Annotated in this window: 44 protein-coding genes and 2 pseudogenes (2 of these 46 cut by a window edge); 37 read left to right on the top strand and 9 right to left on the bottom strand. The window is 37.9% G+C overall.

Annotation, left to right across the window (positions count from 1 at the left end; genetic code table 11):
- The 8 genes from rpoB to Q1X33_RS09565 form a co-directional block, all read left to right on the top strand.
- Positions 1-2,415 carry the 3' portion of a DNA-directed RNA polymerase subunit beta gene (gene rpoB / locus Q1X33_RS09530; RefSeq protein WP_008381746.1) on the top strand. The gene continues 1,203 nt to the left of window position 1, outside the view, so the window shows 2,415 of its 3,618 coding nt (coding positions 1,204-3,618); the start codon falls outside the window, past its left edge; its stop codon occupies positions 2,413-2,415.
- 87 nt (positions 2,416-2,502) lie between these two features.
- Entirely contained in the window at positions 2,503-6,153 is a 3,651-nt protein-coding gene (rpoC, locus tag Q1X33_RS09535; RefSeq protein WP_005230340.1) for a DNA-directed RNA polymerase subunit beta', read from the top strand.
- Between the two features lie 244 nt (positions 6,154-6,397).
- Positions 6,398-7,864, top strand: coding sequence for a PRD domain-containing protein (locus Q1X33_RS09540; RefSeq protein WP_005230353.1), 1,467 nt, complete (start codon positions 6,398-6,400; stop codon positions 7,862-7,864).
- A gap of 2 nt (positions 7,865-7,866) precedes the next feature.
- On the top strand, positions 7,867-8,364 hold the full coding sequence (locus Q1X33_RS09545) for a PTS sugar transporter subunit IIA (protein WP_005230355.1): 498 nt from the start codon (positions 7,867-7,869) through the stop codon (positions 8,362-8,364).
- Between the two features lie 16 nt (positions 8,365-8,380).
- Complete coding sequence (locus Q1X33_RS09550) at positions 8,381-8,695, top strand: PTS fructose transporter subunit IIB (RefSeq protein WP_005230357.1); 315 nt, start codon at positions 8,381-8,383, stop codon at positions 8,693-8,695.
- Between the two features lie 46 nt (positions 8,696-8,741).
- Complete coding sequence (locus Q1X33_RS09555) at positions 8,742-9,821, top strand: PTS fructose transporter subunit IIC (RefSeq protein ID WP_086295778.1); 1,080 nt, start codon at positions 8,742-8,744, stop codon at positions 9,819-9,821.
- A gap of 17 nt (positions 9,822-9,838) precedes the next feature.
- Complete coding sequence (locus Q1X33_RS09560) at positions 9,839-10,693, top strand: class II fructose-bisphosphate aldolase (protein ID WP_005230362.1); 855 nt, start codon at positions 9,839-9,841, stop codon at positions 10,691-10,693.
- A 21-nt stretch (positions 10,694-10,714) separates the two neighbouring features.
- Positions 10,715-11,614, top strand: a complete 900-nt coding sequence (locus Q1X33_RS09565) for a ketose-bisphosphate aldolase (protein ID WP_005230365.1) — start codon at positions 10,715-10,717, stop codon at positions 11,612-11,614.
- Positions 11,615-11,677: 63 nt separating this feature from the next.
- Here the strand turns inward: Q1X33_RS09565 and Q1X33_RS09570 are convergent, their stop codons facing one another.
- Positions 11,678-13,093 (bottom strand): helix-turn-helix domain-containing protein, encoded by a 1,416-nt coding sequence (locus Q1X33_RS09570; protein ID WP_301969641.1) that lies wholly within the window; start codon positions 13,091-13,093, stop codon positions 11,678-11,680.
- A 291-nt stretch (positions 13,094-13,384) separates the two neighbouring features.
- Here Q1X33_RS09570 and Q1X33_RS09575 point away from each other — a divergent pair, with 291 nt between their 5' ends.
- On the top strand, positions 13,385-19,909 hold the full coding sequence (locus Q1X33_RS09575) for an FctA domain-containing protein (RefSeq protein ID WP_270787955.1): 6,525 nt from the start codon (positions 13,385-13,387) through the stop codon (positions 19,907-19,909).
- 76 nt (positions 19,910-19,985) lie between these two features.
- Here Q1X33_RS09575 and Q1X33_RS09580 read toward each other — a convergent pair whose 3' ends face one another.
- The gene (locus Q1X33_RS09580) at positions 19,986-20,663 is read right to left on the bottom strand and encodes a prepilin peptidase (RefSeq protein WP_005230380.1); all 678 of its coding nucleotides are present in this window, start codon (positions 20,661-20,663) and stop codon (positions 19,986-19,988) included.
- Positions 20,664-20,788: 125 nt separating this feature from the next.
- Between Q1X33_RS09580 and Q1X33_RS09585 the strand changes: the two genes are divergently transcribed.
- A complete protein-coding gene (locus tag Q1X33_RS09585) occupies positions 20,789-21,277 on the top strand; it encodes a Dps family protein (protein ID WP_005230382.1) in 489 nt (162 codons plus the stop codon).
- Between the two features lie 40 nt (positions 21,278-21,317).
- On the opposite strand, the gene argH is transcribed toward Q1X33_RS09585, so the two are convergent.
- Entirely contained in the window at positions 21,318-22,697 is a 1,380-nt protein-coding gene (gene argH / locus Q1X33_RS09590) for an argininosuccinate lyase (protein WP_005230384.1), read from the bottom strand.
- A 54-nt stretch (positions 22,698-22,751) separates the two neighbouring features.
- A complete protein-coding gene (locus Q1X33_RS09595; RefSeq protein WP_005230386.1) occupies positions 22,752-23,966 on the bottom strand; it encodes an argininosuccinate synthase in 1,215 nt (404 codons plus the stop codon).
- A gap of 406 nt (positions 23,967-24,372) precedes the next feature.
- Between Q1X33_RS09595 and rplM the strand changes: the two genes are divergently transcribed.
- Both rplM and rpsI read left to right on the top strand, forming a co-directional pair.
- Positions 24,373-24,819, top strand: coding sequence for a 50S ribosomal protein L13 (gene rplM, locus Q1X33_RS09600; RefSeq protein WP_301969661.1), 447 nt, complete (start codon positions 24,373-24,375; stop codon positions 24,817-24,819).
- A gap of 15 nt (positions 24,820-24,834) precedes the next feature.
- Positions 24,835-25,227 carry a 30S ribosomal protein S9 gene (gene rpsI / locus Q1X33_RS09605; protein WP_003128901.1) on the top strand — a complete coding sequence of 131 codons (393 nt, stop codon included), beginning with the start codon at positions 24,835-24,837 and terminating at the stop codon, positions 25,225-25,227.
- 88 nt (positions 25,228-25,315) lie between these two features.
- Here rpsI and Q1X33_RS09610 read toward each other — a convergent pair whose 3' ends face one another.
- Positions 25,316-26,482 (bottom strand): site-specific integrase, encoded by a 1,167-nt coding sequence (locus tag Q1X33_RS09610; RefSeq protein ID WP_301969642.1) that lies wholly within the window; start codon positions 26,480-26,482, stop codon positions 25,316-25,318.
- A 54-nt stretch (positions 26,483-26,536) separates the two neighbouring features.
- Complete coding sequence (locus Q1X33_RS09615; protein WP_367652789.1) at positions 26,537-27,187, bottom strand: helix-turn-helix domain-containing protein; 651 nt, start codon at positions 27,185-27,187, stop codon at positions 26,537-26,539.
- 74 nt (positions 27,188-27,261) lie between these two features.
- On the opposite strand from Q1X33_RS09615, the gene Q1X33_RS09620 reads away from it, so the two are divergent.
- The 7 genes and pseudogenes from Q1X33_RS09620 (at position 27,262) to Q1X33_RS09650 (ending at position 33,880) form a co-directional block, all read left to right on the top strand.
- Positions 27,262-27,462 (top strand): helix-turn-helix domain-containing protein, encoded by a 201-nt coding sequence (locus Q1X33_RS09620; protein ID WP_002319736.1) that lies wholly within the window; start codon positions 27,262-27,264, stop codon positions 27,460-27,462.
- A gap of 11 nt (positions 27,463-27,473) precedes the next feature.
- A complete protein-coding gene (locus tag Q1X33_RS09625; protein WP_002321715.1) occupies positions 27,474-27,800 on the top strand; it encodes a hypothetical protein in 327 nt (108 codons plus the stop codon).
- A gap of 154 nt (positions 27,801-27,954) precedes the next feature.
- Complete coding sequence (locus tag Q1X33_RS09630) at positions 27,955-28,998, top strand: replication initiator protein A (protein ID WP_301969643.1); 1,044 nt, start codon at positions 27,955-27,957, stop codon at positions 28,996-28,998.
- A 1-nt stretch (position 28,999) separates the two neighbouring features.
- Complete coding sequence (locus Q1X33_RS09635; RefSeq protein WP_301969644.1) at positions 29,000-29,218, top strand: hypothetical protein; 219 nt, start codon at positions 29,000-29,002, stop codon at positions 29,216-29,218.
- Positions 29,205-31,592: pseudogene (locus tag Q1X33_RS09640) on the top strand (pLS20_p028 family conjugation system transmembrane protein); the annotation flags it as partial. The gene Q1X33_RS09635 and the pseudogene Q1X33_RS09640, both read left to right, overlap by 14 nt.
- Positions 31,593-31,788: 196 nt before the next feature.
- Positions 31,789-31,977, top strand: a complete 189-nt coding sequence (locus Q1X33_RS09645; RefSeq protein ID WP_301996751.1) for a hypothetical protein — start codon at positions 31,789-31,791, stop codon at positions 31,975-31,977.
- A gap of 1,588 nt (positions 31,978-33,565) precedes the next feature.
- Positions 33,566-33,880 (top strand): hypothetical protein, encoded by a 315-nt coding sequence (locus tag Q1X33_RS09650; RefSeq protein WP_301969646.1) that lies wholly within the window; start codon positions 33,566-33,568, stop codon positions 33,878-33,880.
- 51 nt (positions 33,881-33,931) lie between these two features.
- Here Q1X33_RS09650 and Q1X33_RS09655 read toward each other — a convergent pair whose 3' ends face one another.
- Positions 33,932-34,705 carry a hypothetical protein gene (locus Q1X33_RS09655; RefSeq protein ID WP_301969647.1) on the bottom strand — a complete coding sequence of 258 codons (774 nt, stop codon included), beginning with the start codon at positions 34,703-34,705 and terminating at the stop codon, positions 33,932-33,934.
- A gap of 104 nt (positions 34,706-34,809) precedes the next feature.
- On the opposite strand from Q1X33_RS09655, the pseudogene Q1X33_RS09660 reads away from it, so the two are divergent.
- The 13 genes and pseudogenes from Q1X33_RS09660 (at position 34,810) to Q1X33_RS09720 (ending at position 51,704) form a co-directional block, all read left to right on the top strand.
- Positions 34,810-35,055 (top strand): annotated as a pseudogene (locus Q1X33_RS09660) (helix-turn-helix domain-containing protein).
- 303 nt (positions 35,056-35,358) lie between these two features.
- A complete protein-coding gene (locus Q1X33_RS09665) occupies positions 35,359-35,937 on the top strand; it encodes a restriction endonuclease subunit S (RefSeq protein ID WP_086322063.1) in 579 nt (192 codons plus the stop codon).
- Positions 35,938-35,940: 3 nt separating this feature from the next.
- Entirely contained in the window at positions 35,941-39,015 is a 3,075-nt protein-coding gene (locus Q1X33_RS09670; protein ID WP_301969648.1) for a type I restriction endonuclease subunit R, read from the top strand.
- A 6-nt stretch (positions 39,016-39,021) separates the two neighbouring features.
- Positions 39,022-40,014, top strand: coding sequence for a virulence RhuM family protein (locus Q1X33_RS09675; RefSeq protein WP_301969649.1), 993 nt, complete (start codon positions 39,022-39,024; stop codon positions 40,012-40,014).
- On the top strand, positions 40,011-41,186 hold the full coding sequence (locus Q1X33_RS09680) for a restriction endonuclease subunit S (protein ID WP_301969650.1): 1,176 nt from the start codon (positions 40,011-40,013) through the stop codon (positions 41,184-41,186). Before Q1X33_RS09675 ends, Q1X33_RS09680 begins: the two co-directional genes overlap by 4 nt.
- A gap of 15 nt (positions 41,187-41,201) precedes the next feature.
- Entirely contained in the window at positions 41,202-42,818 is a 1,617-nt protein-coding gene (locus tag Q1X33_RS09685) for a type I restriction-modification system subunit M (RefSeq protein ID WP_301969651.1), read from the top strand.
- A gap of 49 nt (positions 42,819-42,867) precedes the next feature.
- Entirely contained in the window at positions 42,868-43,989 is a 1,122-nt protein-coding gene (locus Q1X33_RS09690) for an Abi family protein (protein WP_301969652.1), read from the top strand.
- 1,627 nt (positions 43,990-45,616) lie between these two features.
- Positions 45,617-46,237: a hypothetical protein gene (locus tag Q1X33_RS09695; RefSeq protein WP_086295776.1), complete on the top strand. Its 621-nt coding sequence runs from the start codon at positions 45,617-45,619 to the stop codon at positions 46,235-46,237.
- The gene (locus Q1X33_RS09700) at positions 46,237-47,439 is read left to right on the top strand and encodes a hypothetical protein (protein ID WP_301969653.1); all 1,203 of its coding nucleotides are present in this window, start codon (positions 46,237-46,239) and stop codon (positions 47,437-47,439) included. Before Q1X33_RS09695 ends, Q1X33_RS09700 begins: the two co-directional genes overlap by 1 nt.
- Positions 47,426-48,163: a TatD family hydrolase gene (locus Q1X33_RS09705; RefSeq protein WP_197525958.1), complete on the top strand. Its 738-nt coding sequence runs from the start codon at positions 47,426-47,428 to the stop codon at positions 48,161-48,163. Before Q1X33_RS09700 ends, Q1X33_RS09705 begins: the two co-directional genes overlap by 14 nt.
- 142 nt (positions 48,164-48,305) lie before the next feature.
- Positions 48,306-48,770 (top strand): hypothetical protein, encoded by a 465-nt coding sequence (locus Q1X33_RS09710; protein WP_034869513.1) that lies wholly within the window; start codon positions 48,306-48,308, stop codon positions 48,768-48,770.
- A gap of 94 nt (positions 48,771-48,864) precedes the next feature.
- Entirely contained in the window at positions 48,865-49,812 is a 948-nt protein-coding gene (locus Q1X33_RS09715; RefSeq protein WP_241761045.1) for a hypothetical protein, read from the top strand.
- Between the two features lie 335 nt (positions 49,813-50,147).
- Entirely contained in the window at positions 50,148-51,704 is a 1,557-nt protein-coding gene (locus Q1X33_RS09720; RefSeq protein WP_005231948.1) for a hypothetical protein, read from the top strand.
- 1,028 nt (positions 51,705-52,732) lie between these two features.
- On the opposite strand, the gene Q1X33_RS09725 is transcribed toward Q1X33_RS09720, so the two are convergent.
- On the bottom strand, positions 52,733-52,957 hold the full coding sequence (locus tag Q1X33_RS09725) for a helix-turn-helix domain-containing protein (RefSeq protein ID WP_034869511.1): 225 nt from the start codon (positions 52,955-52,957) through the stop codon (positions 52,733-52,735).
- 77 nt (positions 52,958-53,034) lie between these two features.
- On the bottom strand, positions 53,035-53,253 hold the full coding sequence (locus Q1X33_RS09730) for a helix-turn-helix domain-containing protein (RefSeq protein WP_080650843.1): 219 nt from the start codon (positions 53,251-53,253) through the stop codon (positions 53,035-53,037).
- Positions 53,254-53,504: 251 nt separating this feature from the next.
- Between Q1X33_RS09730 and Q1X33_RS09735 the strand changes: the two genes are divergently transcribed.
- From Q1X33_RS09735 to Q1X33_RS09755, 5 genes are all read left to right on the top strand, one after another.
- On the top strand, positions 53,505-54,812 hold the full coding sequence (locus Q1X33_RS09735) for a sugar ABC transporter substrate-binding protein (protein WP_050759625.1): 1,308 nt from the start codon (positions 53,505-53,507) through the stop codon (positions 54,810-54,812).
- Positions 54,813-54,841: 29 nt separating this feature from the next.
- Positions 54,842-55,711 carry a carbohydrate ABC transporter permease gene (locus tag Q1X33_RS09740; protein ID WP_005230425.1) on the top strand — a complete coding sequence of 290 codons (870 nt, stop codon included), beginning with the start codon at positions 54,842-54,844 and terminating at the stop codon, positions 55,709-55,711.
- Entirely contained in the window at positions 55,701-56,531 is an 831-nt protein-coding gene (locus Q1X33_RS09745) for a carbohydrate ABC transporter permease (RefSeq protein ID WP_034869509.1), read from the top strand. Before Q1X33_RS09740 ends, Q1X33_RS09745 begins: the two co-directional genes overlap by 11 nt.
- 24 nt (positions 56,532-56,555) lie before the next feature.
- On the top strand, positions 56,556-57,167 hold the full coding sequence (locus Q1X33_RS09750) for a DUF624 domain-containing protein (RefSeq protein ID WP_301969654.1): 612 nt from the start codon (positions 56,556-56,558) through the stop codon (positions 57,165-57,167).
- A 70-nt stretch (positions 57,168-57,237) separates the two neighbouring features.
- Positions 57,238-57,671: the start of an alpha-glucosidase/alpha-galactosidase gene (locus Q1X33_RS09755; protein WP_005230428.1), read on the top strand. It continues 877 nt past the right edge of the window; the window shows 434 of its 1,311 coding nt (coding positions 1-434); it begins with the start codon at positions 57,238-57,240; the stop codon falls past the right edge of the window.

The following is a 57,671-nucleotide window of genomic DNA, read 5'->3' on the forward strand; positions in this document are numbered from 1 at the left end:
GTCGATGACATCGACCACTTAGGGAACCGTCGGATTCGTTCTGTTGGTGAATTATTGCAAAACCAATTCCGGATCGGGCTTGCTCGGATGGAGCGTGTCGTGCGTGAACGGATGTCGATCCAAGACACCGAAACCTTGACACCGCAACAGTTGATCAATATCCGTCCGGTTGTCGCAAGTATCAAAGAATTCTTTGGTTCTTCTCAGTTGTCACAGTTCATGGACCAAACAAACCCACTGGGTGAATTGACCCATAAACGTCGTCTATCTGCCTTAGGACCTGGTGGTTTGACGCGTGACCGTGCCGGCTATGAAGTCCGAGACGTTCACTATTCCCACTATGGCCGTATGTGTCCGATCGAAACGCCTGAGGGACCAAACATCGGGTTGATCAACAGCTTGGCCTCTTATGCCAAAGTCAACAAGTATGGCTTCATTGAAACACCATACCGTCGAGTTGACCGCGAAACAGGCCGTGTTACTGACAAGATCGATTACTTGACTGCCGATACCGAAGACCACTACGTTGTGGCCCAAGCAAACAGCTTGTTAAATGAAGACGGCTCTTTCGTAAACGACGTTGTTATGGCGCGTGCTACTTCTGAAAACTTGGAAGTTTCGATCGATAAAGTCGACTACATGGACGTATCACCAAAACAAGTAGTCGCAGTCGCAACCGCATGTATTCCTTTCTTGGAAAACGATGACTCCAACCGTGCCTTGATGGGTGCCAACATGCAGCGGCAAGCTGTACCATTGATCAATCCGAAAGCACCTTGGGTTGGTACTGGTATGGAATACAAATCAGCACATGACTCAGGAGCTGCTTTGTTATGTAAACATGATGGGATCGTAGAATACGTGGATGCAGCCGAAGTGCGCGTTCGTCGTGACAATGGCGCATTGGACGTTTATTCTGTTACCAAATTCCGTCGTTCAAACTCAGGAACCAGCTACAACCAACGTCCATTAGTAGCACTTGGTGAAAAAGTGGAAAAAGGCGACATCTTAGCAGATGGCCCATCTATGGAACAAGGCGAAATGGCACTAGGACAAAACGTCTTAGTCGCATTCATGACTTGGGAAGGGTACAACTATGAAGATGCCATCATCATGAGCCGTCGTTTGGTGAAAGATGATGTTTACACTTCTGTCCATATTGAAGAATATGAATCAGAAGCCCGCGACACAAAATTAGGACCTGAAGAAATCACTCGCGAAATCCCGAACGTTGGGGAAGACGCTTTGAAAGACCTAGACGAAATGGGGATTATCCGCATTGGTGCGGAAGTCAAAGATGGCGATCTGCTTGTTGGGAAAGTCACGCCAAAAGGGGTAACGGAACTTTCAGCAGAAGAGCGTTTATTGCACGCAATCTTTGGCGAAAAAGCCCGCGAAGTGCGTGACACTTCTCTACGCGTGCCTCACGGCGGCGGCGGAATCGTCCACGATGTCAAAATCTTTACCCGCGAAGCTGGCGATGAATTGTCACCAGGCGTGAACATGCTGGTTCGCGTTTATATCGTTCAAAAACGGAAAATCCATGAAGGGGATAAAATGGCCGGACGTCACGGAAACAAAGGGGTCGTTTCTCGCATTATGCCAGAAGAAGACATGCCTTTCTTACCAGATGGCACACCAGTCGATATCATGCTGAACCCATTAGGGGTACCTTCTCGGATGAACATTGGACAAGTATTAGAGTTACACTTAGGAATGGCTGCGCGTCAACTAGGCATTCACGTGGCAACACCAGTCTTTGATGGTGCCAGCGATGAAGATGTTTGGGCAACGGTTGCTGAAGCAGGAATGGCCAGCGATGCCAAAACAGTGCTTTACGACGGACGTACCGGCGAACCATTTGATGGCCGCATCTCCGTTGGTGTCATGTACATGATCAAATTGGCCCACATGGTCGATGATAAATTGCATGCCCGTTCCATTGGACCTTACTCATTGGTTACTCAACAACCATTGGGAGGAAAAGCCCAATTTGGTGGACAACGTTTCGGAGAGATGGAAGTTTGGGCACTGGAAGCATACGGTGCTGCTTACACCTTGCAAGAAATCTTGACCTACAAATCAGATGACGTGGTTGGTCGTGTGAAAACATACGAAGCAATCGTCAAAGGGGAACCAATTCCAAAACCAGGTGTACCAGAATCATTCCGCGTATTAGTAAAAGAATTGCAATCACTGGGTCTAGACATGCGTGTCCTAGATATCGATGATGCAGAGATCGAACTACGTGATATGGATGATGACGATGATGATTTGATCACCGTTGATGCCTTAACAAAATTTGCGGAGCAACAAACAGCCCGTGAATTAGAACAAAAAGCACAAACAGAAGCTAAAAATGCCGCCGACGCGTTGAACCAACAAATCGAGACAGCAGAAGATCGCTTGCAATAATAGACGGCCCTCGCTATTTCCGCCACCAGCGGAAATAGCCCCCGTTCTATCGGATATGTCCATGAAATGAAATGGAGGGAACCTTTTTTGATCGATGTAAATAAATTCGAAAGTATGCAAATCGGTTTGGCTTCTCCTGAAAAAATCAGAAGCTGGTCTTATGGTGAAGTAAAAAAACCAGAAACCATTAACTACCGTACGTTAAAACCTGAACGCGAAGGGTTGTTTGACGAGCGTATTTTCGGTCCAACCAAAGACTGGGAATGTGCTTGCGGCAAATACAAACGGATCCGCTATAAAGGCATCGTTTGTGACCGTTGCGGCGTGGAAGTAACACGTTCAAAAGTGCGTCGTGAACGCATGGGACACATTGAACTAGCAGCACCAGTATCACACATTTGGTACTTCAAAGGCATTCCTTCACGGATGGGTCTTGTCTTAGACATGAGCCCACGTGCATTGGAAGAAATCATCTACTTTGCTTCTTACGTAGTGATTGAACCAGGAAACACCAGCCTTGAGAAAAAACAACTATTGACTGAACGGGAATACCGTGAAAAACGTGACCAATACGGTCAAGAATTTTCAGCAGCGATGGGTGCCGAAGCCATCAAACAATTATTAGATGGCGTTGATCTTGAAGGCGAAGTTGCTGAATTGAAAGAAGAATTGAAAAACGCAACTGGTCAAAAACGGACGCGTGCGATCCGCCGTTTGGATATCTTAGAAGCATTCCGTGCTTCAGGAAACAAACCAAGCTGGATGGTCATGGACGTTATCCCAGTTATCCCGCCTGATTTGCGCCCAATGGTGCAATTAGAAGGTGGACGTTTTGCCACAAGTGACTTGAACGACTTGTATCGTCGTGTAATCAACCGTAACAACCGTTTGAAACGCTTGTTAGACTTGAATGCACCAAACATCATCGTTCAAAATGAAAAACGGATGTTGCAAGAAGCAGTCGATGCCTTGATCGATAACGGTCGTCGCGGCCGTCCAGTTGCAGGACCAGGGAACCGCCCATTGAAATCTCTTTCTCACATGTTGAAAGGGAAACAAGGTCGTTTCCGTCAAAACTTGCTAGGAAAACGGGTCGACTACTCAGGTCGTTCAGTTATCGTCGTTGGTCCATTCCTGAAAATGTACCAATGTGGTCTGCCTAAAGAAATGGCGATCGAATTGTTCAAACCATTCGTGATGCGGGAGCTTGTTTCTCGTGAAATCGCGTCAAACATCAAAAATGCCAAACGCAAAATCGAACGTCAAGAAGACGAAGTTTGGGATGTTTTAGAAGATGTCATCAAAGAACATCCAGTGCTATTGAACCGGGCACCTACGCTTCACAGATTAGGTATCCAAGCATTTGAACCAGTCTTAGTTGAAGGCCGTGCCATTCGTTTGCACCCACTTGTTTGTGAAGCCTACAATGCCGATTTCGATGGAGACCAAATGGCCGTTCACGTACCATTGAACGAAGAAGCGCAAGCAGAAGCACGTATGCTGATGTTAGCAGCCCAAAACATTTTGAATCCAAAAGACGGAAAACCAGTTGTAACACCATCTCAGGATATGGTCCTAGGGAACTACTACTTGACGATGGAAGAAGAAGGCCGTGAAGGGGAAGGCATGATCTTCCGTGACATGGACGAAGCAGTTACGGCATGGCGCAATGGCTACGTGCATTTACACACACGGATCGCCATCAATCCAAACACTTTAGGGGACAAACCATTCACGTCTGAACAAAAACAACGCTTGATGGTAACAACAGTGGGTAAAGTGATCTTCAACTCGATCATGCCCCCAGAATTCCCATTCTTGAACGAACCGACAGACTACAACTTGACGGTTCAAACACCAGACAAGTACTTTATTGAAGCTGGTACAGATGTGCCTGCCTTCATCAAAGAACAAGAGCTTGTTGGCCCATTCAAGAAGAAAAACTTAGGAAACATCATTTCAGAAGTCTTCAAACGTTTCCGCATCACTGAAACGTCACGCATGCTTGACCGCATGAAAGACTTAGGATACAGCCACTCAACAATGGCGGGTATCACCGTTGGTATCGCTGATATCATGAACTTGCATGAAAAACATGAAATCATCGACAATGCCCACAAACAAGTAGAAACGATCACGAAACAATTCCGTCGTGGGTTAATTACCGATGACGAGCGTTATGAACGAGTTATTGGTGTTTGGAATGCAGCCAAAGATGAAATTCAGTTAAAACTGATGGAATCATTGGAAGCGAAAAACCCAATCTTCATGATGTCTGATTCCGGTGCCCGTGGTAACATCTCCAACTTTACTCAGCTTGCTGGGATGCGTGGATTGATGGCCGCGCCTAACGGACGTATCATGGAATTGCCGATCATCTCAAACTTCCGTGAAGGTCTATCTGTCTTAGAAATGTTTATCTCGACCCATGGTGCCCGTAAAGGGATGACCGATACCGCCTTGAAAACAGCCGATTCCGGTTACTTGACACGTCGTCTCGTTGACGTTGCCCAAGATGTCATCATCCGTGAAGACGATTGTGGCACTGACCGTGGTTTAGATATTCAAGCAATTCGCGAAGGAAACGAAATCATCGAATCCTTAGAAGAACGTTTGATTGGACGTTACACACGTAAATCAGTGATCCATCCTGAAACTGGCGAAGTCCTTCTAGGGGTCAATGAATTGATCACTGAAGATTTAGCTAAAGCCATCGTGGATGCTGGCATCGAAACAGTATCGATTCGCTCTGTCTTTACATGTAACACCAAACATGGTGTATGTAAACATTGTTATGGCCGCAACTTAGCCACTGGTTCTGAAGTTGAAGTTGGGGAAGCAGTCGGTACCATCGCTGCCCAATCAATCGGTGAACCTGGTACTCAGTTGACCATGCGTACCTTCCATACCGGCGGGGTTGCCGGAGACGATATCACGCAAGGTCTCCCTCGTGTCCAAGAAATCTTTGAAGCCCGTAATCCGAAAGGACAAGCGGTCATTACCGAAGTTACCGGAGAAGTCATCGATATCTCAGAAGACCCTTCAACTCGGACCAAAGAAGTGACCATCAAAGGGGAAACCGATACGCGTACGTATACCGTTCCTTATACTGCCCGGATGAAAGTAGCAGAAGGCGACTTTATCCATCGTGGTGCACCATTGACGGAAGGTTCGATCGATCCAAAACAACTGTTACAAGTTCGCGATGTCTTGTCTGTTGAAAACTACCTATTACGGGAAGTTCAACGCGTTTACCGGATGCAAGGGGTAGAAATCGGCGACAAACATATCGAAGTAATGGTTCGTCAAATGCTGCGTAAAGTCCGCGTTATGGATCCAGGTGATTCAGGCATCTTGCCAGGAACATTGTTGGATATCGCCGACTTTAAAGACCGCAACTACGACACATTGGTAGCCGGCGGCGTTCCTGCAACTAGCCGTCCAGTCCTATTAGGGATCACGAAAGCATCCTTGGAAACCAACAGCTTCTTGTCTGCTGCGTCCTTCCAAGAAACCACTCGTGTGTTGACCGATGCAGCGATCCGCGGCAAGAAAGATCCACTTCTTGGATTGAAAGAAAATGTTATCATCGGTAAGATCATCCCAGCTGGTACTGGTATGCCTCGTTACCGTGAAATGGAACCAAAAGAAGTAACAGTTGCCAGCGAAAATGTCTACAGCATCTCAGACATCGAAGCACAAATGGCTGCTGAAGACGCATTGAACAGCCAAAACTAATCAATGCCCAGCACCTGATTGACTCAGTGTGACGGAAAAGCTTGTCATTCTTCGGAATGGCAAGCTTTTTTTGTTTAGCAAAAGGAAATGTTACGAAAAAGAATGCGTCCTTCTTTCATCCTAGAAAAAGGGCATTTGGAACAATAAATGAAAGCGTTATTTTTGAAATGTCCAAATCAGTGGACATCGATTAAGAAATACTCGAGCCAAAGAGGGCTATAGTAAAGATACGGAGGGAGACAGTATGAAGCTGAGCAAGAGAGAAACACGTTTGATTGAGCAGTTTATGACACAAGGAATGAATTTGACCGCTAATGAACTAGCCACAGCTGCTAAGGTTTCAACAAAAACCATTTATCGGACAATCAAACGGATCAATGAGGCTGCTGGTTCAGAAATCATTCGGTCTGAAATCGGCAAAGGATTTTGTTTGGATTATGAAGCGTATCTCAAAGGCACGATTGAAAATCAAGAAACGGATCAAAATGATGAGCCGCTTGAGCGGCGTCATGCGATTGCACTGCATTTATTGTTTAAATCACCAAAGCGATTAATGATCAAAGAGCTGTTCGCCCCTTACTATTTGAGTGAAGCAGTGATAAGTAGTGATATCAATCGTCTTTCGGAATATTTTCAGTACTTTGAACTCCAGTTGATCCGATCCGATAAGAGAATTTCAGTGATTGGTACCGAAAAAAATATCCGTCGCTGTGTCAACGATCTCTTTACGAAGACCCATGTGTGGAATGAAGAAATGGTTACGCAAAAATATCCCATCAATGCCTTTGATATCAACTTTATTACCTCAATTCTTGAATTTATTGAGCGAAAACTCGCGAACAGTATTGCGTATCCTTACAATATGAATATTTTCTCGCATCTGTATATTCTGATTTTACGAATGAGAGAAGGAGAAATTGACCGTGAAGAATTTATTGAGGGCTTAGATGAGGAAGAACAGCATTTGATTGAACAGCACCAAGAGTTTTATCAAATTGCCCAACAAGTGATTGAAAAAATCAATGCCTATCTCGTGACGGAGCTGCCAGAAAGTGAGGTATTTTATCTCTACCAGTATTTAGTGTCTTCCAGAGTGGAAAACAAACCCTTGGCAATGACCAATCTGACAAAAGAAGCCAGCGAAATCACGGAGTTTTTTACTAACCAGATGGAAAAAGCACTGGGTATTCAATTGAACCAGCAAACAGACAAGACCGATCTACTTTGCCATATCCAGCCGATGCTCTATCGGCTAAAGAATAAAATTATCGTGAAAAACGGTCTGCTAAGTGACATCCAACTAGAGTACCCAAGGATTTTTGAGCAAGTGGCACAAGTCAGCAAGGAAGTGGAGAAAACCTATGGAACGAATCCCATATCGGAAGACGAGATTGGTTTCTTAGTGCTGTATTTTGTGAAATTTAAAGTCATTCGTCGGCGCAGACAGCGAGTCTTAATCATGTGCAGCAGCGGCGTAGGGACTTCTGAGCTGCTGAAAGTCAAAGTCCAACGAGCATTTCCTGAACTGGATATCGTGGATGTGCTTTCCGCTCGTATGTACCGAAAGCATGCGCAAGACTACCAGAATATCGATTTGATCTTAACCACCATTAATTTGCCAGTAGAAACGCAGGTGCCGACGATTTTAGTCAATTCGGTATTTACCAAACAGGATGAAAAGCGAGTCCAACAACTATTAGGAGAGATGTAAAGATGAAAAACGAAAGCCAAACGATCCAAACGTTCAGCATCGCAGATGTAATCAATCCCAATCTTATCAAGATGGAAATGGAAGCGAATTCAAAAGAAGAAGCGATCACTGAACTGTCTGAACTTTTATATGAAAACCAAATAATTACCGATTTAGCAGGGTTCACCCAAGATGTCTTTGCCCGAGAAACGGAAGGAATGACCGGTATCGGACATGGCTTAGCAATCCCACATGGAAAGTCAGACAGTGTGAAAAAGACTTCCTTAGTGATCGGAAAAACCAAGCGTCCGCTTGAATGGGAGTCCATCGATGAAGCGCCCGTTCAAGTAATCATCTTGTTTGCAGTCAAAAATACCGATGCCAATACGATGCATATCAAGCTGCTGCAAAAAGTAGCGATGCTACTAGCGGATGAATCGTTTATTGATCGTCTCGTTGCGTCAGGGACAAAGGATCAAATGATGGCCTTGCTTGCTAAAGATCCAATGGCAGAAAACTAAGAAAGGGGGAGAAGAGATGAAAATCGTTGGTGTAGCTGCTTGTACTTCAGGAATCGCTCATACGTATATCGCTAAGCAAAAAATCGAAACAGCTGCGAAAGAACTTGGTCATGAAGTCCATATCGAAACCCAAGGAACCATCGGGACAGAAAGTGAATTGACGGAAGCAGCTATTCAAGCAGCCGATGTTGTCATTATTGCGGCAGATATCAAAATCGGCGGCAGAGACCGTTTTGAAGGCAAGCGAATAGTAGAAATTCCAACTAGTATGGTGATCAAAGCGCCTAAGCGTTTGCTTGAAACGATTGAAGAAAAATTAAATCAGGGATGAATCAACGAATGTTTTAACGACTTAAATTCAAAGGGGGATGAAACAAATGATGAAACAGCTGCAGTTGAAAAAACATGCCTTAACCGCCATCTCGTATATGCTACCTGTCGTTGTAACAGCTGGGCTTTTAATCGCTATCGGAAATCTTGCCAACGGCACGGCCATTGAAAATTACGATGCTGCCTATACGATCCCGGATGCACTGGTTTCGCTGGGGGTTTTAGGGATGGGACTGCTGGCGCCAGTGATCGCTGCCGCGATCGCCTATTCCATTGCCGATCGTCCAGGAATCGCTCCTGGTCTTTTTATGGGACTGATTGCCAATGCGATTGGTGCAGGCTTTTTAGGGGGAATGTTAGGAGGCTATCTCGCAGGTTATCTGGTCTTATTCTTAGTAAAAAACCTTAAAGTACCACGTTGGGCACAAGGTCTGATGCCAATGATGATCGTACCGGTCTTGTCGACACTGATCGTTGGTGCTTTGATGTTCTTCGTCATCGGTGTACCGATCGTGTGGGCTACTGAGGCGTTGACTACCTTCTTAACGAATCTGCAAGGCTCGGGAAATTTCTTATTTGGCGCGATTGTCGGTGGTATGGCTGCCTTTGATTTTGGCGGCCCCGTCAACAAAGTCGCCTCGCTATTTGCTGATGGTCTATTACTGGAAGGCATTCAAGAACCCGAAGCCGTGAAAATTTTAGCCTCAATGGTGCCGCCCTTTGGTGTTACAATCTCTTGGGTCCTCTCTCGTCTCTTACGCCGGCCCAAATATTCTACGGAAGAAGAAGACAACATCAAGATCGCTTTTCCAATGGGCCTTTGTATGATTACAGAAGGAGTGATCCCGATCGCTGCCGTCGACCCGTTTCGCGTCATTTTTTCTTGTACGGTCGGAGCAGCCGTCGGCGGTGGTCTAAGCATGGTTTGGGGCGTCGGTTCACCAGTGCCATCTGGTGGGGTCTTCATCATTCCTGCCATGACGGATCCACTGAAATTTACCATCGCACTCCTGATTGGTTCTGCCATCACCGGTGTTTTGCTGTTTGCATTGAAAAAGGCACCCGTGGAAACGCCGATCATGGAAGAGGAAGAAGACGTTGACTTTTCGTCGATTGAAATTTCTTAAGAAAAGGAGCGAAGAAAATGTATGTATCAATGAGAGAGATGCTGCAAAAAGCCAATCGAGAAAACTATGCCGTTATGGCTATCAATTGTTTTAATATGGAAACCGCTAAAGCAGTGATCGACGCCGCTGCAGAATCTCATGCGCCCATCATCGTGGATTTGTTGCAAGACCATTTAAAAACCCATCTGGATCATCGTTACTTAACCCAGCCGATCATTCGAATGGCAGAAAATGTCAATGTGGAGGTTGCCATCAATCTGGATCACGGACAGGATATCGCCTTCGTCAAACAATGTCTCCATGAAGGATTCTCAAGCGTCATGATGGATGCCTCTATGCATCCTTTAGAAAAAAACATCGCCATCACCAAAGAGATCGTGCAATTTGCGCAAGCCTATAATGCCAGTGTCGAAGCAGAGGTTGGGGACATGGGAGCAGTGGCTGGGGATCAGTATACTAGCGATGCGATGTATACCGATCCAGAGGAAGCCATCCATTTTATTCGAGCAACCGGGGTCGACTGTCTCGCTCTTTCTTACGGCTCCAGTCATGGGGATTATCCAGCAGGGTACCGCCCGGCATTTCGCTTTGATATCGTTCAAACCATCAAAGAAGCCACTGATCTACCGCTGGTTTTGCATGGTGGCTCGGGAGCCGGTAGAGAGAATATCTTACGTTCCGTGGCATTAGGAATCAATAAAATCAATGTAGGGGCTGATTTTATGAAAGCCCAAAGAAATGCCCTGCACCAACAGCTGGATGCTTGTCCGGAAAGCGATTATCCGACCCTGATCCACCAAACCATCGAAGCAGGAAAAGCAGTCGTCAAAGAGTATATCGAATTATCTGGATCAAAAAACAAATCACTTTAAAAAAGAATGGAGCACACTTATATGTTGATCAATATGAAACAATTACTGACCGTTGCCAAAGAAAATCAATTTGCCGTTGGTGCCTTTAACGTCGCAGACAGTAACTTTTTACGCGTCGTTATCGAAGCAGCAGAAGAAAACGATGCACCAGCCATCATTGCGGTCCACCCAACAGAATTGGCCTTTACAAAGGATGAATTTTTCCACTATGCAGTTTCCAGAGCGAAAAACAGTTCTGTGCCGATCGTGATCCATATGGACCACGGCGACAGTTTGGCAAGTATTATGCGGGCGATCCATTGCGGATTCAGCTCGGTGATGATCGATGGGTCGTTGCTGCCTTTTGAAGAAAATATTGCTCTAACAAAACAGATTACCGAGATTTGCCATCCGATTGGGGTATCTGTCGAAGGCGAGCTAGGAACGATCGGCAATACCGGAACCTCCGTTGAAGGGGGCGTCTCCGAAGTGATTTATACTCGTCCTGAAGATGCACAAGAGTTCATTGAGAAGACAGGCATTGACACACTAGCAGTTGCGATTGGAACTGCCCATGGTATTTATCCGAAAGATATCAAACCGGAATTAAAAATGGATGTCTTGCAAGAAATCAAAGATCGTGTCGATATCCCATTGGTGTTGCATGGCGGATCGGCCAATCCCGATGAAGAAATCGCTCAGGCAGTGGCAATCGGTATCCAAAAAGTAAATATCTCCTCTGACTATAAATACGCCTTTTATAAAAAATGCCGCCAAATCTTAGCAGAAACGGAATTGTGGGATCCAAATGCCATTTACCCAGAATGCATTGAGGCAGCCAAAGCAGTGGTTACGCAAAAAATGACCCTCTTCAATGCAATTGGGAAAGCAGCTCTGTATCGCCAGCAAAACGTCCAGCCATGGCGTAGTGAACAAAATTAAACAGTAAATAAATAACAAAAAAACCCTCAAAAATCGCTAAATTGCGGCTTTTCGAGGTTTTTTTTATTGCGCATTCTTTTCTTGCAGCATCCGAATCCCCTTTTCCTGAATCTGCCGAGCGATAAACGCCAAATCATTCGAAGTCAGGTTGATGTCTGCATAATGAAACACATTTTTTCTGCAGGAGGGGGTCAAATTGCCGATGATCAAATCATAAGTCTCGTCCAGTTTGGTCAGAGAAAACGAGTCCAGAGGATTTAAAATCGTGATTGTTAGCTGATAAGGAATAAACTGTTGGATTTTCGTCTGGATAAATTCCGTATGGTAACTATTTGTATCATAAAACAAAGCTAAGCGAAAGTCAGCGTGGGTATCGATGATTTCTTTGGCGAAATTTGGAAAAGAGGTATGGAAAATATAAATTAGGTAATTGATCGTACTTGGTCGAATGATTGGCAAATTCGAATGGGTCAAAACCTGAACGATGTCTTGATTGACTGTCTGTTGGACCAAATCACAGTTATTGACAAAACGAGCAAAGCGATCATCCAAGATGCAGTAAGGAACCTGCAAGTTGATTCCAAGAAAATAGGAAAAGACGACGGCATCCAACTTCTCTTCAAAATTGGCTTCATGATAGTTGTATTTTTTAAATATACGCTTGGTCATTTGATAAAACTCTTGTTTGGTCTCGCGAAAGACAGCGGGGTCTTGACCGATATGGGTTGTGATATAGCCGACCATTTTCTCGACGTAAGCACGACTGTAGCCAGTAAATTCGCTTAAATCGATTTTTTCTAAGAAATATTCGATGTGGTTCCCATTGGGATTGGAAGCGTATAAGCGATCGCGCTTCGTGTTGATATAGATTACAAAGGCAATTTTTTTGATGTCGGAAAAATAAAGTTTTAAGGGTGTCGCAGCAGCCATGATACGGGCGATCTTCAAGAAATCCTGCTCTTGGTTAATGTTGGCATCCACAAATTCATACTGGTACTTCTCTAAGAAGAAAATCAGAAAAAATTGGCGAATATTGTTTTCATTTCCTTTTAACTGGATGGGTTTGGTTGCGATGAAGAAATCACACGGTGCCAGAACCAAATTGATCCTCTTGATCAAACGAATGATCGATGACTTGCTTAAATTTAATTCTAGTGCCAGCATGTCATAACTAGTGAAACTTGATGAGAAGAGTAGTTCTAACAATTGAAACGCAGACGAGCGATTTAAAAACTGGCTGTATACGTCTAGTCGAGTAGCGAAAGGCTGCAAGTGTAGGCGAACAGCTGAATAATCGTCAAATTGTAAGTCCAGAAACGAAAATTCATTGTCGATTTCCGCGATATAGGTTTTCGCTGCAGACATTGAAATGGAAAATTTCACTGCCAAATCGTGAAGACTCGTCCCCTGATCGTCTAATAAATACTTAATCAGCTGTAGTTTCTTTTGTGTTGTAGATGATAACAATTTCCGTAACATGATTGCCCCTGAGCCCCCTTTTAAGTAAATAGTATCACGTTTTTACATGTATTCAAAAAAATTGCGTGTTGTATTTTTTTGAATACATCCCACCCCAAAATTTTGGGAAAATAGAAGTGTGGAATAGTAGTAATACGTTTGATACAAGTAGCAAAGACCAAAATTTTTGAATCATGGGGAGGAGGCAAAAAGCAGTTGTTTGTTGGGATATCTTGCTCACTGTTGAACAATATTATTCGTCGAGCGCTTCCGAGATCAATTGAAAAAATTTATAAAAAGGAATGAACAATTATGAAAAAACAATTTTCTATCTATATATGTTTGCTAGTCTTGCTTGGTTCTATCCTTTGTGAACCAACGATCATACTGGCAGAAGCAATCAACGCAACCGAAAGCACCGAAAGAACGACCGAAACATTAGAAAGTACTGAACCTGTGACCGGAACGATCGATACGGAAAAAGCACCTACGGATTCATCGACAGCGGGAGCAGTTCAGTCAGCAACGAGTCAAGCAGAAGAAGAACAAGCAACCGTCCCTAGTGAAAGTCAAGCAACCCAAGCATCTTCGACACTGAATCAAAACAGCATTCAACCCCGAGCACCAGATGCTGAGACGGAAACGGAAGCTTCTGCTACCGCTGAAAATCTTAGTGCCAACCTGAATGAACGGGGCGTGCAGCTTTTTGACAATGTCCGAATCACTGACTTAAACGATCAGCCTTTCACTGCCGAAAATCCACCGATGTATAATGACAATATCAAAATTCATTTTGACTGGTCGTTAGCAGATACGGAAGAAATTCGTGCTGGTGATTATTATACGTATCAATTGCCGAATTATTTTGCCATTCATAACACCGTCAGTGGTGAATTGACCCGTTCCGGCGGACAATCGATCGGAAGATTTACCTTAGCACTCGATGGTACATTGACCGTTACTTTTAATGAGGCGGCACAAACACTTTCCAACCGCTCAGGGACTATTGATCTGATCACTGAATTAAGTGTAAGCACCGTTACTGAGGAAGTGACCATTCCTACCGGGATTTACGATGAAGATGGCCATGAGATCATCATTACATTGCCTATTTATGAGGTCGATATCATTAAGACTGGTAACGTGACTTCCAGCGGTTCAGTGGTTTGGGAAATTATTTTTAACCAAACCAGTCGTGAATTGCATGATGTGGTGATTACCGATAAGATGCCACAAGGATTAGCTTATAGTACCTCGACAGGCTACTTGTACGATGAATCCACCGATGAATGGATTCGTACCGATGGCTTATATACGTATAACAGTGTTAACAACACGTTTACCTTCAATCAAACGGTTAATCAACCGGTTCGAATCGTCATCAATAGTGCAGTCACCGATCCAACGGCTTCTTCTTTCAAAAACACGGCAACAATCAACGGTAGCGATTTTACAGAAAAAACCGCAGAAGCAACGGTTACCTACGATGAACAATCAGAATACAAACGATTTAAAGGCTACGATCCAGAAACGAAACGAGCATCTTGGGAAATTTCCGTTACATTGGACAAAGACCAAGCCAGAGTTTTGGATCAGACCTACTCGGGAACAGATCCTGAAAAAGCCTTGCACTTTTTTGTTCCAGAAACTTTGGTGATCACTGACAAAGACGGTAATCCAATCCCTTCAGAGGACTGGTCCTTTGATGGGACATACCAGCTGGACAAAGAGGGGGAAATCGTACGCTTTGGCATCACGTTTGCCAAAGCTGGCTACTACAAGATCCAATACGACACCCAGTTGTATGAATCGGTTTTAGCCGATACCCGTATATACAATTACGCTTCGATCCGCGACAATCAAAATACCTCGTTGACGGGCAGCGGGACAGTGACACCAACCAAAACGATCGGTGTCGTGAAAACCGCTGGCTCCAAAGACTATGAAACGAAGACTGTCGCATGGAAAATTGAAGCCAATACCAATCAGCAAAAAGTTAGCGACCTGATTATAGAAGACCGCTATCAATTGATCTCTGGCTCAAACAGCAGTGCTTTAGCTTTATTGGCGGATACGCTAGTCGTGACAGCCAGCGGGGTGACCGAGCCTTTAGAGCTCAATACCGACTATACGCTAGAGCTGATCACAGAAACGAAAACGCTAGCCGATGGCTCAACGAAGGAACTTGAGACTGGTTTTCGCATCAAGCTGCAAGGAGCGTACCAAACGACCTCGGCAACGATCACTGTTAATTTTAAAACCAGCTTCGATGTTTCACAACAGATCGCATTAGGAAGTTCTAGCAGCCGGTTTAGTAATGCAGCGTTTGTCCATTATAAAGATGAAGCCGGCAATACGTTCACGGAAGCTTCTGAATCCAATACTTGGATGGATACCAACTGGTTAAAAAATGCCTTGAAATACGGCCTATTCATTGGTGAAGGCGAAGATGTCGCCAAAGCGATTACCGCTGTATTTGGTCGGAATCTAGGAACTATTTTTGATGAGCAGACTGCTTCAAGCGATCAAGTCTATTGGATGGGGCTATTCAATACGTACAAAGAAAAAATCAATAAAGATGCAGTCATCACTGACCAGCTGCAAGAAGGCCAAACTTTGAAAGACTTGGCGCTTTACACGGTCACGGTAACTGGATATACGACACAAGTCAGAGCACTGAAAGAGCAATTGGTGCTAAACGAGGATTACAGTTACACTTATGACCCTGACACGAAGAAAGTTACGATCACCTTGCTGAAAGAAACGTCAGAAACACTGGCGGTCTTCTTGGCAACGGAAGCATCTGAAGAAGTATTTACCTACAAAAATACTATTACATTGACGGACAATGACACAACGTTGACTGCTGATGGGCAAGTCGATAAGTCTGCGAAAACGGACTGGTTGATGAAAAACGGCAGCCAGAATGCCGAGAACAATCGATTGCTCGATTGGGAAATCATGATCAACGCTGACAGTCGCAAAATCCACAATGCGGTAGTGACCGATACCATCAACTACAATCAGCACACCTTTTTACGCGATGCCGACGATAACGTGATCGTAGATGTGTATGAAGCAGTCTTAAACAATGGCACTTGGGAAAAAGGGGAAAAAGTCACCTTCACCAACGAAGACAATCCGAAAATCACCTCGGATGTGGTGGCAGGGACGCAATCGTTAGTGATCGCTTTTGAAGAAATGATTGATAAACCGTACTTTATCGTTTATCAAACACAGCTTGATCCCGGGATTTTGAACAATGAACGGGTGGCCAATAGTGTCAATTTGACGGGTAGTGAGATCGAAATTCACACAGTGACCAAAGAAGTTACCATCAAGTCGACAGACGGTAGCGGAACCTCTTCTGGGACAAACGGCTCCTTGACGATCGTGAAATACGATGCCGATGGCACCAAAGAACGAGGGATCGATGAAGAAGCGGTTTTCCAATTAAGCCGTAAAAATGCGCAAAACACCTATGAAGTCATCTTGTCGAATCTGGTGGTGAAAAACAATCAGATCATGGAAAACGGCAACGCCATTGAACGGATCGACAATCTGCGCTACGGTGATTACATGATCCAAGAAATCACCGCACCAGAAGGATATGAACGAGATGCGACTCAGTACACCTTCACTATTTCTGATGAGCAAGTCAATTATGTTTTTGAACTAGCCAATAAGCGAGAAATCAAAGAAACAACCCTTGCCTTGAATGTTCAGAAAATGCTTGATGGACGCGAGTTGAAAGACGGCGAATTTACTTTCCAACTGGTGGATGAAGCTGGCTCTGTGATTTTAACGCAAACCAATGACGGTAACGGTCAAGTTGCCTTTGACGCCATCACTTACAACGAGCCTGGCGAGTACCACTATACGATTCGGGAAAAAGCCGGCAACGATCCAACCATCACCTATACTGACAAGGAACTAAAGGTAACTGTGACCGTCACGGAAGAAGACAGCCAGTTGATTGCGAAAGCAGTCTATGAAGGCAATCAAGTCTTTGAAAATGTCTATACGCCAAAAGCCGGTAGTGTCGTTTTGAGTGCTGAGAAAGTACTGATTGGTCGTGATTTGAAAGCAGAAGAATTTGACTTCGAGTTAGTCAATGAAGCAGGAACTGTACTTCAAACAAAAGCCAATGATGCAACTGGCAAGATCTACTTTGACGCTCTTCCTTATGATAAAGCAGGTGAATACCGCTATACCATCCGTGAGAAAGCAGGAACTGACGGTACCATCACATACGATGCAAAAGAACTGGCGGTAGTTGTAACCGTCACCGATGAAGACGGACAGCTTGTGGCAGTTGCCGAATACGAAGGCAACCAAGTCTTTGAAAACGACTATACGCCAAAAGCCGGCAGTGTCGTACTAAGTGCCGAGAAAGTCTTAACCGGTCGTACCTTACAAGCAAATGAATTCGATTTTGAACTAGTCGATGAAGAGGGAACTGTACTTCAAACAAAAGCCAATGACGCCACTGGCAAGATCTACTTTGACGCGCTCCCTTACGAGGAAACAGGTGAGTATCACTACACCATTCGTGAGAAGGCAGGAACTGACGGTACCATCACATACGATACGAAAGAACTAGCGGTAGTCGTGACCGTCACCGATGAAGACGGACAATTGACCGCAGTTGCGGAATATGAAGGCAACCAAGTCTTTGAAAACGACTATACGCCAAAAGCTGGCGGTGTGGTCTTGAATGTAGAGAAAGTGTTGACAGGCCGCACACTAGCAGCCAACGAGTTTGCCTTTGAGCTAGTCGGTGAAGCAGGCAACGTGTTACAGACGAAAACCAATGACGTAAATGGTCAAATCTATTTCGATGAATTGACATATGGCGAAGTCGGCGAATACCGTTATACGATTCGGGAAAAAGCTGGCGCAGATAGTACCATTACCTATGACACGAAAGAAATTGGTGTTGTCGTGAAAGTAACCGATGAAGACGGGCAACTAGTGGCAAAAGCAACGTATGATAGCAATGCGATCTTTGAAAACGACTATACACCAAAAGCTGGTAGTGTCGTACTGAGTGCCGAGAAAGTCTTGACAGGCCGCACGTTACAAGCTGACGAATTTATATTTGAACTGGTAGATGAAGATGGTAACATTCTTCAAACAAAAGCCAATGATGCAACCGGGCAAATTGCCTTTGATGCTCTTGCATATGACAAAGCAGGCGAATACCGTTACACCATCCGTGAGCAAGCAGGAACTGATGGCACCATCACTTACGATGCAAAAGAACTAGCGGTAGTTGTAACCGTCACCGATGAAGACGGACAGCTCGTGGCAGTGGCCGAATACGAAGGCAATGCGATCTTTGAAAACGACTATACGCCAAAAGCCGGCAGTGTCGTACTTAGTGCCGAGAAAGTCTTAATCGGCCGTACCTTACAAGCAAATGAATTCGCTTTTGAACTAGTCGATGAAGATGGAACTGTACTTCAAACAAAAGCCAACGACGCCACTGGTAAGATCTACTTTGATGCTCTTGCATATGACAAGGCAGGCGAATACCACTACACCATTCGTGAGAAAACAGGAACTGATGACACCATCACTTACGATACAAAAGAGCTGGCGGTAGTTGTAACCGTGACGGATGAAGACGGACAGTTGACCGCAGTTGCCGAATACGAAGGCGATCAAGTCTTTGAAAACAGCTATACGCCAAAAGCAGGCAGTGTCGTACTAAGTGCCGAGAAAGTCTTAACTGGTCGTACGCTACAAGCAAATGAATTCGATTTTGAACTGGTCGATGAAGACGGAACTGTTCTTCAAACAAAAGCCAACGACGCCACTGGCAAGATCTACTTCGATGCTCTTGCATATGACAAAGCAGGTGAGTATCACTACACCATTCGTGAGAAAACAGGAACTGACGGTACCATCACCTACGATACAAAAGAGCTTGCAGTAGTTGTGAACGTGACGGATGAAGACGGACAGCTCACGGCAGTTGCCGAATACGAAGGCAACCAAGTCTTTGAAAACAGCTATCAACCACAAGCAGGCAGTGTCGTACTAAGTGCCGAGAAAGTCTTAACTGGTCGTACACTACAAGCAAATGAATTCGCTTTTGAACTAGTCGATGAAGACGGAACTGTTCTTCAAACAAAAGCCAATGACGCAACTGGCAAGATTTACTTTGACGCTCTCGCCTATGATGAAACAGGTGAGTACCACTACACCATTCGTGAGAAAGCAGGAACTGACGGTACCATCACCTACGATGCAAAAGAACTGGCCGTAGTCGTGACCGTCACCGATGAAGCTGGACAGTTGACCGCAGTGGCGGAATACGAAGGCGATCAAGTCTTTGAAAACAGCTACCAACCACAAGCAGGCAGTGTCGTACTAAGTGCTAAGAAAGTCTTGACGGGTAGAGATTTGCAAGCCAACGAATTCGCATTTGAATTAGTGGATGAAGCTGGAAAGGTTCTGCAAACCCAACGCAATGACGCAAATGGAACGATTACCTTTGATGCAATGACGTATGACGATGCTGGGGAACATCGTTACACGATTCGTGAAAAAGCTGGCAACGACGCCACGATCATCTATGATGAAACCACCTATCAAGTAACGGTCACAGTCAAAGATCAAGCAGGAAAATTAGTAGCTGAAGCGGAGCAAACGGCAGACATGGTATTCAACAATCGTGTCAAAGAAGGCAAAACAACGAAGCAGGGAACTGACAACTTACCGAAAACCAATGACACCACGACCGCTGGTTGGGTCGTCTTGGGGCTGTTGTTAGTAGTGATCGCAGTAGGCATCTACCTTGATCGCAAAAAACGGACGCCGTTATCATAGGCAGGGGAAGCAACAGAGCAGAAAGAGAAAGCGGGATGAGGCCAACTTGTCCCGCTTTTTCCTGCCCTATTTTTCTTCACTTCAAAGAAAAAAAAGCGTCAAAAGTATGAAACGCTAGAAAGCGAACAATCAGCAAACCAAGACTCAAGAAGGGAACGAAGGGCAACTGCGCCAATCGTTTCTTCCAGATGCCTTGATAGCTAAAAAAAGCGAGGAGACCAAGACTGCTGGCTACTAGTAAGAGGGCCAAAAGTGTCGACGGCGATAGCCAAGTGCCCCAGCCTGCCAGCACTAAGAGATCGCCGTCGCCCATTTTTTCCTGCCAGACAAAAAAGACCAGTGGAACCAGCAAGCCTAAAGACAGCCATTGAAAAGAAGCGCCGCTTCTAAACTGTGCCAGCGCTAGCAGTAGGTGGGCGGGGTACAGCAGTTGTGGGTAGACGCTATAGTCTATCAAGTCGGTCAAGCTGAGTAAAAAGGCACTGGTCAGCCAGACAAAAGCCAGGAAGCTTTCGGAATCATGAAAGGCAAGCCCGCAAAGCCCGCCATAGCATATGCCAGCGAAGACCCAATAAAGCGGGGGTGAAAGCCATCTTGTAGGAAGGAGAAAAAACCAATGGTTATCCGAAACTTTGTTCACCCTCGGGGAATGAGAACGAGAATCACTTTTTGGCAGATTCCAAAACAGGGTTTGCAATAGTAAAAGCCAAAAGAAGCCGAGTAAAGCGCCTAAAAAAAACACGAAAATCGTCATTTTTCGTACCCCCTCATAAAGAAATACGTAAGAGAGTGAGAAATTTTCTCAAATAGATGATTTTGTTGTACTTTTTAATTGTTTCGTATTATCCTTAAAATAGATAATTTAGAGGAGGAATCGTTATGAAATTTGAACAAACAAAAGAAGTATTAAACCAACTTGTTGCTGATTTAAGCCAAATGGCTATGGTCGTTCACCAAACACACTGGTACATGCGTGGACCTGGCTTTTTGACATTGCATCCAATGATGGACGAATTCATGGATGATTTAAATGAGCAATTGGATGAAGTTTCTGAACGCTTGATTACATTAGATGGTTCACCATATTCAACTTTGCGTGAAATGGCTGAACACACTCAAATCCCTGATGAAGTCGGCAACTGGGACCGCACGATTCCAGAACGCTTAGCTACATTGGTGGAAGGCTACCGTTACTTAGCGGACTTATACCAAAAAGGGATCGAAGTATCTGGTGAAGAAGGCGACGATCCAACCCAAGATATCTTCATCGGCTTCAAAACAGCCATCGAAAAACGTATTTGGATGATCCAAGCGCACTTAGGCGAAGCGCCATTGATCGATCCAGCGAAATCTCGCGTACGTCATTAATCAACAAAAAACCAGCGAAGAATTTTCTTCGCTGGTTTTTTTACTTGCCCGCCAATAATGCTTTGGCGGCTTCAATTTGCTGTGCCACTTGATCAAAACCGGTGCCGCCATAAGAATGGCGATTTTTGACGGCGGTATAGGAGTCAAGTTTTTCAAAAATATCGCTGTCGATGGCAGGATGGATCGCTTGGTATTCTTCCAAAGAAACATCTTGCAGATAGATGCCTTTGCTCAAACACTCACTGACGAGCTTGCCGACGATCTCATGGGCTTGTCTGAAAGGTACGCCTTTGCCGGCTAAGTAATCCGCTAATTCTGTTGCATTGGAAAAATCCTTTTCAGTGGAATCTTGCATCCGTGCTTGATTGACCTTCATCGTTGCGATCATGCCTGTCATGATCTGCAAGCTTTTCGTGATGGTTTCGGCACTGTCAAACATGCCTTCTTTGTCTTCTTGGAAATCTTTGTTGTACGCCAGCGGCAAGCCCTTCATGACCGTCAAAAGACCAAAGAGGTTCCCATAGACACGTCCTGTTTTTCCACGGATCAGCTCCGCCATGTCAGGGTTTTTCTTTTGAGGCATGATGGAGCTGCCGGTGGAGAAGGTATCGATCAGTTCCACAAATTGGTATTCATGGCTGCACCAAAGAATCAGCTCTTCACAAAAACGAGACAGATGCATCATCAATAAAGAGGCGTTGCTTAAAAATTCCAAGATAAAATCACGATCGCTGACCGCATCTAGGCTGTTGCTGTAAATATTGCTGAACCCTAACTCTTGAGCGGTGAAAGCACGATCGATAGGGAAGGTGGTTCCTGCCAAAGCGGCACTGCCTAAAGGCATCACATCGATGCGGCTCAAACTCTCTTTGAAACGCTCTTGGTCACGCGTCAGCATACTGTAATAGGCTAAGAGGTGATGGGCAAAAGAAATCGGCTGTGCATGCTGCAGATGGGTATAACCGGGCATGATGGTGTAGATATTGGCTTCGGCTTGTAAAACCAGCGCTTCTCGCAACTCAGCGATCAAAGTGATCACCTCTTGCACGACTTCTTTCAAATACAAATGCATATCGGTCGCCACTTGGTCGTTTCGACTGCGGGCAGTATGCAGTTTGCCTGCCACGGGTCCAATCAATTCATGCAAGAATGTCTCGATGTTTAAATGGATGTCCTCATTTTCAATCGTGAAGGTCAATTCGCCAGCGGCCAATTGCTGCTGAATCGTGGTCAAGCCGCCAATGATCGCTTCGCCATCGGTTTGACTGATGATGCCCGTATGGACCAGCATTTTGACATGTGCCAAACTGCCAAGAATGTCTTGTTTTGCTAACTTTTGATCAAACGTGATGGAAGCCCCAAAAGCATCGATCCATGCTTCATTTTTCCCATCGAAACGTCCGCCCCATAATTTTGCCATATTCTCACCTCAAAAAAAGATTACGGCTGAAGCGGCAGCTTCAGCCGTGCATACTTAAATCAATGTTTCTGTTAGTTGCTGTTGTGCTTGGATCTCAGCGTGCACTTTGCTTGGCAGTCCCCATAATTTGATGAAGCCGATAGCCGCATGCTGATCAAAGGTATCTGCAGAAGTATACGTTGCTAAGTTTTCATCGTACAGGCTGTTTTCAGATTTCCGTCCTTCACAAATGACGTTGCCTTTGAATAATTTCAAACGCACGATTCCGTTGACGTAGACTTGTGTGCTTTTCAGGAAGGTAATCAAGGCTTCCGTCAATGGATTGAACCAAAGACCATCATAGATGACTTGGGCTAATTGCTGCTCGATGATTGGTTTGAAATGCGCCAATTCCCGAACAAAGACCAAATCTTCCAATTCTTTATGAGCCGTCATCAAAGCGATCGCTCCTGGACATTCATAAACTTCCCGTGATTTGATTCCCACCAGACGATTTTCGATATGGTCGATCCGACCAACGCCATGCTCGCCAGCCACCCGGTTCAGTTTCATGATCAATTCTGCTAGATTCATCGTTTCGCCATCAATGGCCGTCGGTACCCCTTGATCAAAGGTGATCTCAACGATCGTCGGTACGTCAGGAGTATCTTCTAATTCTTGTGTGATGGCGTAGGCTCCTTTTGGCGGTGTTGCCCAAGGATCTTCTAAGACGCCGCACTCACAGGCACGTCCCCACAAGTTTTGGTCGATGGAATATGGATTGTCCAAGTCAGCGGGAATCGGCACTCCTTTTTCAGCCGCATAGGCAATCTCTTCTTCTCGGGACCATTTCCATTCCCGAACCGGTGCGATGACTTTCAAGTGAGGCGCTAAAGCAGCGATCGCCACTTCAAACCGAACTTGGTCGTTGCCTTTACCAGTACAGCCGTGGGCGACGGTCGTTGCGCCAGTCGCTAATGCCAACTCCACCAATTTCTTGGCAATCAATGGACGAGACAAAGCGGAAACAAGAGGATAAGAATTTTCATAAAAAGTATTGCCTTGTAAAGCGATCAAAGCAAAATCTTGGGCGAATTCTTCGCGGGCATCGATGGCATAAGATTCAATCGCGCCAACTGCCAAAGCTTTGTCTTTAATGGATTGGGTGTCGCGACCTTCACCGATGTCTAGGCAGCAAGCCACCACATCATATCCTTGGTCCGTTAACCATTTAATTGAAACGGAGGTATCTAATCCTCCAGAATAGGCCAATATTACTTTTTCTTTCATACTTATTAACTCCTTTTCCGCGTGTTTTCAAGTGATTGAAGCTATCTTATCAGAATAAAAATAATAAATCAAGGGTAAAATTAAATATTTATACATAAAAGTGGTGATTATCAGGTTTTTATACTATTGTCGATGGTTAAGGAAAAGAAGTGGATGCTCACTTTGCTAATGAAAGTTTATACATAATATTCATAAAGATATTCAGTTTTAGAATCCTGCAACAACAAGTTTCGTTTTTCAGAGAAAATGGCAGAAAACGAATGGAGAAAATTTTCAAAAAGAGGCGGAATTACGTTGACATTAGGCTTTATAGAAGGTATTATGTTATATGGTATTGTTTGCCCCACAAGAGCCCCGGAAACTCAAGTGTATGTCAAACATTCGTGAAATTGAATTGGAGGAAAAAATTGTGCGTACAACATATATGGCCAAACCAGGCGAAGTAGAACGTAAATGGTACGTAGTAGATGCAACAGATGTTCCTATGGGTCGTCTTTCAGCAGTAGTAGCATCTGTCTTACGTGGTAAAAATAAACCAACATTCACACCTCATGTGGATACAGGCGATTTCGTAATCGTCATTAATGCAGAAAAAATCAAATTAACAGGTAACAAAGCAAGCGATAAAATTTATTACCGTCACTCAAACTTCCCAGGAGGATTGAAATCAATCTCTGCTGGAGAATTACGTGCTAAAAATTCTCGTCGTTTGATCGAAACTTCTGTAAAAGGCATGCTTCCTAAAAACACTTTAGGCCGTAAACAAGGAATGAAACTTCATGTTTATGCTGGCGCTGAACACCCACATGCTGCACAACAACCAGAAGTATTGGACATCACAAACTTAATCTAATAGGAGGGAATTTCATTGGCACAAGCTCAATATATCGGCACTGGCCGTCGTAAAAATGCAGTAGCCCGCGTACGTTTAGTACCAGGTACTGGTAAAATTACTGTTAACAAAAAAGATGTTGAAGAATACATCCCACACGCAGACTTGCGTGAAGTAATCAACCAACCATTCGGCGTTACAGAAACTAAAGGTTCATACGATGTTTTTGTAAACGTAAATGGTGGTGGATACGCTGGACAATCAGGTGCAATCCGTCACGGTATCGCACGCGCATTGTTACAAGTTGATCCTGATTTCCGTTTAGCTCTTAAACGTGCTGGCTTACTTACACGTGACGCACGTATGGTTGAACGTAAAAAACCAGGTCTTAAGAAAGCACGTAAAGCTTCACAGTTCTCAAAACGTTAATCGTTGTTATACCAACGATTTCAGACACTTTCTCATTGCGAGAAGGTGTCTTTTTTTCGTTCTGGTAATAAGAAAGGTAATGACAATATTATAAACCAGTGTAAGCAATGAATTTTTCTAACGCATTTCGTTGAGCTTTTTCAGTAACATGAGAATAAGTGTTAAGGGTAGTTTCAGCATTTTTATGACCCAATCGATCTTGTGTTTCTTTGATACTTGCTCCACCTTCTAGTAGAAGAGTAGCGTGAGTGTGCCGGAATCCATGAATAGTAACGTGCTTAAATTTATATTTCTTCTCTAAACGTTTCAATATATTATTTGAATAGTCCGCATGCAAAGGTTGATTAATGTCACCGTCTGCATTTACATAGGTAAAGATAAGTTGATTTTTTGTATTTGTATTTATGCCAAACTGCAAAATCTCTCGAGCTTGTTCTTTTTTCCAGAGTTTTAACATTTCAATAGTTTGTGCATCAATTGGTAATATTCGTTCGGAAGATATATTTTTTGTATTTTTTTGAATCCTGATAGTTTTTCTTCTTGCATTCTTCTCTTCATTTCGAATAGTTGTATAGCTCTTTCTAACATACATTAGCTGTTTTTCAAAATGAATGTCAGACCAATGAAGAGCAGCTAGCTCTCCTTTACGTATACCAGTAGTAATCAAAAGCTGGAAGATTAAAATATGTTTTAAAGGCTCTTCTTTATTGAGAATATCCCAAAAAGTTTTTAGTTCTTCTAATGAAAAGTAATTTTCATTTTCTTTCTTTTCCCGCTTTGGTAGATTTGTATTTGCCATAGGATTTCGGTGTAATAGCTCTGCAAAAATGGCATACTCAAATATTTGAGAGCTGTAAGACTTAAGCTGTTTGATATTCTTGAATTTTAAAGCCCATTCATTGACTGCATTCTGACAGTGAACAGGAGTAATCTTAGAAATGGACTTATTCCCGAATTTTGGTAGTATATGCAAGCGGAAAAGGTCTTTTGTACGTTGATATGTCGTTTCTTGTACACGATTCCTATAAGAAGGCAACCATTCTTCATACACTGTTATAAACAAGTCATTAGAAGGCTTATGATAGCCGGTATCTTCGATCTCGACCTTTTTTCTTGCTTCGTGTAACTTGGCTTCTTTTTCAGTTTTAAACCCTTTTTTTACATAGTATTCTTGCTTTCCATTTTCATCTTTACGAACATACAAGCGGACACTATATCGTGCACCGCTTTTTGTTGTGTACTTTTGTATTGACATAACTAATCTCTCCAATCTGATAACTTGGCGAGTTGGCTGATTGAATAATTAGTTTTATTGAAGTTTTGATATTAATCGAGCTGTTATCTCTCTTTTTAGATTGTTAACCTGTACTTGGGTTAAGTTGCCAAATAACTCAGATTCTAACTCTTTTCTTTCATCGATATTTAAGTTTAAAGCTTTATTAATAAACTTCTTTTGTTTGGCAAATAGAATCGTGTATTCAAAGGAGTCCTCTAGAATACTTTTTAAAAAAAGAAAGTCAGAGTCATCTTCTTGAAGTTTGACTTCAAGTAAAGAAGTCATGGAAAAGTATAGATTAGATAATTCAGTAAAATAATCTGAGTCAAGACTGGCAATATTCTTGACTATTTTGTCCTTTTTTTCTAAACGAGCAGTTTTTATTCTATCAAGATTAGGTTGTTCTATGGAATTTGTTTCGTCTAATCCCATCAAATAACTTACAGGAACATGGAAATAATCAGCAAGGATATTCCATGTTTCAGTATTTCTAGGATTTCGCTCACCACGGTAATAGTTCGTAAGAGTTGTATAGTTAATACCAGTTTCTGTACTAATTTGTTTAATGGTCTTTTTACTGGAATCAATATAAAATTTTATTCTATTCAAAGTAACGCCCCCTATATTAAATTCCAAACTATTATAGCATAAAAACCACAAATTGAGTAATATTTTCGTTGACATTACTCTTTTCGTGGTTTAAAATGTGCTTATTAAGATAAAAACCACAAAGTGAATAATTTGAAAGGAGGATCTGAATGATAACTCTTAATGATCAATTCATTAGAAGCTTAAGAAGACATAGAGCCGATCTTATACTTACTAAAAACGATGCAGCAAAATTGATAGGTATAAATCGGAAAACATATGTCAAAATCGAAAATGGGAGCAAAGAAAGTATTAGAGCATCTACTTATCAAAAGTTGGTAAATTGGTTACTTAATGATTTGAAAATCTAAATAAATACAACTTGGCGAGTTGGCTGATTGAAGAAATAGAAAATGAGAGGAGAAAAATAATGGATGCAGGAATTACAGTAATGTTAGATAAACAACAAACGAATCAATTGAAAAATTATGTTTTTGAAATGACAAAAGAGGCTATTGATCAAGCAAGAATTGATACCGGATTAGAAAGACCATTTCTAAAAGGAAAAGAGATGGCTAAATATTTGAATGTATCATATACAACTTTTTTGAAATTTAAAAGAATGGGATTGCCAGTTATTTTATTAGAAAAAATGGAGTTGTTTTCAAAAGAAGAATGCAAAAAATGGATATTGAGTCATCAAATTTAAAAAACGAGGTGATTTTTTGAATAATGATGAAGTAGAAAAAATTAAAAAGAGTGTTCCCGTCAATTTGCAGATCGGGGGAACACTCAATAATAAAGTTCTGAGAAAACTTTATTTGAATCTATTATAGCAAATAAAATCAGAAGCAGGTGTGACAATGAATGAAAAAGAAGTTGAAAGCTTAGTTGAAAAGCAAGGCTATTCTAATTCTGATATATATGCAGAATTATACTATCAATATCCTATTTTTTTAAACGTAAATGAAAAATATAAGAAAATGAAACTAAGTTCTAAGTTAGTTTATATGTTACTAAAAGATAGAAATAGACTTTCATTGGAAAATAACTTGTATGATGAGAATCAAAAAATTTTTTTAATATTTGAAATCAAAAATCTCGTAGAAATTTCGGGAATGTCAAAAAATACAATCTTATCAGCACTAGATGAACTTCAAAAAGTTAAACTTCTTGTGAAAAGAAAAAATGGCTTCAATAAAAGTAAAATGCAAATGTTCCCAAATTTTTATTATTTGTTAAAGCCTGTTCTGTGCAAAGATGATGTTTATAAAATTAATAAGATAACCCATCAAGAAAATAGTCAAAAAAACTTGATAGTTCAAAATTTGAACTATGGAACAAATCAATATTCTGTTGATAGTTCAAAATTTGAACTATGCGACACATCAATGAAAACAAGAGACAAAAACAATTTTGCTGATAGTTCAAAAAATGAACTAGAATTATATAAGTCTTATAAAGATAGTAAAGATATTAAAGAATCACATAATGATGATCTTCTTGAATCACTTTCAACTAAAAATAATAAATTAGATGAAGAATTGATTGAAACATTTATTGAAGAAAATCTTCTTAAACAAATATGGGGAAAAAGTATTGTGAATTGCTTAAAATTGGCTAGCAATAGTGATTATCGTCAATTCGAAAACTGGTACAAAAAATTCAATTATGCAATTAAGTCCGCTGAAAAAGAACAAAAAGTTCAACTGAAAATTATCTATGAAATTTGTAATAATAGTTATTTTGTAGATCATGTTAGAGAACAGCTAGCAATGACTTTACGTGACTTGATACGAAGAGCAAAAACAGATCATCGTATCAAACAAAAAAATAATTATATCTTTACTTCTCTAAAAAATAAAGCGTTAGAACTAATCAAGCTACAAAAAAAAGAGGGAATTTAAAATGATTGAAAATCATCTAGTAGATAAGATTTACTGTCTTGATCATAACGCAGATACTCTTGAGTTAATCGAGAGTATCTGCTTCAACACAGTAGTTCTCGATTTAAGAGCTGAAAATGACAATTGTGTAACTCATGTCATAATTAATCAAAAAATGGCTCAGCAGCTCTCTGAGAGTCTTAGAAAATGGGCTGAAGGAGAAAACTATGAAAGCAATTAAAGAAAAAATCGTTAGTAGAAAAATAAACTGGTTAGCACTCAGTGTACTTGTTTTAATGATTAGCATTGTTTTTACAAGTAATATTGTTGAAGCTAGCATTTTCAATTGGTTTGATGACACAAAAAGTCAAACAGAGTTTTTGAATAATTCTCTTTATAGATCTTACCTGAAAAAATACAATGGAGATTTCCTTAGTCAGTTTGGGTTTTGGCTTGGATGGGCTGTGGTAAAAGGTATGTTTACTGTGACTGATTCGATTCAAAATATGATTCCAGATGTGCTAGATTTGTTCAATTTTATTGAAAGTACAGGGCTAAATAACGTTTATCAATCAGTCATGAATACAATGGTCGTTGGATTAATGATCCTTTCATTGATGTTTGTTGGCTACAAGATGATTACTGGAAAAGGAACAATAGATTTAAAATCTGTTGCAATGAATATAGTGATGTCTGTAGCATTAATTCTTTTAATGCCAACGATGATTTCTAGCGGTATTCAATTTTCCAAAATATTTTACAATGATGCTACTACGATTACAAATTCAGATGACGGAGTCGCTTGGTCATTGATAAAACAAGGAGTAACAGATTTGGCATATATTAATAAAACAGATCAGTACTCAAGCATTGATAAAACGGAGGATCGAAATAAGTTAACACGAAAAAATTTTCAACAGACGGATCTCACACAAGTGTTGACTGATAAAGTGATTGATAAATTGGAAAAAGAAAATCCAGCTGCGGATAATCTTCGCTATGAATTAGTTGAAAATTCTAATAATGAATTTGTTGCCACAAAGTTTTCTGATAACTTTTTATCAACATTTTCTGATAGCTTGAAATCAGGCTATTATCGCTATCAAGCAAATCTTTGGGGGATTTCGATTGGGTTGACAGCGTTGGCAATCGCATACGTGTTTAGCGCGTTTGTCATTATTACAGCAATACTAGAACTTGCATTTAAACGTGTGTTAGGTGTTCTTGTTTTTGCAACAGATATTGAAACAGGACAGCGTTCAAAAGTTGTTCTATCAGATATTCTACAGTGCTATTTGACTGTAGGATTTCAAGGATTTGGACTATCCATGTTTGCTATGTTTATCAATTTTCTGAACTCAGGACAAGGTATCTCAACAAATATTTTTATAAAAACAATTGCTTATATCTGTGCAGTTTTTGTTTTAATCAAAGGCAGTGGAACAGTCATGAGATACTTTGGTGTTGATATTGGACTCAAAGAAGGCTATGGACAACTTGCTTCTGCTTTTGGAATGGGTGCAATGCTGTTTAGAAAAGGATCAAATGGATTTAATCGTGCCAAAGGAAGCGTAAACGGAAATGGATCAGACAGCGCAGAAGGAGAAGATCGAAAACCAGAAAAGAATTTCGGCGAAACTTTATCAAAGAAAGTTGGCAAAACTGGAAGAGTTTTGGGATATGCTCATGAACGTGGATTATCAGGTTTAGCTTCAGATGGAGCTACAATGGCTAGTGAAAGAGCAACAAAACCATTTAAGAGTATGCGTGATATGGCTAATGATACCAAGAATAAGTTCAAAGAAGGTTTAGATGATGGTACCGTGTCCGCTATTAATAAAAATAGCAAACCTATGTTGGCTAAAAATAAAGAAGATGAAACTGGAAAATATGCTGATTCCATGCCAACACGTCTTTCGGATAGAAGAGATGGTGCTAAGGTTGAAAATGCTGATAGAATTATGTCTAGTTCTGAACGTATGCGTGAGGCAATGAAAAATAATGCTGAATCGAATAATAATCCTGCAAGTGCAATTCAGCAAAAAGTTCAACAAGATATTGAAGAACGCAAAAATGCTATGCACGGTCAAGCTAAGTCTGCTGAAGAATTAATTAATCAGAAGCGCCAAGAAGCGAAATACACGCCTGAAGCAATGAATCGTGAGGAAATGTTAAGGAAACGTGTAGAAGGACGTACAGGCGCTAATATGGACGAAAAAGAAGCGTTGACCAAAGAAAGAATCCAAGAAGCTAAAAATTCATATACAGGATTAGAAAAATTAGTCAAAGAAAATCCACAAAATTCTACAAGTAGTCAAGGTGGCCGATCAGTAGATGTCCGAGAAAATATTCAAGGTTCACTGAATGGTCATGTCGGACGGAATGTTGATGTAAGAGAGAATTTACAAAGTTCTTCAAATGCTCAAGGTACTAAGACAATTGATGTTCGAGAGAATGTGCAAAGTAGCAGTACAAGACAACCAAAAACAGTAGATGTTCGAGAAAATGTACAAAATTCTACAAGTAGTCAAGGGTTCAAAACAGTAGATGTTCGGGAGAACGTTCAAAAAGATAGTGGAGAAATGAAATTTAATACTAAAAAAATCAATATCTTTTAAGATAGAAAGTCAGCGAATAAATTTGTTTCAATTCTTGAAACATTGATTATTTATAGTGAAATCCGTGAAAATGATAAGGGATCAAAACCAAGACGAAGATTCACTTATGAAGATAACGAGTTGTTCAGAGATACATTTAATGATCCTAATCCACTTTTCGATAGTCTATTAAAAAAATAAAGAGGTGATTGTCATGCAATTAATTCTGCAGATTAGTACGCATGATTTCTTAGAACTTGACGAATTATGTGAATCAGTAAAGAACGCAACAAATGAAAAAATCACGGTCACTAATTATATTGAACTGATGATTCTAGTAGAATTGATGTTGAAACATGAGATAATTAACAAACTGTATTATTGTTATCTAGAAAAAAGTTAAAAGAAAATCCATGAATTAAATGTTTTTTGAAAATTGTATTTGACATGGATTTATGACAAAGAATTATTGGGGATTAAGCGGTTATTCTCTTCCACTTCAGTGAAAGAATGGGTAAAAGAGCTAGAATATGTAGAGCAATATTGACAAAATATAAAGGAGCTATTGTTTAAAATTGGAGTAACAAAAAAATAAAGAGAGGTTTACACCTGTCAGATTAAAAGTGATAGTATGCCCTATGAAACTTGCAAAAGAGTTGAACCGATATACATTAGGTTCAACTCTTTTTATTTGTAAATTGAAAAAATATCACCGAAGTGTCGAATGAAACTGTGACCAAAGTAAACAAGAAAATAAATTTTGTAAATAAAATAAAGTAGTATAGAAAGATATTGATGAAGCCAATCAAACCTTAGAATTTCAAACGCTAGATAATCAAATAGATAAAAAAATGAAATCAGTTCTATGCGTACGACTAATAAAATAATAAATTTTCAATAGAAGAAAATGGAAATGAAATCAAATAATTATGAAGAAAAAACAAAGCACTTAGAAAAGTCTTCAATCAAATTTCAGTAATCCAAATACAATTTATTAAAGGAAGTTTAGAAAAAATATCTAATTCAATTGTCACTATTAAAGAGAAAATTTGAGAGGAATATAAAGAAAAGAGAAAAGCAATTAAACGCAAAAAAAATGTAGAACTTAAAAAATATAAAGAGGAACAACCGTTAAAATTAGGAATGATGTTGTGTAAACATTATAATTGCTATGATATAAATGAAGTGTTAAAGAAAGTAAATTTAAACCAATTTTGTAAATAGAAAAGAGAGTGGCAAGCTTTATCTTGCCACTCTTTTTTTGTGCGTAAAAGCCTTAGTCACTATGACCAAAACTACGGACGAAACTAGGACCAAAAGTAGGTACTATATTATGACCGAAAATAGGTCCAAAATGGATTTTTTTGTGATATCAAAAAAATATGAAGTGATTTTGTAAGAAAACCAGTTGGCACAGCCAACTTAGCCACCTTCCTGTAGGAAGGTGCTATCAGTTTTCCCTTATGCTCTTTTGTTTTATATGTCTAATACCATTTTGTAATGTACCATTTTTAGAAATTTATCCTTGAAAACAATTGCGTTATTGGATAAAAAGGTGCTACATTATCTTAAAAAAGGAATCAAATATAATGAATTTAGTGACTAGCACATCGTGTGATTAAGATATTTTATACTGCAAGTTGAAGTAGAAAAAATATTTAAAATATACTTTCCATTTTAATGGGAGTAAAAGGAATCTTGTTGTTGCTACTAGTAATGTACTTTTTTGGAAACTATGTAACGATGTAAGCAAGATATTTTTACAGAAGAAAAAATGATAAATGTTGTAATAAAAGATTTAAAAAATAGGAGAAAATATATCAAGCGGATGGTATAAAACGCGCATTTAAAAATATTAGACTAACTAAAAAAATAAGTTTACAAAGCATGGTCGTGTAGTACAAGTGACCTATGCACTGAAAAATGATAGAGGAAATCTGATACGTCCGCAACAATGATCGATTGAAAATGAAAGTGAGGTAATTGGGAGAATGGTTGATGAAAATAAAGTTGTTCCGCTTGAAACACTAGTGATAAATAAGGAAGAGTTTGAGCAACTTTTTCTTGATTTTTTTATTCAATATGACTTAATTTATGATTTTAGTTCGTCACTAGATTTATTTGAATTAGAAGCAGAAATAAAAAAAAACAGCCAAGAGGAAGATGGTAACATTATCATTTCAGTAGAAAAATTCCTTGAATTGTTTTCGGAAATATTTGAAATAGATACAGACTATTATCAACCACAAGAAGTTTTCCAATCATTTAGAAATCAGATTATTCGCTCAGGTAAGACTGTAAACTAAAAACAATAAAAGAAACGTCGAAAGAATAATTATTCCTTCAACGTTTCTTTTTTAGAATGTTTTAATGACCAAAGCAGTTTCATTGTCAGGCTTAGGTAATTCCTGAAATCCTGTATTTATAGTGCTTAATTGATCAACTAGCCATGTTTTACTTTTTGAATTGTAGATAAATCTAAAATTAATATCGTTATTATCGTGTTGAAGGGGCGTCTCCAAATAATCTGCTGTATATTCATAGTCAACGTAACCTGCTAATACAAAAGAGAGTATCCCTTTATTTAATGTTAGATTTAATGGATGATCATACGACTTTATTTTTTTCAATGTCATATTGTGCATATCTTCATCCATAAAAGTTGAGTTCGTGATTTCATCTTGGGTCTCATTAAAAAAGTTATCCGAATAATCGCTTATTTTTGAAAAGTCTTTATTGGCACCAGCTTCAAAAAATTGTTCAACTTTTTCAGTATAAAGTTGTGTTAACGCTCCTTTTTCAATATTAACTTTAATATTTTCATGTCTATCAATTTGTGTGCTGTTAAGTAAGGGAAGTTCAGCTTTTAGTTTTATATCGTCTTGATTTCTTTCAATTTCAATTGGCAAAATCTTTTCAGTAGATTCAGTTTCTGATAAAGGGACATCTAGTTTTTTATCATGATAATAAGCTTCAAATCCATCTGGAACCGGAAAAAAATGTATTGGGTAATTCTTTTCTGAGGTTGTTGTACTAGTTTCCGTATTTGTAGAACTTGTGTCAGAAGTGGTACACCCGCTTATAGTTCCGATGAGTAAAGCGCAGGTTAGAATGATTGCAAATTTTTTCAAAAAAATTCCTCCTTAAAATTGAATATGGACTAATACTAGTCCCATTGTAGCATACCAAATCTTTAAGATTAATAAGAAAAAGGACTTATTTTAGTCCAAAAGGTGTGCTATTCTTGAAAGAGGAAAAAATTATTGATAGAGAAAATGTAATCGGTAGCAATATTAGACGAATCCGATTAGAAAAAGGAATTGGTCAAACCGAGCTGATTAGAGACCTACAGCTTCGTAAAATTGCTATTAATTTGGAAACGTTTGTTTAGATTGAAGGTGGCCGCCAACACATTAAGTTGGATCAATTGAAAGCCATCAAAGATATTCTACAGGTGTCTTATGAAGATTTGCTTCAATGACTACTTGTAGTCTTTCAATTAAAAACTATTGTGGTACACCCTTATGTGTAACGAAGAAATACTGGTATAATAATGAGTGATATATGTAACGTTAGGGTATAGGCTTGTACTACACTAGAATAAAGATTAAATATTTAAAGGAATCCGCATTTTTTTGCGGATTTTTTGTAATATAAAATTATTTCCATTGACGAATTACTGTATAAGGTTTATTATAAAAACGCAGAAACGAAAAAGAAATATATGATTATTTCGATAAATCGTTTAAATGAGACCTGAATTGTATTTTAGGAGGAAGTATATATGGAAATGAGAAAGCTTTCTGAGTTTGTAACCTTTGTTCAAGGAATTAATCAATCAAGAGCTGAAAAACAGTTTGGCAATCAAGAAATTGATTATTACGATCAAGCTTCATTTGAAGAAGATCATAAGTATTATAATGAAGCGACTCAAGAGGAAAGAGTAAACTATTTATTTGATCAAGAAGTATCTTTAGATAAACGCGATGTTGTTATTAGTAATTCACTTCAACGGGCAACAATGGTAAGTGGACAGAATGTTGGTAAAGTTCTGTCTCTAAATTTTACAAAAGTAGAGTTTAAAAGTGATTTGCTAGACAAGCGCTATTTTCTTTACTTATTTAACAATCATAAAGATATTCAACGTCAAAAAGATCGAGGTCTTCAAGGAACAGGTCCAGTTTTAAGGTTAACAAAACAGTCTCTGGAACAACTTGTTATTCCGCTACCTCTTATAGAAGAACAAAGAAAAATAGGGGGGATTTACACTGAATCATTGAAATTACAAAGTAAGTTAAGTATATATACTCGCTTGTTAGAGCAATTTACAAATTCTATGTTAGAAAAAAGTTTGGAGGAATAGATTATGACAAAGCAATTCGGTATAAAAAGTCAATCTGAATTAAGGTTCGAGCAAGAAGTTGTGGATTATCTAACAAGAATCGGTGGCGTAAAACAATGGGAATATAAAGCTGAAATTAAAACAACAGAACAATTATGGAACAACTTCAAAAAAATTCTAGAACAAAATAATCAAGCTCGGCTAGATGAACCGTTATCTGCAACAGAGTTCAATCAAGTGAAAAAAATTATTACCAATATTAATACGCCTTATCAAGCTGGACAATTTTTATATGGTGTAAATGGTGTATCAGAAATTGAAGTTGATCTTGATAACGGAAAGCATGTTTTTTTGACCGTTTTTGATCAAGCCCAAGTTGGCGGCGGAAATACAGTCTATCAAGTCGTTAATCAAATTCAACGTCCAAAAGTTGTTGATGGTAAGCCCAATCGTCGGTTTGATATTACACTTTTGATTAATGGGTTACCTATTATTCAAATTGAGTTGAAAAAGGCGCTACATAATGCGACAGAAGCTTTAAATCAAATGGAACAATATATTGCTGAGAAACAATTTAGTGGGATTTTTTCTACCTTACAGATACTCATTGCGATGACCCCGTTTGATATTCGTTACATGGCAAATACTACATTACAAAATTTCAATCGTGCATTTGCTTTCAATTGGCAAGATGAAGAAACAGCTCATCCAGTACGTTCATGGAAACTGTTTGCAGATAAAGTATTGTCTATTCCCATGGCCCATGATTTATCTACTCGATATATGGTGTTGGATGGGACAAAGAACAAAGAAAGTATCAAAGTCATGCGCCCATACCAAGTCTATGCAACAAAACGTGTACTTGATAAAGTTAGAAAATTTGATTTTAAGTATGACGAGGGCAAGCTAGGCTATATTTGGCATACGACAGGTTCAGGCAAAACGATTACAAGTTTTAAAACGGCATGGTTAGCGAGTCGTTTATCAAATGTAGACAAGGTTATTTTCTTGGTAGACCGAATTGCATTGACGAACCAGACAGCAGATGCCTATAGAGCATATGATCCAATCGCTGGATTTGAAGGGAAAACTGGTGTTGTAAGTGATACTGCCAATATTTCTGACTTGCACCGTAAACTTACCAAAAAAAGTGATAAAAACATCATAGTAACAAGTATTCAAAAAATGTCTCGATATGTAACAAGAGACAGCTTTCAACCATTAACTGAGAATGTATTATTTATTGTCGATGAAGCACATCGTTCAACAGGTGATGGGACTAAAAATGAAGGGATGCTAGAATCTATTCGAAAAGCCCTGCCTAACTCTGCTTGGGTTGGTTATACAGGTACACCTAAGTTTCCAGAAACGCGAGAAATTTTTGGTGACTTATTACATGCTTACACGATTAAAGAAGCTATCGCTGATAAAAATGTTTTGGGATTCAAAGTGGAGTTTAAGGAGACGATTGAAGCACCAGCAGATCCTACAGAAGAAGATATTGACGACAATCTTCGTGGCAGTGTGTATGATAATAGTCCCGAGCATGTAGAACTTGTTGTTGAAGATATTTTTGATAACTGGAAAGAACGCTCCAATAATCGAAAATACAATGCGTTATTTACAGTACATGTAGGGGGAAATCGTGCTAGTACTCCTCGAGCAATGGAATATTTTGATAAATTTATGGAAGAAAATAATAAACGGTCAATTGAGGATCAGATAAAAGTTGCCGTTAGTTTTTCGATGGATACATCAAATAGTAGTCATCAGCTAAAAACAAATGAAAATCTTCATCGAGCAATTCAATCCTATAATAGATTGTTTGGTACTGCTTTTGATATGACTACAGTTAAATCATATACAGAAGATTTAGCTAGACGTTTGAATAAAACAGCTGACGATGGAAATTATTTGGATCTAGTCATTGTCGTGGATCAACTATTAACAGGTTTTGATGCACCGGAGCTTAATACATTGTACATCGATCGTACTTTAAAAGGGGGCAATCTGATTCAAGCATATTCACGTACGAATAGAATCCATGATAGGGATGCAAAGCCACAAGGAAATATTGTTAATTATCGTTGGCCTGTCCAAAATGAATACGAAATGAACAAGTCTTTTGCTATTTATTCAAATCGAGATTCAGCAGCAGAACAATTATCGCTAGATGAATTAAAAAAAGATAATGAAGAGTCGGGAATTTTATCAAAATCATTTAGTAAAATCGAATCAGAAACCAAAGAAGTGATTCAGAAATTAGCTGAACTAACAGATAATTTTATTCAATTACCTCCAAGTGAAAAAGCGCAAGAGGAAGTATTTGAAGGATTACAGGAATACAATCGATTACTAAATCAACTGAAGCAATTCACGGAGGATGATGAAAAAAATCCCGTTTCTGTTTATGATGAACCGGAACTGTTCTATGACCGCTTAGGAATTACAGAGGATCAAGAGGTTATGCTGACAACGGTACTTGCTAACGAGTTGCGTGAACGCCGAGCCCAAATCGAAAATATCGATATATCGCAAGTCAATTTAGAGATGACGCATATTCACGATGTGACGATCAATTATGATTATCTGATTGAATTGATCGCACGAATGGCAGATGAGGTTCATGAAGATAAAATGGATCAAGCTGAGCTGACAAAAAATGAGATCGATGTTGAAATTGCAAAATCGGATAGCGATAAGGAGATTACGAAAGTTCGCAATTTTGTTTCCAAGATCTTTACGAAGGAATTCATCTTTGATAAGTATCCGGCTCCTAGAGATGTTGAAGAAATGAATCAAGCGATGGAACAATCTCAAAAAGATAGCAATATCAAACTATATACAGAATTTGTTCGCACATGGGGATTGGATAATAGTGTGAAGCCAAAAGATTTAGCCAAATTAATTTCACGGCATCGAGTTGGTCAAGAAGATATGGACAAACAAGGTGAACTAACAGCAATGATGAACGATGCACGAACAGATTATAAAGAAATCGCAGCAGCGGAAGTGGCGAATCTTTCATGGGTTAAGTATCGAATTGAATTTCGGAAAGCTTTCTATCAGATGGCGGACGAGATTAAGAAAGGGGAGTAAGTTCTATTGAATGAAATTCAGTTTTTAATTTATGAAGATAGTGATAAAGTCGAAGTGCTTATTCGAGAAGAGACAATTTGGGCGACGCAAAAGACGATCTCACAACTTTTTGATGTTGGGGTACCAGCCATTAGCAAGCATTTAAAAAATATATTTGAGTCTGGCGAATTGGAGGAGGATCGAACTGTTTCCAAAATGGAAATAGTTCGAAATGAAGGTAGTAGAGAAGTAAAAAGAGAAACGACATTTTACAATTTAGACGTTATTATCTCTATTGGTTACCGAGTTAATTCTCAAAAAGCAACAAAGTTTAGAATTTGGGCAACAGATATTTTGAAAGACTATATTCAAAAGGGATTTAAGATTGACGTAGAGCGAATGAAACAAGGTGAGAATGCTTTTGGAAAGGATTACTTCCGAGAGTTACTAGAAACGGTTCGCTCAATTCGTGCCAGTGAACGAAGAATTTGGCAACAAATTACCGATGTATTTGCAGAAATCTCTTATGATTATGACAAAAACTCTGAAATTACGAAGCAGTTTTATGCGACTGTACAAAATAAATTTCACTATGCTATTACTGGAAAAACAGCTGCGGAGATTGTTTTTAATGGTGCAGATAAAACAAAAGAGAACATGGGACTGACGACTTGGAAAAACTCTCCAGATGGAAGAATCCTACAGTCAGATGTATCAGTTGCTAAAAATTATTTATCAGAAAAACAAATTCGCAGTCTTGAACGGAACGTATCTTCTTATTTTGATTATGTTGAGCGATTATTGGAAGATGAAACACTTTTAGGTATGGAAGATTTTGCCAAAAGCATAGATGAATTTCTAACATTTAATCGCTATCAAATTCTTGATGGAAACGGAAAAATTAGCAGTAAAGCAGCTAAGAGAAAAGCGGTTGATGAGTACAAGGAGTTCAATAAACATCAGCATATCGTTTCTGATTTTGATAAGGAGATAACGAAGATCGAAGGAGAGTTAAAATGAGCAATGAAATAACAAAAGAACCTGAAATTCGATTTGACGGATACGAGGGAGATTGGGAACAGCGTAAGTTTAATAATTTAGTAGTTAGAGTCAATAAAATTACTAACTCCAACAGTCTTCCAAAAATTGAATTTGAAGATATCTTAGCAGGAGAAGGTAGACTTAATAAAGATGTGAGTCAGAAGTTTGACAATAGAAAAGGAGTAGAATTTTTACCAAATGATATTTTATATGGAAAGTTGCGTCCATATTTGAAAAATTGGCTCAAACCCTCTTTTACAGGGGTAGCACTGGGAGACTTTTGGGTTTTCAGAGTTATAAAAAGTGATTCCGACTTTATTTATTCTTTGATTCAATCGGATAAATACCAAAGAGTAGCTAACGACACTTCTGGTACAAAAATGCCTCGATCAGATTGGAAAAAAGTATCAGAAACAGAATTTCTTGTTCCTGATAATAGGAACGAACAACAAAAAATCGGTAACTTCTTTAAACAACTCGACGACACTATCGCTCTTCATCAGCGTGAGCTTGATCTGTTAGAGCAAACAAAACAAACTTATTTAAAAAAAATGTTTCCTAAAACAGGTGAAGATAAACCAGAAATTTGTTTTGCTGGATTTACTGACGCTTGGGAACAGCGTATGTTGGGGGATGTGTTCTCTGAACGATCAGAACGCAGTAGTGAAGGAGAACTTATCTCTGTCACTATTAACTCAGGAGTTGTAAAGGCAAGTGAACTTGATAGAAAAGATAATTCCAGTAATGATAAGTCCAATTATAAGAAAGTTGAAGTTGGTGACATTGCATACAATTCAATGAGAATGTGGCAAGGTGCAAGTGGTTATTCCTCATATGATGGTATTCTCAGTCCAGCATACACAGTTATCATTCCAAAAGAAGGAATAGATTCAAAATTCTTTGCGTATGATTTCAAACGACATGACATGATTCAAACGTTTAAGAGGAACTCACAAGGCTTAACATCTGACACCTGGAATTTGAAATTTCCAACTTTAAAATCAGTCAAGGTAATGGTTCCTTGTATGGAAGAACAGACCAAAATTTCTAACTTTTTTGAGAGACTTGATACTACCATCACCCTTCATCAGCGTGAGTTGGATTCACTAAAAGAAATAAAAAAAACATTGCTACAAAAAATGTTTGTCTAAAAGGAGAGAAAATTAATGAGTAATGCAAGTGAGATTACAGCAAAATTATGGGCAATGGCCAATAAATTACGTGGAACAATGGATGCAAGTGAGTATAAAAATTATATTTTACCATTTATGTTCTACCGCTACTTATCAGAAAATCAAGACGAGTATTTAGAAAAAAATGGGTTAGACGAGTACTACGAAGTCACTGACTCTGAAGAAAAAGAAGATTACTTGGAAGAAATCAGTCGAGGAATCGGTTATGCGATTGCTCCGGAATATACTTGGGAACAGTTAGTATCAAAGATTGAAAATCACCAAATCAAAGCGAGTGACTTTCAGGATATGCTTGATTCGTTCAATTTGAATGCGAAACGGAATCCAGTTGCCGAAGATGATTTTGCCAATGTTTTTTCGGACATTAATCTTGGAGATACTCGGTTAGGATCAAATACGAATGAACGAGCAAAAGCCTTGAATGATGTTGTTTTGATGGTGAACGATTTTACCTTTAAAGATGATTCTGGTCACGATATCCTGGGTGATGTGTATGAATACTTAATTGGTCAATTTGCTGCCAATGCAGGGAAAAAAGGTGGAGAATTTTATACCCCACATGAAGTAAGCCAAGTACTAGCAAAGATTGTAACCAAAGATGCGAAAGCGGATGATACTCAATTTCGAGTTTATGATCCAGCAATGGGATCAGGCTCGTTGCTGCTGACAGTGAAAAATGAACTACCCGAGGGCAATAAGCAAGGCAGTGTTGATTTCTATGGACAAGAGTTGAATACGACAACCTATAACTTAGCTCGTATGAATCTGATGATGCATGGTATTAATTATCGAAATATGAATTTGAAACGTGGTGATACCCTTGATGCAGACTGGCCATTCGCAGAAAAAGATGGTATGCAAATTCCATTAAAATTTGATGCTGTAGTGGCTAATCCGCCATATTCTGCTAAGTGGGATATAAAGAATGTGGATCGAGAAAAAGACACACGGTTTAAAGGTTATGGCGTAGCACCCGCTTCTAAGGCAGACTATGCGTTTGTGCTACATGGCCTGTATCATTTAGATAAAACTGGAACGATGGCGATTGTATTGCCTCATGGTGTACTATTCCGAGGAGCTTCTGAAGGAAAAATCCGGAAAAATATCATTGATAATAATTTGTTAGACACTGTTATCGGATTGCCGGCAAATCTATTTTATGGGACAAGTATTCCAACTGCTGTGTTGGTATTCAAAGGAAGAGAATCTAGGAGAACAAAAGATATTCTATTTATTGATGCTTCTAGTGAATTTGTCAAAGGGAAAAATCAGAATAAATTATCACCAGAAAACATTGACAAAATTATTGAAACCTATGAAAAACGGGAAGATGTTGAAAAATATGCACATGTAGCAACCTTAGACGAAATTAAAGAGAATGATTACAACCTAAACATTCCAAGATATGTAGACACGTTTGAGGAAGAAGAAGTGACTCCATTACCACAACTTGCACAAGAATTAGCAGATGTGAAGCAAGAGATAGAAAAATCGACAGATAAATTATTTGAAATGCTAGGTGAATTGCACGGGACAACAGATGAAGCGCAAGAAGAATTGCGGAAGTTTATGGAGATGTTGGGAAGATAGTATAAAAATAAAGAGATAAAGGAGGTGTGTTTTTATTAAAAGCGACAAATTGGCCAAATTAAAGTTGCAGTTAGAAGAAGAAAAGAGAGTTAATCAAGTCTCTGAAGAATTATCAGAAGAAATTAAAGACCTTTGTAAAAAAGCTAAAAACAAGGAAATTTTTTCGATTACGGATCAAATTAAATATGCTAGATTTAAAGGAATAGAAATTTCTGAATCGGATGAAAGTATTGTTCGGGATATTTTATTAAATCGAACGTATTATTTTAAGGTAACCGCATACCGTAAGAATTTTGAAAAAGATATAAATGGAAAGTATATAGATTTATCATTTGTAAAATTAGCTGATTTAGCAAAAATTGATATGTATTTAAGAGTGATTTTGAGTAGAATGATTTTTGAACTTGAACATTCTTTGAAAACTTTGATAATAAGTTCAATCACTAACTCATTAACCGAAGATGGATATAAAATTGTTGAAGATTACGATATGTATATGCAAAATAAATTTATTGATAGTCAAAGAAAAAAAGGTAATACTAAAACAAATGAAGAAATCTTGTCTGAATATACACAAGCTTCTGAAAAGATTCTAGATAAGGTGAAAGGGAAGTTCGGATATGATTTTGATTTTTATAATCATCATCATGATAAGATTTCAATTTGGGCTTTATTAGAAGTTATGACCCTAGGAAATTTAGAGCGATTTATCACTTTCTATTTCGAAGAAGAACATTTTGGATATCTAGGATTAAAAACAGCTCAAAAATTATTAAAATATGTTACGAATGTCAGAAATGCTTCTGCACATAGTAGACCTCTTATTTATAATATTGTTGAACCTTATCAATTTGGTAGAGCTGACAGCAACTTGAAGAAAAGAAGGCCTGTTATTCAATTAACACAGTTTGCAACCAATGCGGGTCTTGATTCTGAACTAATCGCCAGAGCACTCACCAATATGAAAATGAATGATATTGTGGCTACTATATATCTTCACGAAAAATATGTTCAGACACAAAAGTTGAAAGCAACAAACTTTGAAGCTCTATATGATTTACTTGATCGCATAAAAGTTAATAGTAAAATGTATGAAAAAAACCATGAACTTGTAGAAGTTTTCTACTTTTTTGAAAAAATTGTAATGGAGTATGGTAAATTAATTACTTGACTATTGAGTATCTTGGATGCTATTCTTTAGTCAGATGAAATACCCCTTCCGAAAGGGTAGATAGTAACGGGTAAAAGCGAAGCTATTTTAGGATTAATGATGTTGAAAATAAGTATTGAGTAGTGTACTTATTTTTGGCATCATTTTTTATTTGGCACAGAATATTCCTCAATTAGCCAACTCGCCAAGTTGTGGTAATGATTTGAGGTAATGACAGGATATAACTTTATTTAACTAAGTAGAATTATATGAATCATTAAATGCTGATTTTACATGGTTTCTTTCTCTACAAAACATTATAAAGCAAAAGTTTGTTTAACCAGGTCTTAAGAAAGCTCGTAAAGCTTCACAGTTTTCAAAACGTTAATATATTCTATATATCAACATTTCAAGACATTTTCCATTTATTTGGGAATGTCTTTTTTTTGTTTTGTGGTAACATATAGTATAAAAAATAGAAGGAAATTAAACAAATGAGGTGAGTTCGTTTAATTCTGAAGAAATGGAAATTATGGTTAACAGTGATTTCGAAAACTATTTAATACCTTTGGGACTTCCATCAGAAAATATACTAACTACAAAGTCGTAAAAGAATCAAATATCAGGAAGCTTTTAAACAATAATCCAAAGCATAAATCTAAAAATTCAAAAAATGCAATATAACTTTCGAAATTTAATTGGAAGATTTGTCTCAGCGTTAGATGACTTATGGAATGAGGTTGTTATTAATTTATATAACAAAAATAATAGTGTGTTGTATGGATATTTTTTGTGATTCAGCAGTAGGAGATAATTTAAGAGAAGATTAGTTGATATAAATGACTTAATTGATATTAAAGATAGAGTTTTATTAGATAATTGTTTAAAGATTGAGATAAAAACTGATATTGTTCATCAAAAATTAGTTCATATGTTGAATAAGAGGAATAATATTAGTAGCGCTCATCCAAACGATGGACAAATCAAACTTTTTGAATTATTTGGATGGCTTTAAACATGTACCGTGAAAGTAAGATAATTTCAAAAATGCTGACTTGGTTAACAAGGTCTTAAAAAAGCTCGTAAAGTTTCGCAGCTTTCAAAATGCCAATATAGCAACATTTTCAGACGCTTTGCAATTTAGTTTGGTAAATGCTTTTTTGAACTGACAAAAAGCATAATGATCTCAACCTGAAGACTATATAATTAAGAGATAATTGTAGCCAGTTTAGTGAATGACCAAGATATATGAGGAAATTATAGTTTGCATACGCAGTAAATCAATACTCCAAGAAGTCTGGGAAAATATAAATGAGTCAGACCTCGATTATATGACAATTCACGCTGAATGGTGTTACATATAAAGTAAAGATGGGGTAAAAATGCATTAAGAACTGTAATACTGCTCCAAACAAGTTTACTATACTAAAACGCATATTCACATATTCGTAATATATACTTATAGAGTTATTTCGCTAGGATAAGTAGAAAATGGAATAAGACAATGCTATGTATAAATATATATATAAATGAATAAAGTATTATTTTTAACAAAATTTGATTTTTAGGTTATAAGAAATGCCATAACCTTGTATAATTGTTTAAAAGGAAAGCTATTTTCTATACTAAATAAGAACGGAGTGATTTCATGGGAACAAACAAAGCTAGAGTTGATAAATCTATTAGAAAAATTCTCGCAGGAAAGTCTATTGACGAGGCCAAATCGAGTTTGCCACAAATAACTAGTACGATGAAAAGTAATTTTATTGGCAAAGAAGTTTCTGAAGAAACTTATCAGAGTATTGTAGGTGTTGTAGGTGGAAAGCTTTCAAAACTTTATGCATTGGAAGAAGATGAGTGTGAAGAAATAGCACATAATTTGTTAAAAAGAGAACAATGGATAAACGAGGTAATGGAGCTTGTTGAAGATAATCTGAATGTGGAAATGTCTGAAATATTACTAAAATCATTGCGAATAGCTTTAGCAGAAACTATTAATGAAGAAAAAGATGAAAGGTATTTTATAGAGAAATTGTTATACCGAATTGTGTTCCTGTCATTAGAAAATACAATGCAAGGAGCATTAGAAGGTTTAGATGAAGGATTAACTATCCCGCAAATTAGAAAGGAATTCATTGAACCTCTTGCTGATAAGTTATTTGAAGATGATGTGAGAGAAAATATTTCGAACTTGATTGATGGTAAAATAACATTGGCTACAGTAAATGAACAGATTGCTGATAAACTTAAAAATTTTGGTGGTTTCTAATGGAAACAAATTCTTACTTTCAAGATTTTATTGATGAAGCTACAGATTACTATTATATGAGTGAACATGAACGATGTAATGCTTGTGACATAGTTAACGTAATGCTTGCAGCTTTTGATGGAGATATTTCTACAGGTGGAGATTCAAATAATAAAGCCCCTAGAAAAATAGCTGTTTCAGCAAAAGTATATAATATTGAAAGATGGGAAAGTTCAAAGGATCAATTGATTGAACTTCTTAATTGGGTATCTGGAGATCTGTTTAATGTGATGTTTGAAAAAAACACAAAAATATTTAATATCTTACCATTAGAAATTCCTAGTTCTCAAAAAAAGTGTATAACTCTTTTTTCAGGAGGACTAGATTCTCTAGCAGGAGCATATCATAATTTTTCAAGTAATATTCTAAGTGATTACGTGGGATACGTCAATAAGTCAGAAGAGCAAACACACCAAGTATTATTACAATCTTTTTATAATAAGATTTTTTCTGTCCACGGAAGTGAGATTGATATTAGGAATAAATATCAAAAAGCAAAAACGTTTCACTTTCAGTCTACACGATCTTTATTGTATCTTTCATTAGCGATATCGAAAGCAATATCTAACTCTACAAGAGAGATTAGAATGTATGAGAATGGCATACTATCTTTGAATCCAGAATTTGGAAGATTTACTACAAAAACCACTCATCCTAAAACAATATTTCTTTACAATGAACTTCTTACTGCTCTTGGCTATGATATTCGAATTTTAAACAAGTTTGAGTATAAAACTAAAGGAGAAGTTATTGCAAATATGAATTTTGAATTTAAATCACAAATAAAAAATACTTTTACATGTGGTAAAAGCAGAGCTGGAAGACATTACAAACATAAAGGGCAATGTGGTACTTGTATTCCATGTATACTTAGAAAAATATCTTTAGCTTCGCATGATAATGAGACTTTCGATACTGAATATTTTGTTGGGTATGAAAATATCGCTTCTGCGCCAAAGAATTATTTGAAAGATTACAATAACAATGTGGGATATTTTGAAGCATATGTCGAAGCTATTAAAAATGATACAATCTTTGGTGAAATATCTAACAATAAACCGAAATTTCATGAGGATGAAAGTTACTTACAAAAACAAAAAATAATGTTTGATAAATTTGTCGCTGAATACGAAAGGTTTATTGAAAAATATGGGATATATTGATTTGCATGTTCACATTGATTTTTATTCAAAACCATTAGAGTTAGCTAAAGAGTATGAAGAATTGAAGATATACGCTATTTTTGTCACTTACTTGCCGGAAATATTTTTGAAAACTCGATATGAATATGAGAACTATAAGTATGTACGAATGGCATTAGGGTTTCATCCAGATATGGTAGGAGAGTATATTTTTAGTAGGAATGAGTTTGAAAAAGGATTGAAGTATACTAGATATATTGGAGAAGTAGGACTTGATTTTTCTGGATCAAATCAACGATTAAAAAAAGAGCAAGTTGAAATATTTCAACAAATAACTAATCCTAAATACAACAAAGGTAATATTTATTCAATTCATTCTAGAAAAGCAGAAGTGGAAGTTCTTGAGATACTCAAAAAAAATAATGTGAGAAATGCAATTTTTCATTGGTATACTGGTGGAAAAAAAACGTTGAAAGATATTGCTGAATCGGGTTATTTTTTTTCTGTAAATCATAAAATGCTTTCTTCAAAGAATGGGTTGGAAATCATTCAAAGCATTCCGAAATCACAACTATTGTTTGAAACTGATGGACCATTTGCAAGAAAGGATAAAAAGATTGTTTATCCCCGAGACTTAAAAGAAATTTATGATGATTTTGAGAAGGTAATCCCAGGTTTTGAAAAGATAGTTTTTTCTAACTTTAAGAGACTATTGTTTCAGAAGGATATTGATAGAATTAATTGAAATCAGAGTTTAAGACAAGAAGGATCTTAAGAGGTTCTTGAACATGCTATGTTAGAGATTAAGCAACAGTTGAGTGATTACTTTAAAATATGGTGATAAAGTGTGTTGTACTGCGTATATATGTTAGTCGTTGGAGGTTATTATGAAAATATCAGAAATATTCGCTCTAAATAAACAACAACATGAATTAGATTTTATAAACATTGATATAGACAAAGAAATTCCATTATTTTTGGATGCTTATATTTTTTCTGTTAGGGACGATGTCTGGGCTAGGGAATGTAACATTCTAATAGAAGACTTCTTTAGAAAAATTCATGAGTATATTAAATTAGGAAGAAAAAAAGAACTATATAAGTTATGTAGTCCATTAAGTGAACCCAATGAAACATGTCTGGGGAGATCAAAAGGAAAGCCTAGAGGAACATTTCAAAGTACAGAAAAAGTTGTTGAAATTTTTTATAAATTATATGACATTCAGCATCAGCATGGAAATCAGTTTGATGTGATAAAGACTTTGTCTGATATGAAATTTTACATTGAGGATGTCGGGAATGATACTGTTTCTGAATATTATAACGAATTTAATACGGTTTCAATTGCTTGAGTATACTTATGAACAATGCCGTCTACATAATATTCCTACAGAAAAAATGGTATCAAAACCATTTTGGAATGGGATAACATCTAGATGGGAAAAAATGGAAGATATTAATCAATTAATAATTGGAGAAAAAAGAATTTTATTAGTCCCTAAGAATACAGTTTTTTCTGAAGGTGAATATACTTTTGAGAAGGATGTGTTTGTACAACATGACATGCTCAACTTTTTAACCCAACAAGAATTACAAATTCCTAGTAGTTCCTTGATTAAACATAGACAGCCTAAAAAGGATCAAGAAATAGGAGATCCTTACGTGACAAAGAAAAGTATTAGAGAAAGAGATAGAGTTGACAGAAAAGAATTTGTTCTCGAATTTAGTAGTAAGTATCCGGAAATAATGGACGCATTTAAAAAGAAGAAACACTTTAAAAGTTTAGATATAGAAAAACTTTATGAGGTTCAAAATGAGAAGTTAACGGATGATGACTATAATGAATTGATTGATGCGTTTATTTTAACTCTTAAATCTATTCCTAGTGGCAAAAGCAATGCCTATGAATATCATAAGTTTATCTCGGGACTTCTGACTTTTATGTTCTACCCTTCTCTATCCAATCCAAAGGAGGAGACACCTATAGATAGTGATAGAAAAAGGATAGATATATCTTATATAAATACAGCAGAAAAAGGTTTTTTTAAAAACTTGAAATCTGAAATAACCTCTAATTATATATATGTAGAATGCAAAAATTATTCTGGGAAAGTTTCTAATCCTGAATTTGATCAACTTTCGGGAAGGTATAATGAATCATCTAGTAAAGTGGGATTTCTTGTTTGTCGTAAAATATCTGATATTAATAAAGCGTACGAAAGAGTGTCAGCTCAATTTAGAAGAAAAAAAGACCTATCTCTAATTATTACAGATGAGACAATTCATTCAATGTTGAATGCTATGAAGATAAGAGACAATAAATCATTTGTTGACCTCAGCCATGAAAATATATTGTATGACATAAAAAGAAAAATCGAAGTGGAAAAATATTGATTTGAAATATTTGATGTAGAATATTTTAAATACTTATTTTTGGCTCGCACTGATTTTTAAAAAGTTGACACCATTTAATTCCAATTTCTTGAAACTCAATGAAATTTTAGTATGTGAATCACGTTATATTCATTACTATTGTAAGTTTTTAAAACGTTAAACTTTATATATTTTTTTCTTCAGACGATTTGAAATTTAGAGGCTTTTTGTCAATAATGAAAATGAAGAATCAGTTCTGATTCTTCACTCCTATAAATTATAGAGCTGGAAAATGTCTTTTTTTAAAAAGATATAATAATTATTCCGAAATATAAAAAAATAAGGTTGATAAGAATATGGGGAAATATAACAAGAGGAAAGTAAGTCAAGAAATATATGAAATAAGGAAAAAAATAGAAGAAGAATTCTATTCACATGAGTTTTTCTCAATGAATTCTGAACAAGCAGCTGAGTTAATATTTAAAAAATTGGGAACCATTCACAGAATAATTACAGGCCATGAGCATATATTTAAACGACAATTAAATTTAGATTTTCCATTATTTGATATGGCTAGTTTTTTTCAAGAATCATTAAACGAGATATTTAAGGGGTTAATTTTAACATATGAAAAAAAAGAAAGAATAAGCAATTATAAAATAACGGTTGAAGAAATTTTAGACTTAATGTCAATTGGGTACAAAATATCTATTTTTAGGACATATGAATATTTTCATTCTAAAGATGTTGTTAAAGTAACTATCAATAAAAAAAATCGCATGGACTTTAATTATGTCAACGATGAAGTGGTTAAGTATAATATCACTTATGATGTCCTGTTTAGAGACCTAGAGGTATATGGTAATCAAAAAGAAATTGTGAAACGTAATCTGAATAACATTTTTGATGTACTTGATTTTTCTCATAAACAAATGTTTCAAATAAATGTCGATATTGATTTTGGAGATTTCACGTTAAAAGACTATATTGAATTTACTACTATATTAAATAAAATTATCATTAGGGGAACTTATCAGTTTTTTATAGTTGCAAATGAGTATGGATTCGAAAAACATAAATTAAGTGAGTGGGTTAAAAAAATCAGAAAGGAGACTTATCTAAGTTCAAAAAAAATTGAGAAAATTATAACATTTTTAACTTTTGATTTTACAGATAGTCATTCGGATATATCATTATCATATTTTGTATCAGTTGATGGAGAATTAATGGTATTAAATACTTTATTTATGATACAACGATTAGATACTAATATCATTAGACTTCTAAATATAAAAAATAAATCCAAATTTGATAGTGAGCAAAAAAAACTTGAAGAGCATCAAGTTTGTCAAATAATAAATAACTTAGATTCGAGATATTTGATTGAGCGGGGAAAAAAAGCTATTCCTGGAGTTGACTTACTAGTTTATAGCCCTTTTCATAATGAATTACATATTATTGAATTAAAATTTAAGCTGCCAATTGATAGCGCCCAAGAAATTATTAAATTAGATCAACAAAATTTGAAAAAAGCATTAATTCAGAATAAAAAAGCTAAATTTCATATAGATGAAAATTCGGTACTTAGTGAATATTTTGGAGAGAATTTTTTTAATAAAAAACCAAATAGAATTCAATACTTCACGTTAACAAACTATTCTATTGGGATTGGTACTAGTACTGAGCTGCCTTCATCTATATTGTTAATAGATCATTACTTAAGACTCATGAATACTTCAATTGGAAATGTTTTGGTTAACGATGCTCTGAGTAGAAATGATAAAGGGATGCCTAGAAAATTTACGAAAAGATTTTCCAAGATAGAACTTTACGATTACCAATTTGTAATTCCTATGCATGGGGCAGAGTTTAAAAATATTCGGGAATTTATTGATGAATACCATTGTTATTAAAATATATTTAAAGTGAGGATATTTTTATATACTCAGAATCAGGTCCCAAAAAAGCTCGTAAATCATCATAGTTTCAAAATGCTAATATCTATGTATCGACTATTCAAGCATTGTACGATATATTTTTGGTTAAAATAGTTGCTCTCTTACAGTTCTTTGGTACTATGGACTGATCAGTATAATGAATGTAAAACGGGAATATTGGAAATATTAATAGTTCTAGCCATCATATCTATACCTTGTCTTAAATACTATTTTGCTTTATATTTACCTGAGAAATCAAGGTATCAATAATAGAAGGTAGTAGTAGTGATATAGTGAATAATGAAATAAATAAATATTTTTCAATAATAATGTTGCTTATAAGCAATAACACATAATAAAATAAGCACCAAATGATACTCTTATAAGTATCATTTGGTGCTTATTTTTTATTTCGCGGGCCAATGATGAACAATTCTGATTGGGACCCAAGTGATTTTTCATGATCAATCTCATCTAGCATTATTATCTTTTTACACAATAATCTAACTAGAAAACGATGGTTACCTTTTTTCTAGTTATGAAAACTTTCATTTATCCTCAATCGTCAAAATCTCAAGAATATCATCTATATTCAAAGCCTCAGCTATTCGTTCGATGTATTCAATATTGATTCGTTGCCGTTTTCCACTGGATAGTTCACTTAGCTTAGCCGGGCAATATCTATGTCCGCACGCCTAGAAAGCTCTCGTAAAGAAATATTATGTTTTTTCACAAGTTCTTAAATATGGATCACTAACACTTTTTCCTTATACACAAAAATTACCTCTTTATTGATGTTTATGTAAGTATCATAGAGTATAATGTTACCAAATCTGTTGCTTTATTAGCAAACATTATGTGAGTTCTTCCTATTTATCACCTTTAAGCTAAAAACACATCCAGTCATTAATATAAACAGAAAATCCGAGAGAAGAAACTGGTTAATGAGCGTCTACTCATCTCTTATAATGATTTTCAAGCGTTATTACAATGAAATTTCGGTATCAGTGCTCACTGGCTTTATAAGAAGTTCTTACATCAGTCATATTTACCAAATAATCAATACTAGTGTCATAATGGCTTGCTAACTTAATCAACGTTTGAATAGGGATATCCAGCGCACCGTTCTCGTACCGAGAATACGTTGACTGTGAAACATTTAAAAGAGTAGCAATTTGGCGTTGGGTTAAATCGTTGTCTTCTCGCAGATCACGGATTCTCTGAAACATAGTTCTCACCTCGATAACATTCTACTTTATGCGAAAAATGCATATTGACTTCTATGCGTTTTTCGCATAAAATAAGGTTAGTTACGAGGATAAGGCTTTTTGTAATCTGTTAGATTGAGCAAATAATCAACGCTAGTAGAGTAAAAATCTGCTAGTTTTATCAAGGATTGTGTCGGTATGTCTAGCTTCCCTGATTCATATCTAGAGTAAGTAGTTTGGCTAATGTTTAATAATTTAGAAAGTTGTTCTTGATTCAAGTCTTTATCTTCTCGTAAATCACGAATTCTATAATACATAAAATCACCTCACTTATATTTTAGGGGAAGGGATTTATGTTGCGACATTATATGCGATAAGCGCATAAAATAATTTGCTTTTAACAACACACCTTAGACTTTCCTAAAAGAACCAATAATAAAACTACAATCGTAGTAAACGAAAGGGGGAAAATTACTACAAGTTTACTACTTTATTTTCAGACCAAGTGTATTAAAAAGTTTTAGCTTTTAGTTGATTTTTAACCAAGCAATTATAAGGAGGAATTTATGTGAGAAAAAGATTGTGTTTGCTAGGGGTAGTTTGTTTTGTCAGTATCCTGTTTCTATCTGCTTGTTCCAATGAATCAAATCATGGTGAGTCTAGTAGCAATGATGGGAAAGTTTCGCTAACCATGACAGCCTGGGGAAATCCCGCAGAACAAGAAGTATATCAGCGAGCGATTGATGCCTATATGAAACAAAATGAAAACGTATCCATCGAACTTATTCCTGCTCCTGGTGATACGTATGCGCAGCAATTACTCACGCAGTTGCAAGGAAGTCAAGCTCCTGACTTATTTTATGTAGGGGAGGTACAAATGGCGCAACTGATTGCGACGGGACGATTGATTGAATTAACAGATTTCTTGGAATCAGAGGATAGCTACGTCAAAGTTGATGACTTTGCCTCAGGAATTTGGGGCCCTGCTCGAAGAGGAGAGCAGATCTATGGTGTTTCTGTCGATTCCAATCCGATGTTGTTATATTACAACAAAAAAGTGCTAGAAGAAGCAGGACTTGATCCTAACGAACCGCAAAAATTATATGAATCTGGAAATTGGACTTGGGATAATTTCCAAAAGATAAATGAGACGGTCACTGCTAATGGAAAATATGGTCATGTCCTAGAAAATGGTGCACATCACTACTTCAGTTGGTTGTGGTCAAATGGGGGAGAAATGTATGGGGACGATGGTTCGTTTATTTTACCTGAAAATGAACGAGGAATAGAAACCTTTGCTTATTTGACGAAAAATGTAGTTGAGGGGAATTTTACCTATGCCGGGGCTTTGCCAGAGGGGCAAGGTGGGGATGCCATGTTTATGTCCAACCAAACAGCCTTTGTGTCAGCGGGGCGGTGGTTTACACCAATGTTCAGCGAAAATGAGGCATTAGAGTTTGATTACATTCCATATCCTACTAATACAGGTGAACAAATCGAGCCTAGCTTTATTGCAACCGCGTATTTAGCAGTAGGTGATCATTCAAAAAATAAGGAAGAAGCGTTGCGCTTTCTATCCTATTATACTTCGGAGCAAGGACAACGGGATCGATTAGAAGATGAGGGGAATGCTGTTCCTTCTGTGACGACAGCAGATGACATCATTGAAAATGCCACGATACCTGAGCATGCCAACTATTTAATCGATGCCAGAGATATCGGTAAAGTAGAAGATAAACAGGCATTGGTTCCAGGACTAAGTGATCAATTAGAAAGTATTCTTGATCTACTCTTCTTAGGGCAGTTAGATCTTGATGAAGCTGTAGTACGCTTGGAAAACACAGCCAATGAATTGATCGAAGCCAATCAACCGTAGCAATACTTATTATATGAGGAGGTGGTAGGATGAGGAAAAGCACAACAAAATGGGCCTGGTTATTTCTAACGCCACAATTAGTGGGGCTCATCATTTTTTCTCTGATTCCAGTGGCAATAGCAATTGGCTTGAGCTTCATGTCATGGGATGGGTTTGGTGCTCGGACGTTTGTAGGGATTCAGAATTATGTCAATCAATTTGCCAATCCTGATTTTTGGACAGCAACATACAATACGTTACTCTATACCTTATTCACTGTTCCGATCGGTCTGTGTCTGGCGCTGGTATTAGCGGTCGTTTTGAATAAACGTACGGGAAAAAATGTGTATCGATTGTTCTTCTTCATGCCGGTTGTGACAAGCTCAGTCTCTGTGTCCGTCATGTGGATGTGGATTTTAAATGGTGATATTGGGATATTGAATCAGGTATTAGGGATGATCGGTATCCAAGGACCTAATTGGTTGACGGATACTCGGATCGTGATGCTGTCTATCGCTATGTTAAGTATCTGGTGGCAGCTAGGTTACAATATGGTGATTTTTTTAGCAGGTATTCAAAATATCTCCAAATCCTATTATGAAGCAGCAGAAATGGATGGTGCCAGTAAGTTGCAGCAATTTTTTAAAATCACTTTACCGATGCTTTCACCAACCACATTCTTTCTATCCATTATGGCGATTATTAGTTCGTTTCAAGTGTTTGACCAAGCATTTGTTCTTACTCGAGGTGGTCCGGGGAAAGCCAGTTATACACTTGTCTATCACATTTATCAGCAGGCCTTTATTGATTTTCGCTTTGGGTCAAGTGCAGCAGGCGCGGTTATCCTGTTTGTCGCGATTTTGGTTCTTACATTGATTCAATTTTATGCGCAAAAAAGGTGGGTTCATTATGAAGAATAAGAAAATTAGCGTAGGCATATTGTGCTTACACGGATTACTAGCAATCGGTTCTTTTTTGATGGTCTTTCCTTTTCTCTGGACGATCGGCAGTTCCTTAAAAAATATGACACAGATTTTTGCAATACCACCTGTTTGGTTCCCGAATCCGATTGTTTGGCAAAATTACCTCGATTCATTGCAAGCGATGCCTTTTGGTCGCGCCTATTGGAACAGCTTCTACATTACGATCATCGTCGTTGTTAGTCAGCTTTTCACTGGATCGATGGCTGCTTATGCTTTTGCAAAGTTGAAATTTAAGGGCTCCGAGGCTCTGTTTCTGCTATTTTTAGCGACAATGATGATTCCTAAGCAAGTCACCATGATTCCATTGTATTTGATTATGGACAAGTTAGGTTGGTTAAACACGCATTTGCCATTGATCATTCCTGGTGCTCTATTTAACGCGTTTGCAGTTTTTTTATTGAGACAATTTATTCGAGGAATCCCCAAAGAATTAGAAGAGGCGGCAGTGATGGATGGTGCGAGCATCCCGCGTATTTATTGGAGTGTCATATTACCATTGATCAAACCGGCGCTTGCAGCCATGACGATCTTTATCTTTATGGGCACGTACAATAACTTCATGGATGCATTGATTTATCTTTCAACGCCTGAAAAATTCACGGTTCCTTTGTTGCTAAATAACTTTAAAGGACTCTATGTGACAAATTGGTCTTACATGATGGCAGGTGCCACGATTTCGGTAATTCCAATTATTCTGGTCTATTTGTTTGCCCAACGCTATATTATCGAAGGAATCACATTGACAGGGATCAAGTGATAGATAAAAAAGGATGATTAGTAAATGAAAATCAATCAACTGGCACAGTATTTAGAGTGGATAATGAAATTTGCGTACCTCAACATTATCTGGCTAGGGTTTACCCTTTTAGGGGGTGGTCTCTTTGGATTTTTTCCAGCTACGATGACTAGCTTCATTCTGTTAAAGCGCTTCGTCGTTGAGGGTGAAACCGAATGGACAGCGCAGGACTTCTTTAGTTGCTATAAAAAAGTATTTTTTCGTAGTAATAAGTTAGGATGCATCTGTTGGTTGATTCTCGGTAGCTTAGGGATCAATTTTCACATAGTTTTAACCTCCGAAGAGCCGCTGTTTATCGGTCTACGCATTCCCATACTATTAGCGATTATTGGTACTTTATCCATGCTTGTCTATGTGTTTCCTATCAGTGTTTATTGGGGAAGATCGATGTATCAGACCTTTTTTTCGGCAGGATGCTTTGCACTAGCATTTCCAGTTCAAACAGCTAAGGTCTTGGCTTTTCTTATTCTCATAGCGTGTATAGGGTTTCTTTTTCCGATGTTTCTGTTGTTCTTTTCTGGAAGTGTATCAATGTATCTAGTGCTGAAAAATTATGTCTTGTTACAGAAGAAAATAGACAAACAATCGATGGAGTAAATGTTGCCAATAGGAAAATAGAAGATGGATTTTTCGAGAAAATATGAAAGAGATTGAGAGGAGCAAGTATATGGTTAAAATTACATTTATTGGTGCAGGAAGTACGATATTTGCAAAAAATGTGTTGGGGGATGCGATGCTGACCCCAAGTTTATCTGAGGCTGATATTGCATTATACGATATCAATGAACAGCGACTTAGAGAATCAGAGCTAATGTTGAGAACGATCAATAAAAATGCCAATCATGATCGGGCAAAAATCCGAACCTATCAGAATCGCAAAGAAGCTTTAACAGGCGCAGATTTTGTCATCAATGCAATCCAAGTAGGCGGCTACCAGCCATCTACAGTGATTGATTTTGAGATTCCCAAAAAATACGGTCTAAGACAAACCATTGGTGATACCATGGGGATCGGTGGGATTTTCCGCACCCTACGGACATTGCCAGTGATGCTAGAGTTTGCAAGAGAAATGGAGGAGGTCTGCCCTCAAGCTTGGTTATT

Source organism: Enterococcus sp. B2E4, assembly GCF_030499455.1.
Classification (GTDB): domain Bacteria; phylum Bacillota; class Bacilli; order Lactobacillales; family Enterococcaceae; genus Enterococcus_D; species Enterococcus_D casseliflavus.

Coding starts and splice junctions, on each gene's coding strand:
- Q1X33_RS09540 (WP_005230353.1), top strand. CDS start 6,398: ATGAAGCTGAGCAAGAGAGAAACACGTTTGATTGAGCAGTTTATGACA.
- Q1X33_RS09545 (WP_005230355.1), top strand. CDS start 7,867: ATGAAAAACGAAAGCCAAACGATCCAAACGTTCAGCATCGCAGATGTA.
- Q1X33_RS09550 (WP_005230357.1), top strand. CDS start 8,381: ATGAAAATCGTTGGTGTAGCTGCTTGTACTTCAGGAATCGCTCATACG.
- Q1X33_RS09555 (WP_086295778.1), top strand. CDS start 8,742: ATGATGAAACAGCTGCAGTTGAAAAAACATGCCTTAACCGCCATCTCG.
- Q1X33_RS09560 (WP_005230362.1), top strand. CDS start 9,839: ATGTATGTATCAATGAGAGAGATGCTGCAAAAAGCCAATCGAGAAAAC.
- Q1X33_RS09565 (WP_005230365.1), top strand. CDS start 10,715: ATGTTGATCAATATGAAACAATTACTGACCGTTGCCAAAGAAAATCAA.
- Q1X33_RS09570 (WP_301969641.1), bottom strand. CDS start 13,093: ATGTTACGGAAATTGTTATCATCTACAACACAAAAGAAACTACAGCTG.
- Q1X33_RS09575 (WP_270787955.1), top strand. CDS start 13,385: ATGAAAAAACAATTTTCTATCTATATATGTTTGCTAGTCTTGCTTGGT.
- Q1X33_RS09580 (WP_005230380.1), bottom strand. CDS start 20,663: ATGACGATTTTCGTGTTTTTTTTAGGCGCTTTACTCGGCTTCTTTTGG.
- Q1X33_RS09585 (WP_005230382.1), top strand. CDS start 20,789: ATGAAATTTGAACAAACAAAAGAAGTATTAAACCAACTTGTTGCTGAT.
- argH (WP_005230384.1), bottom strand. CDS start 22,697: ATGGCAAAATTATGGGGCGGACGTTTCGATGGGAAAAATGAAGCATGG.
- Q1X33_RS09595 (WP_005230386.1), bottom strand. CDS start 23,966: ATGAAAGAAAAAGTAATATTGGCCTATTCTGGAGGATTAGATACCTCC.
- Q1X33_RS09610 (WP_301969642.1), bottom strand. CDS start 26,482: ATGTCAATACAAAAGTACACAACAAAAAGCGGTGCACGATATAGTGTC.
- Q1X33_RS09615 (WP_367652789.1), bottom strand. CDS start 27,187: ATGTCAACGAAAATATTACTCAATTTGTGGTTTTTATGCTATAATAGT.
- Q1X33_RS09620 (WP_002319736.1), top strand. CDS start 27,262: ATGATAACTCTTAATGATCAATTCATTAGAAGCTTAAGAAGACATAGA.
- Q1X33_RS09630 (WP_301969643.1), top strand. CDS start 27,955: ATGAATGAAAAAGAAGTTGAAAGCTTAGTTGAAAAGCAAGGCTATTCT.
- Q1X33_RS09635 (WP_301969644.1), top strand. CDS start 29,000: ATGATTGAAAATCATCTAGTAGATAAGATTTACTGTCTTGATCATAAC.
- Q1X33_RS09645 (WP_301996751.1), top strand. CDS start 31,789: ATGCAATTAATTCTGCAGATTAGTACGCATGATTTCTTAGAACTTGAC.
- Q1X33_RS09650 (WP_301969646.1), top strand. CDS start 33,566: ATGGTTGATGAAAATAAAGTTGTTCCGCTTGAAACACTAGTGATAAAT.
- Q1X33_RS09665 (WP_086322063.1), top strand. CDS start 35,359: ATGGAAATGAGAAAGCTTTCTGAGTTTGTAACCTTTGTTCAAGGAATT.
- Q1X33_RS09670 (WP_301969648.1), top strand. CDS start 35,941: ATGACAAAGCAATTCGGTATAAAAAGTCAATCTGAATTAAGGTTCGAG.
- Q1X33_RS09680 (WP_301969650.1), top strand. CDS start 40,011: ATGAGCAATGAAATAACAAAAGAACCTGAAATTCGATTTGACGGATAC.
- Q1X33_RS09685 (WP_301969651.1), top strand. CDS start 41,202: ATGAGTAATGCAAGTGAGATTACAGCAAAATTATGGGCAATGGCCAAT.
- Q1X33_RS09695 (WP_086295776.1), top strand. CDS start 45,617: ATGGGAACAAACAAAGCTAGAGTTGATAAATCTATTAGAAAAATTCTC.
- Q1X33_RS09700 (WP_301969653.1), top strand. CDS start 46,237: ATGGAAACAAATTCTTACTTTCAAGATTTTATTGATGAAGCTACAGAT.
- Q1X33_RS09705 (WP_197525958.1), top strand. CDS start 47,426: ATGGGATATATTGATTTGCATGTTCACATTGATTTTTATTCAAAACCA.
- Q1X33_RS09710 (WP_034869513.1), top strand. CDS start 48,306: ATGAAAATATCAGAAATATTCGCTCTAAATAAACAACAACATGAATTA.
- Q1X33_RS09715 (WP_241761045.1), top strand. CDS start 48,865: ATGGAAGATATTAATCAATTAATAATTGGAGAAAAAAGAATTTTATTA.
- Q1X33_RS09720 (WP_005231948.1), top strand. CDS start 50,148: ATGGGGAAATATAACAAGAGGAAAGTAAGTCAAGAAATATATGAAATA.
- Q1X33_RS09725 (WP_034869511.1), bottom strand. CDS start 52,957: ATGTTTCAGAGAATCCGTGATCTGCGAGAAGACAACGATTTAACCCAA.
- Q1X33_RS09730 (WP_080650843.1), bottom strand. CDS start 53,253: ATGTATTATAGAATTCGTGATTTACGAGAAGATAAAGACTTGAATCAA.
- Q1X33_RS09740 (WP_005230425.1), top strand. CDS start 54,842: ATGAGGAAAAGCACAACAAAATGGGCCTGGTTATTTCTAACGCCACAA.
- Q1X33_RS09745 (WP_034869509.1), top strand. CDS start 55,701: ATGAAGAATAAGAAAATTAGCGTAGGCATATTGTGCTTACACGGATTA.
- Q1X33_RS09750 (WP_301969654.1), top strand. CDS start 56,556: ATGAAAATCAATCAACTGGCACAGTATTTAGAGTGGATAATGAAATTT.